This window comes from Bacillus sp. JJ1764, assembly GCF_036962145.1.
Taxonomy (GTDB): domain Bacteria; phylum Bacillota; class Bacilli; order Bacillales; family Cytobacillaceae; genus Neobacillus.
Genome location: NZ_JBALNY010000021.1, coordinates 34,012 through 91,682, shown reverse-complemented (window position 1 = coordinate 91,682; position 57,671 = coordinate 34,012). Strand labels below are relative to the sequence as shown.

The window sequence follows — 57,671 nt, the reverse complement described above, 5'->3', positions numbered from 1 at the left end:
CCATCAATAGGGTTTGGATGGAGGAAGTGACAGCATCACCTAATAATTTCCCAATAGGTCTGTTGTCCTTTAGTCTGGTTTGGTGCAAAGCGGACAAAGCTGCTCGAAAATGAAACTTTTTACGCCGTTCATCGGATCTAACAGATTGATCCCTTCCATAAAACCGCATCACGATCCCTACACAAATATTACTCATATAATGGGCTAATGCCAAAAGGATTCCTAGTTGAGCATTGTGGAAAAAACCAACAGAAACCGCACCAAAAATAAATAGAGGATTAGATGAATTAGTGAAGGAAACGAGTCTTTCTGCCTCAATTCTTGTTAATTGTCCATCTTCCCTTAATCGTGCCGTAAACTTAGCTCCAGCCGGAAATCCTGAAGCCAACCCCATAGCCCATACAAACCCACCGACACCCGGAACCTTGAACAGCGGTCTCATAAGGGGTTCAAGTAATACGCCAATGAATTTAACTACACCGAAGCCAATGAGCATTTCTGAAACAATGAAAAAAGGTAAGAGGGAAGGGAACACGATTTTCCACCACATATTAAGACCGCGAACGGATCCTTCTAATGATTCCTGGGGAAAAGAGATGAGAGATAATGCAAGGGCCGTAACCATTACCGATAAAAAGATGGTTTTGAGCTTTGATTGAAACATTTGATCATGTCTCCTCCTTAATAGAGGTGAATACGCCAGAATTGTTTAGACGGGAACCTGAATGATAAAATGGTAATAATGAGTCTTTTACCATCCAATTACTTGTCCTCATATAAATCAAATATACTCATAGAACGAAAATTTAGACCATAAGATTGAATGAGTTTATCATGCATTTTTTGTGTGTTTATCAGATTATAATGGGAGGATACATTGTATGGAGCAACCTAAAATTGGCTTGGCACTGGGGAGTGGTGGTGCACGGGGGTTTGCTCATCTAGGGGTTATCAAAGTATTACAAGAATCTGGAATCCCCATTCATTTAATTGCCGGCAGCAGTATGGGAGCTTTAGTTGCAAGTTTTTATGGTGCCGGGATCGATTTTGACAATCTATATAAATACTCTACTGTCTTTAAGCGGAAGTATTTTTTAGATTTTACCATTCCCAAAATGGGCTTCATTGCGGGAAAAAAGGTAAAGGAATTTATCCAAATCTTTACCCATGGAAAAAATATAGAAGATTTATCGATCCCCATCGGTATTGTCGCAACAGATTTAATTACTGGGGAAAAAGTCATCTTCAGAAAGGGCCCCATTGCTGATGCAGTAAGGGCTAGCATTTCCATTCCGGGTATTTTCGTTCCGGTAAAATCCAATGGAAGAATCCTGGTCGATGGTGGAGTGACAGATCGGGTTCCAGTGAGTGTAGCAAAGGAGATGGGAGCCGACATCGTGATTGCAGTGGACGTATCGCGAGTTAAAAGGAATGCAGAAATTACCTCGATCTACGATGTTATCATGCAGAGTATTGATATTATGCAAAATGAAATCGTGTTAAACAGTGAAATTGCAGCGAATGTAATGATTCGTCCACCCGTTGAAAGCTATAGTTCACGTGCTTTTACAAATATTGATGAAATTATTAAATCAGGCGAAGAAGAAGCAAAAAAACATCTCGAGCAGATTCATTTAGAAATTAGCCGCTGGAAGGGAAGAAATTAGTGTTGCGCAAAAAAATATCTATAGGTATTTTAAGTTTACTTATTATCGTACTAATTGGAGGAATGAATTATCCATTACCTTATTTTGTTTCAAAACCAGGTATGGCTAAGGAACTGGCCCCTATTATTAAAGTTGAAAACGGGTATAAAGATAAAGGCAATTTCATGTTAACGACAGTGCGCATGGGCAGAGCCAATATTTTTTCATATCTAGAAGCAAAGGTCAAAAAATATGAAGAAATTTACCCTGTGGACATGATATTGGATAAGAAAGAAACAGAAGAAGAATATGATTTGCGGCAGCTACATCTAATGGCTGGGTCCAAACAAAATGCCATTGAGGTAGCCTATCGTAAGGCGGGCCTACCTGTAAAATACAATTATAAGGGAATCTATGTCATGCAGGTACTTCAGGATATGCCTGCAGCAGGAAGATTAGAGCCAGGGGATCGTATTTTTAAAGTCGATGGACATTCATTTCCTTCATCAAAGGAATTTATCGACTTTGTTAGCCAAAAGCACGCTGGAGATACCATTACATTAACCTTTATGAGAAAAAAGGTGGAAAAAACCGTTCCTCTCCAATTAAAGGCATTTAAGGATGATCCTAAAAAAGTAGGAATTGGAATTTCTTTAGTTGATGACAAAGAAATTGAGGTCAAACCAAAGGTAAAGGTGAATACAGCTGATATTGGCGGTCCATCTGCCGGTTTAATGTTTTCATTGGAAATCTATAATCAATTAACAAAAGACGATCTTACGAAAGGTTACCAAATTGCTGGTACGGGTACCATTGATGCTGAGGGTAATGTGGGACCTATAGGTGGAATAGAACAAAAAATTGTGGCGGCGGACAAAGCTGGGGCTGAAATCTTTTTCGCTCCAAATGAAAAGGGAGCAAAGAATTCCAACTATAAGGCCGCTGTTAAAACAGCAAAGGATATTAACACAAAGATGAAAATCATTCCTGTAGATACCTTTGATGAACCTGTAAAATACCTGAAACAGTTACCGGAAAAGAAAAGCAGCTAGGCCGAAAGGCTTAGCTGCTTTTTTCAATAACGATCGGTGGTTGTTTGTATTCTTGTTGAATCATCATCTTCTTATGTGGTTCGTTAAGACACATTCCGTATATTCTTGCTGCTCTGACATCAAGCTGAATGTCATTTTCTTTATAGGATGGAATCCTCGAAACAAGGGGAAGATTAAAATGTTTCTTTGTTTTATTTAAATATTCTTTACCTAAATCACTCATCCCTAAAAGCCTTAAATAACTGGCATTTTCAAGATGGTTCATTTCCGATTTTTTCGTATTTGTTAGAATATGGACACATAATCTTTGCAATCTCGTCCATGTATATCTTTTGGTTTTTATTTTTTGCATGAACTCCTGAAAATTTTGCGCTTCCAATGCTGCTTGGATTAGACGGTTTTCTAACCCCTCTTCCATCTCATAAATATCTCTTAACTCATTTGGATTAGTTTGAAGCAGCCGAAATTGCAGCAATTGCCAATAGAGTTCCCAGTGATGAAAGGTTCCATAACGCTCTAAATATTCTTCTAACAGATCTTTTGTACGGTCTGGAACATATTGCCCGATCCCCATTTTTTCATGGTCATTAGAAAAAATGGCTTTGCGAATGCTGGTTGCACTGGCAATTGTATCCGAAGCAAAATGTTCATCATGGTAGTTCGCACTTTTCCTTGAAACGGTTAAGGGCTCTATCGAACTCCTTAGTTGTTTGATAGCTTTTATGTACTGAAAACCAAGGATATTATTAGGTTTGGATAAATCAAGAACATGTTCAGAGCCTGATAACTGTTGAAAAGCTAGAGATAATGCTTTAGGGTAACTGACACCGGTTTGGATAAAAGTTTTGATTTGTTCATCATATTCGGCTGATCGGGATGTTAAGAATTCTAACGTTTGCTTAAAGGCTCCCAAATCACCGCTTTCACTGCCAAAACATAAAGAATCACAACCTGCAGCATCTAGAATCGATACTGCACCAGTGGCAAAAATTTCGGCTTTTTGAACAGCAAAACGATAAGGCAATTCAAAAACAATATCTACTCCATTTACTAAAGCCATTTGGGTTCGGACCCATTTGGAAACAAGTGCAGGTTCTCCGCGCTGAAGAAAATTCCCGCTCATTACGGCAATCACGACATCAGCATTGGCTGCTTCTTTAGATGCCTGTAAGTGAAAGGCATGACCATTATGGAACGGATTATACTCAACAATGACACCAACTGCTTTCATAGATCTACTCCTTCATAAAAAATTATTAACATTATCGGAAATTTGTAAGGAAACTAATCTAATAATATGATAAGATGGAAAAGATGTTTGTAAAAGCCTTAATTGGATACACTAGTATGGAAAATCACTAATGATTCTACTTAATACTACTGTAAAGAAAAAATATTGACAAAAATATTATCGAAGGCTATAATTACCTTTGTTGCCTTGGGGTGATTCATTTGAAATGGACATTAAGTCAATTGCAGAAATATCGGAATAAGGAATTTTTGATTGATGATGTTTTTCGGTTTGATGAAATCAAGCAGGACGATCCAACAATCAGGGAAGTCTCTCCGATGCATATTACAGGTCGTGGGGATATTGATTCATCAAAAGTTACCTTTCACTTAAAAATTGAAGGTTATCTAATCCTTCCTTGTTCACGGACTTTAGTAGATGTTAAGTACCCAATTAATGTCGAAGCATCTGAAACATTCCTATTGCAAAATTCTGTATATCAAACTGAAGAGGAAATTCATCAAGTAAAAGGGGATGTCATTGACTTAAACCCAATTATCAGGGAGATTCTTTTACTTGAAGTTCCAATGCAGGTCTTTTGCGATGATGTGTTTTCTGAGGGTGCTGCTCCTCAATCTGGTAAGGATTGGGAAGTCTTACAAGAAGAATCGGATTCAAAGAAGATTGACCCTAGATTGGCGGGACTTGCTAAATTTTTTGACAAAAATGATCCTTCTTCCGAATCATAATCGGAAATTAAAGAAGCAAATTGTAAAAACAGCGAGGCAATGCCTTACGCTTTTCTTATAAGGAGGTGGGAAGAATGGCTGTACCTTTTAGAAGAACTTCTAAAACTGTTAAAAGAAAACGTCGTACACATTTCAAATTAAGCGTTCCTGGTATGGTAGAATGCCCAAATTGTGGTGAAATGAAATTAGCTCACCGCGTATGTAAAGCTTGCGGAACATACAAAGGAAAAGACGTAGTTAACGATTAATAACTACTTAGATAAAAAGCACAAGGAATAATTCCTTGTGCTTTTGTCATTTTATTTACATAGTGAAGCAAATAATGTGCATGGAAGGCGGAGAATCATGTCATATTTGATAGAAAAACAGAAAAATGGTGTATTGCTATTTACTATTGCCAGGGAAGAAAAACGCAATGCCATCAATTATGAGGTAATGGAGGGATTGTCCCAAGCTATTAAATTGGCTGAAGAATCAGGGGCAAAAGCACTCATTATTACCGGAGAAGGGAATCGGGCTTTTTGTTCAGGTGGTGATTTGTCTGTCTTTCACTCCCTACATACAAAAGAAGAGGCATATGCAATGCTTTCAAAAATGTCTAAGATTCTTTATTCTCTACTAGTATTGCCGATTCCAACTATAGCATTGTTAAATGGACCGGCGATTGGCGGCGGTTGCGAACTAGCGATTGCATGTGATTATCGACTAGCTAAAAAAGGAGTAAAAGTAGGGTTTGTACAAGGGAAGCAGGCTATTACAACTGGTTGGGGCGGAGGCACCATTCTTTCGGAAAAATTACCTCAACCCATGGCCATGAAACTTTTGATGGAAGCTGAGCCTAAGCGGGTTGAAGATCTTGAGAAAATAGGATATATTGATCAAACTTTTGAAGGTGATCCTAATTTGGCCAGTGATGTTTTTCTTGAAAACATTCTTTTAAAAGAAGTGACAGTCTTACAAGCCTATAAAAAGATATGGATCCGCAAGTGGGAAGCGCAAAATCTTTTAAGGAGAATGGAAGAAGAGGTTAAGACCTGTTCCGTACTCTGGGAAAGTGATGTCCACCATGAATATGTAAATAAATTCATGAATAAAACATTGAATAATATTTCAAAACGAGAAACCTGATTAAGTCTATCTTTTCTAGTAGATGCATATGTTTATAAAAACACTGCTAGGAGGGGAAATTCTAATGTCACCGACTCGACAGGATGCTTGGTCACAAGATGAAGATTTACTGCTTGCGGAAGTTGTACTGAGACAAATACGCGAAGGTGGGACACAACTTCAGGCCTTTGAGGAAGTTGGCAAGCAACTAACGCGTACTGCTGCAGCTTGTGGTTTTCGCTGGAATTCGTATGTAAGGAAGCAATACAAAAGCGGTATTGAACTGGCAAAGAAACAGCGTAAGGAATTGAAAAAACAGCAACCTTCTTCCAGAAACAATCCAATTCCGCTAGAAGATGATGTAGAAACAATCTCATCACCGCCCAGCTTTGAGCAAGGGGATACGATAACCTTTCCGCTGGTCATTCGCTATCTGGAAGAACTCTACAACAAGGTAAATAGCCATCTGACCCTAGAGGAAGATCGTGAAAAAGCTTATGAAAAAATAAAAGAATTGGAGAAGCAAACATATTACTTGTCCTCTGAGAATGAAAGACTTGCTACTAGTTTAAAAACCATTGAGGAAGATTACCTTTCATTATTAGAAATTATGGAAAAGGCCCGTAAAATGGTAGTCCTTCAAGAGGAAGACCGGCAGCAAAAGGTAAAATTCCAAATGGACAAAAATGGTAATCTTGAAAGAGTGGAAAAATAGGAAAAGCGGGCTCGTGAAGAGTCCGCTTTTTAAATAGTTTAATGTTGTTGCGCCTCGACGCCTTCTGGGTACCATACTAATGGGTTTTCGCCGCGGTCTCTGTCCATTTCATAGTCAACATTAGAAAAACCCATCTTTTCCCAAAATACACGAGATTGCATTCTAGGGTTCGCTTTAATAGGTAGTCCGAAATTCTTGGCGAATTCTACAAGCTGTTTTCCGAAACCTTTCTCTTGATAGTCTGGTAGCACTTCTAGCTTCCATAATTCTAAATAATTTTGAGGTGGATAAAAATACCGGTCAAATTTGGCGTCAATTTGATACAGACTCATACGCGCAACTAGTTTATCGCCAAAATAGATTCCATAAAACGGTGATTCATTGTCATTATCCACCATATTGGCTTCTAAATCCTCCAACATGGATAATTCCTGGATTCCATATTCTTTAAATTTTTTAAATTCCTCTAAAGTCTTAAAATTTATTTTTAATTTCTCCACCTTTGTCCCCATTGTTGTCCTCCTGGAATATGAATTTTTTTACTTATATAATCATACGTCCTTGAATATCATAAATTGAATAATTTTTGCATTATTCAAAAATGAAGCACTTTCATTATATAACAAAATAATAAATATTTCTTCTTCTAAACACTGAAAGCGTTTTCGAAATTAGCAGGAAATTCTGATAATGATGTAGAAAGAACAATATTACAACCTTTTTATTTTATTGGTTCTTTTTAACTTGTATGTTGGTTACTGCTCCAATCAACAGGAGTGAAAATCAACAGTATTCTTTAACATTGCCATTTTATTAAAACGGAATAGGGAGTGAAAAGAAATGAAAGAAATTACAGCATCCATGGCAGGAACAGTGCTAAATGTATTTGTCTCAACAGGGGAGTCAGTAAGTCCTGGACAAGAAGTGATTATGCTGGAGTCAATGAAAATGGAAATCCCAATTGAGAGTGAAAGGGAAGGAATGGTCAAGGAAGTTAGAGTGAAGATTGGTGATTTCGTCAATGAGGGCGATGTTTTATTGGTACTAGTTTAAGGAGGGACTTTAATGGTAACAACTGATAGATTGAATGTGCAGCTCGAAGCTAACCGTAACAAAATTGAGGCGGGTGGCCATCCAAAATACCACGAAAAGGCTAAAGAACAAAAAAAACTTTTTGTCAGAGATCGATTGGCTTTATTATTTGATGAAGGAAAATATGAAGAAGATGGAAAGTTTGCTAACTTTTTAGCGGGAGATTTGCCAGCAGATGGAGTGGTAACAGCGATAGGGAAAATAAATGGCCAAACCGTTTGTGCAATGGCTAATGATTCAACCATAAAGGCGGGGTCCTGGGGTGCAAGAACAGTTGAAAAAATAATTCGCATTCAAGAGGTTGCTGAAAAATTAATGGTCCCTTTACTTTATTTGGTTGATTCAGCTGGAGCAAGAATTACTGATCAATTAGAGATGTTTCCGAACCGTCGTGGGGCAGGTAAAATATTTCATAATCAGGTAAGGCTTTCTGGAAAAATTCCGCAGGTTTGTCTGTTATTCGGTCCTTCAGCGGCAGGAGGTGCTTACATACCGGCGTTTTGTGATCTTGTCATCATGGTAGATAAAAATGCTTCCATGTATTTAGGGTCTCCTCGGATGGCAGAAAAGGTCATTGGTGAAAAGGTTTCCCTTGAAGAAATGGGAGGAGCCCGGATGCACTGTACTGTAAGTGGCTGTGGCGATCTCTTAGCCTTTAGCGAGGAGGAAGCCATTGAATCCGCTAAACTATATTTAAGTTATTTTCCGGCTAATTACAAAGAAAAGACAGCTCAATTGTCAGGAGTTGCTCCAAAACAAGGGCGTGAATTGGAATCCATTATTCCAGAAAACCAGAATGCCCCTTTTGACATGTATGATTGCATTGACCGATTAATGGATGAAGGGAGTTTTTTTGAAATAAAAAAATTATTTGCCCCGGAAGTTATTACCGGTTTAGCACGATTGAATGGAAGAGCAATCGGGATTATTGCCAACCAGCCTAAAGTAAAGGGCGGGGTATTGTTTGTTGATTCCAGTGATAAAGCGGCAAAATTTATTCAGCTATGCGATGCCTTCCACATACCATTATTGTTCCTAGCTGATGTACCTGGTTTCATGATCGGAACAAAGGTGGAGCGAGCCGGAATTATCCGTCACGGTGCAAAGTTAATTGCCGCAATGAGTTCGGCAACAGTTCCGAAAATCTCCGTTATTGTCAGGAAGGCTTATGGTGCGGGTCTTTATGCCATGGCTGGTCCAGCATTTGAACCGGATTGCTGTATTGCCTTACCTACTGCTCAGATTGCAGTTATGGGCCCTGAAGCAGCGGTAAATGCGGTGTATTCAAATAAAATTAACGAGATCACCGATCCTAAAGAAAAAATTGCCTTTGTCCAAGAAAAGCAAAAGGAATATAAGGAACATATTGATATATATCGACTTGCTTCAGAATTGATTGTGGATGAGATTGTCGCACCATCCGAATTAAGAAACGTACTGACGCAACGTTTTGCCTACTATGAGACAAAAGAAATACCATTAAGTGAACGGAAACATCCTGTCTATCCTGTATAATAAAAAGTAAAAGCCATACTGATATTATCCAAGAGCGTAAGGCACGAAGACTCTCCTATAGGAGAACGGGGCAAGGGAGACCACGCAGGCTCTTAATCTCCGAGGAAGATCTCCCGGAACACCCATGGAAAAAGGAATGCCTAGAGCGGAAATCAACAGACTTTTATAAAGAACAATTCATAAGGGTGCCCAAAGGGACACTCTTTTTTTCATTGCTTACTTACAAGTGAGGGGGTTAGCTGATAAAATACAGATATAGTTTAATAAAGAAGGGATCAATCATGAAGGTTGGAATTATTGGAGCAGGCTCAATTGGATTATTATTTGCCTCCTACCTAAACAGAGCAGTTGAAGTAACTATTTATACGAGGACAGCCGAACAGGCAGTGGAGATAAATAAACATGGAATTCTCCTTTATAAGGGAGAAATATGTAAAAAGTCATCAGTCAGGGCACTCCCTATCTCGCAGTGGGAGGGCGATGAAAACGTAACAATAATTACTGTTAAACAATATCAACTGGAGCCAATAATCGATAAAATATCGAATTTGTCTGCATCCGCTAACAACTTATTATTTTTGCAAAATGGTATGGGACACCTAAAGCAGCTTGAATCCATTCAATCAGAAAATATTTTTGTGGGGTCCATTGAACATGGTGCAGCAAAAGAAAACAACTTTACAGTCAGTCATAATGGGGCAGGAATTACGAAGGTAGCTGTTTTTAAAGGGAATGAGGGAAAATTAAAAGAGTTTATAACGGCTATGCCTGATGATTTTCCGTTTGTTTTCCACGAAAACTTCTATAGCATGTTGCTGGGAAAACTAGTCGTGAATGCAGTCATTAACCCGTTAACTTCACTGCTTAGTGTTAAGAACGGTGCATTGATTGAGAATCCCTACTATTTTAATGAAGTGCAAAAGGTTTATTCTGAAATAGCTTCCATTTTGCTTCTGGAAGATTCTGCTTGGCACTTTGAACAAGTGGTTCAGGTTTGCCGGAAAACAGCCGATAATCGCTCTTCTATGCTGAAGGATTTGGAAGCAGGGAGACCAACTGAAGTAGATGCCATATTAGGTTATTTAATAAATGAGGCCAAAATTCAACATAAAGAGGCACCATTGATCAGTCAGTTATTTAACCTGATCAAAGGTAAAGAGCAAGTTGATGGGAGTGAGTTGGTGTGAGCGCCTTCCTTTCAACGCTCTTATCAATATTTTTTATCATGCCCTTCTTTGGGTTTGTGTTAATTCTAGTAATCTTTCAATATATTTATAAAAACCCAAAAAAATCGTTTCATAAAGCTATTGATTACTCAACGATTCTTTTCATCATTTCTGTCTACTTTTTAATGGAAACGATATGGGGAAAATCATTTTTTTGGCTAATACTATTAGTATTAATCGTGACGGCAATGTTTTTTGTGATTATCCATTGGAAAGTTAAGGAAGAAGTTATCATTCATAAAGTTCTTAAGGGGTTCTGGCGATTTACGTTTTTGATGTTTTTTGTGGTGTATATTTCCTTGACTCTTTTTGGTTTAATCCATCGTGCATTAGTTTTTTCTCTCTCCTGAAAAAGTTAGTGCATATATTTTTTGATATTTAGTGGGGAATGGTATACTCATTAAAGGACAATTAGGTGATCAGAAAGGGAGTAACTAAATGGAGATGTTAAATCTCTCCTTGCCTGCAACGAATCGGTTTGCTTCTAATTATTTGGAACAATCTTCAGACATCATGCCTTTTTTTCACTATCGCTACAATGATGAACATGAGGACCAAAATCGATTGGCAGAATTAAAGGAAAGAAGATTTCTTCGCGAGCAAGTGGCAAATCATATTGAAAGATTTATGCAAAAATTTCCCTCTTCCATAGAGGTGGAACATTCCATTCGTAAGTTAAAAAACGAAAATAGTGTAGTTGTCATTGGTGGACAACAGGCAGGAATCTTAACCGGCCCTCTTTATTCCATCCATAAAGTCATCTCCATTATCAAATTGGCACAACAAAAGGAACAGCAGCTGGGAGTACCGGTTATTCCTGTTTTTTGGATAGCTGGGGAGGATCATGATTATCAAGAAGTGAATCATGTATTTGTTCCGGTTGGTGAAAAAGCGGATAAATGGATATATCCAGAAAAAGTTCTGCAAAAGAAAATGGTTTCAGATATTGAAATTGACCGAAATATTTGTAGAGAATGGGTCTACAACTTAGTCGAGAATTTGGGCGAGACGGAATACACGAATCAGTTATTGGAATTTAGTCATGTCCTCATTGAAAAATCAACAACATTCGTCGATTTTTTTGCTGGGATCGTAATGGAGTTGTTTAAGGATTATGGACTATTGGTCGTGGATTCAGGGAATAGTGAGTTCCGTCAACTACAAAAGGAATTTTTGATGGAGCAAATTAACAACCATCAAGGGATTACCTTAACTTTATTAGAGCAGCAGCAGCAAATAAGAGAAAAAGGGTTCCCTACAACGATTGAAGCAACTGAACAATCTGCTAATTTGTTTTTTTATGATCAAATTAGAAACGAACGTATTTTACTTGAATATGACAATGAAGATCATCATTTTGTGGGGAAAAATGGTACAGTTTCCTTTACAAAAGAGGAATTAGTGGAGATTGTTGCCAATCATCCCGAAAAACTAAGTAATAATGTAGTAACAAGGCCATTAATGCAGGAATGGCTTTTTCCAACCATCGCCTTTATTGCTGGTCCTGGAGAAATTGCATATTGGGCAGAACTTAAACTGGTTTTTGAATCATTTAATATCAAAATGCCGCCAATTGTTCCGCGATTAAATATTACTTTGCTTGATCGGTCGATTGAGGGAGAGTTGGAAGAAATACAATTAAGTCTTGATCATGTTTTACAACAGGGAACAACAGGAAAACGAGAGCAATTTTTAGCCTCTATCAAGGATCACGAAATAGATGATTTATTTCAAGTCATGAAGGACCAATTAAAGGAACAATACCGGTTGGTTGAGGCAAAAACATCAGAAATAGAACGGGGACTCATCCCGCTAGTAAGGAAAAATGAATCATTCTTACTAAAAGATCTGAACTTTATGCAGACAAAGCTTCAAGATGCTGTCACTAAGAAACACGATATCCGTTTAAAGAAGTTTACCCGCATTGATTTAGCTTTAAGACCAAACGGAATCCCTCAAGAAAGAGTATGGAATATTTATTATTACTTAAATCACTACGGACTAGATATCATAAATAGAATCATGGCACTTTCCTTCGAATTTGACGGAACGCATAAGGTAATCAAACTATAAAAACTCCACCATCTCCGGTGGGGTTTTTCTTTTTTACAAAAAAACAGCTTTCAAAAAAGGATTTTTCGTTTTTTCAAAGAATTAGTTAAAAAATAGGTGGTGGAAAGTGGGGGATTGTGGTACATTTTTAATAGAAAGTGGGGGTAATGGGTATGTTCATGGGTGAGTACCATCACAGCATTGATAATAAAGGCCGCCTAATTGTGCCCTCCAAATTTCGAGATGATCTTGGTGAAATGTTCATCATCACAAGAGGTTTGGATCAGTGTTTATTTGGTTACCCATTATCGGAGTGGGCTCAGATCGAAGAAAAGCTCAAGGGTCTCCCACTGACAAAAAAAGATGCCCGTGCATTTACCCGTTTTTTCTTCTCAGGTGCTACAGAGAGTGAATTGGATAAACAAGGAAGAATCAATATTCCAGCACCACTTTTGCAGTATGCAAAGCTGGAAAAAGAATGTGTTATTTTAGGAGTTTCCAATCGAATTGAAATTTGGAGCAAACAAATTTGGGAAGAATATTTTTCGCAATCTGAAGAATCTTTTGCGGATATTGCAGAAAATATGATTGGCTTTGATATATAATGGACAAGTTATATTAATATATTTTCTGTAAAAAATTCTTATTTTTTAACCGATTGGAAAAGGTGGTAAAAAATGTTTAATCATACAACTGTGTTATTAGCTGAAGCTGTGGAAGGACTTTCCATTAAGCCTGATGGAATTTATGTCGATTGTACTCTAGGAGGAGCAGGGCATAGTTCCCTGATTCTATCAAAGCTTGGAGATCGCGGAAAACTGTTTGCGTTTGATCAGGATGAAACAGCAATTGCTAATGCAAAAGAAAAATTAAAAGAATATGGTGACAAGTTAACAATTGTAAAAAGTAATTTTTTATTTTTGCAAGAAGAACTTGAAAAATTAGGTATTACCAAAGTTGATGGAGTCCTTTATGATCTTGGTGTTTCATCACCACAATTGGATACGCCGGAGCGAGGGTTTAGTTACCATCATGATGCCCCATTGGATATGAGAATGGACCATGATGCACCGGTTTCAGCATATGATGTAATTAATGATTGGTCATATGAGGATCTGGTCCGAATATTTTTTAGATATGGCGAGGAGAAATTCTCTAAACAGATTGCCAGGAAAATTGAAGCGGCCAGAGAAAAGAAACCTATTGAATCGACAGGGGAATTAGTAGACTTAATTAAGGAGGCTATTCCTGCACCTGCCCGCAGAAAAGGTGGACATCCAGCCAAGCGGATTTTTCAAGCAATCCGCATTGCCGTAAATGATGAATTAGCAGTCTTTGAAAAATCACTGAACCAAGCAATCGAATTGTTAAATCAAGAGGGAAGAATTAGTGTTATTACCTTCCATTCACTAGAGGATCGGATTTGTAAGGCCACATTCAAAAAAGCCAGTGAAACACCTGACTTACCTCCAGGTTTACCAATGATTCCTGATGAATACAAACCAACATTAAAACTCATAACGAGAAAGCCGATACTACCATCAGAAGATGAACTTGAACAAAATAATCGTGCACGTTCTGCAAAGTTGCGAGTTGCTGAGAAATTATAGAATGAGGGAACATTTAATTAAGTCCCGTTAAAAAATGAATCCGGAGGGGAAACGTGTGAGTAATCTTGCCAGGAATTTTAAACAACAACAGCAGCGAGAGGAACAAATTGTCCAAGACAGGAAACCATTAAAAATTAAAAAGTCCTGGCTTACTCCAGGTGAAAAAATTATTGGAGTAGCTTTCGCTGGCCTAGTTTGCTTTGGTGCTGTTCATCTTATCTCAAATCAGTCACAGATCTATCAAATTAACAAAGACATCCAGAAAATGGACGATCAAGTAAAGGAACAGCAAAAGGTTAATGAAGACCTAAAGGGTCAAGTCAGCGAACTGAGCAGATATGAGCGGATTTATGAAAAAGCAAAAAGCATGGGGCTCATGTTAAATGAAAATAACGTCAAGGTTGTGCAGGAGAAATGATTAAAAAACAGCCAAATATGAATGTGGGAGCAGCGATATTATTTGCAATATTCGGCCTGCTCTTTTTTGTCTTAATCGTCAGGTATTATACGATTCAAATCACAGGTGAGGTTGGAGGTCAGCCGCTTGCTGCTAAGGCACAGCAAAAATACAGCAAGGAAGGCATTTTACCTGCGCAGCGAGGCGAGATTTTAGATCGTACCGGTGAAGTAATTGCTGAAGATACCGTTTCATATAAGTTAGTTGCTATTCTCGATAAAAAAATGACAACGGATCCCAAGAAGCCGAAACATGTTACGAATCCAAGGGAAACCGCAGAAAAACTGGCAAAGTATATTGATATGGATGAATCTGATATTTATAAACGATTAACCAGAAAAGGATTGTTTCAAGTCGAATTCGGTAAGGCAGGCAGGGATATTTCTCATGAAACTAAGATAAAAATTGAAAGTCTAAAGCTTCCTGGCATTACCTTTCTTAGAGATTCCAAACGTTTTTACCCAAATGGAACTTTTGCGTCACATTTAATTGGCTATGCGGATAAGATTGAACAAAAGGACAGTTCTTTTAAAACAATTGGAAAGATGGGCATCGAGAAGTCATTTAATAATCAGTTAACTGGAACAAATGGAAAACTTGATTATGAAAGTGACCTGTGGGGATATATTCTTCCAGACGGGAAGCAAAAAGTTACACCAGCTAAGGACGGTCAAGATATCTATTTAACCATTGATAAAAAAATCCAGACCTTTTTAGAGGATGCCATGGATAAGGTGGCCAAACAGTACAAGCCGAAGAAAATCATAGCCATTGTCGCAGACCCGAAAACAGGAAATATATTAGCGATGGGACAGCGACCATCCTTTGATCCGGATACGAAAGAAGGTATTACTAAGAGTTGGCATAATGAAGCGATTGAGACATCTTATGAACCAGGATCAACGATGAAAATCTTTACTCTAGCTGCCGCTGTTCAGGAGGGTGTTTTTAATCCTAATGAAACCTATCAATCTGGTTCTTACAGGGTTACCAATAGAGATAAAGCGATTCATGACCACAACTACTCCGGTTGGGGGACTATCACCTATTTGGAAGGTGTTCAACGGTCATCAAACGTAGCTTTTGCGAAAATTGCCAACGAGAAATTAGGATTTGAAAGACTTAGAGAGTATTTAACAAAGTTTGGCTTTGATAAACCAACAGGAATTGAATTGCCTGACGAAACAGCCGGAAAAATCAGATATACCTACCCTATTGAAAAAATTACCACAGCTTATGGACAAGGGACTGCTATTACACCGATTGAACAAATTCAAGCTGCAACCGCTATTGCAAATGATGGGAAAATGCTCAAGCCGCATGTTGTGGATAAAATTGTCGATCATGATACCGGAAAAGTAATAGAAGAAACCAAACCTGAAGTAGTATCTCAGCCAATATCTGCTAAAACTGCAAGTACGGTGCGCGACTACCTAGAAACGGTTGTTACTTCCCCAAACGGGACGGGCGGCAGGTATAAAATTGAAGGCTATAGTGTTGCAGGGAAAACGGGAACTGCTAATATTCCTGGACCAGGTGGGTATTTAAAGGGAGCAAACAATTATATTTTTTCCTTTCTAGGTATGGCTCCCAAGGATGATCCAAAGTTAATTGTTTATGTAGCTGTTCAACAACCTCAATTAGCAGGAATGGAAACCGGTCAGGGGGCAATTCCTGTTTCCGGTGTTTTTAATCCCGTTATGCAAAATAGCTTGCACTATTTAAATATTCAACCGTCTGTCATTGAAAAAGCTACAGTTAATAAATTGCCAAATCTTAAGGGGAACTCCGTGGAAGAAACGGAGAAAGACCTAAAAGAAAAAGGGTATGAGACTGTCATAGTTGGAAATGGAACAGAGGTAGTGGACCAGCTTCCAAAAGCTAATACGCCGGTACTAGAAGGTGAAAAGGTAATCATTAAAACGAATGGAGAGTTAACAGCACCTGACTTAACAGGTTGGTCATTAAGAGATGTTATGAAATTTGCCAATCTTACAGGATTAAAGCTAAATTCTAAAGGGAACGGTTATGTCGTTGGACAAAATATAAAGCCAAAGGCACCTTTAAATAAAGGAGATTTCCTTATCGTTGATTTAAAAACCGCTGAGGAACAGTGGAATCAGCAGCAATCTGACCAAAAAGAAGATAGCACCTCCAAAAAAGAGACAAGTAAGAAAACAGTCAAAGATTAGGTCTACATCCCGCTTTCTATAGCGGGATTTTAACTGTTTAGGGTAGTGACTATCGTTCTATTAAAACCAGTACAAGCATATTTATGAATGATGATGAAAAGGAGGCATGTTCATAATTATGCGCGTTTCAAATGTAACGGTCCGTAAACGGTTAATGATTGCACTATTCGTCGGAATTCTCATTTTTTTAATCATTGATGTCAGACTAGGCTATGTACAATTTTATTTAGGAAACATGCTAACTGGCTGGGCAAAAGATTCATGGAGTAGAAATATCCCTTTTGAACCTGAACGAGGGGAAATCGTTGACAGGAACGGTGTTCCGCTGGCCACAAATATAAGTGCTCCTACCGTTTGGGTTGTTCCGCGACAAGTAAAGGATCCTGCGACAACGGCGGAAAAACTGGCAGGAGTATTAAATATGTCAAATGAAGCAGCCTACCGAGAGATTACCCAGAAAGAAAGGATAGTCAGGATTAAAGAGGGAAGAAAAATCTCACATGAAAAGGCGAAAGAAATTAGAGCGCTAGGACTTGAAGGAATCTATATCGGAGAAGATTCAAAACGATATTATCCATATAAAAGTTATCTTTCCCATGTTCTTGGTTTTGCAGGAGTGGACAACCAAGGGTTAATGGGATTGGAAAAATACTACGATAAAGAATTAAATGGAAAACGCGGCTCGGTAAAATTCTATGCCAATGCAAAGGGAGAACGTATGAATGATATGGCCGACGATTATGAAAAACCTATAAAAGGTCTTGATTTAAAGTTGACCATTGATACAAAAGTGCAAACGATTGTTGAGCGTGAGTTAGATATTGCTCAAGCTAAATACAATCCAGACGGGATCATTGCCATTGCCATGAACCCGAATAATGGTGAAATTTTGGCGATGTCAAGTCGTCCAACCTTTGATCCAACCAATTTTCGAAATGTACCTCAAGAAGTATATAACCGAAATTTGCCCGTTTGGATGACATATGAGCCCGGTTCCACTTTTAAGATTATAACCTTAGCAGCAGCTTTAAATGAGAATAAAGTTAACTTGGAAAAAGAACATTTTCATGACCCGGGTTCGGTACAAGTGGCGGGTGCAAGGCTAAAGTGCTGGAAAAGAGGCGGACATGGTGATGAGAGCTTTCTCGAAGTCGTTCAAAACTCCTGCAACCCTGGATTTGTGGAGTTAGGTCAAAGGCTAGGGAAGGAAAAACTGTTTAAATATATTAAAGACTTTGGGTTTGGACAAAAAACAGGGATTGACCTTCAAGGGGAAGGGACAGGCATCCTGTTTAACATGGATCGGGTAGGACCGGTAGAATTGGCAACAACCGCCTTTGGGCAAGGTGTATCTGTAACACCGATCCAACAGGTTACGGCTGTTTCTGCTGCCGTAAATGGCGGTATATTATATAAACCATATATTGCAAAAGAATTAATAGATCCTGTCACAAAAGAAGTTGTAATGAGGAATACGCCGGAAGAAAAACGAAGAGTCGTTTCAGAGAAAACTTCCCAAGAAATTCGTCATGCCTTGGAAACTGTTGTTGCTCAGGGGACAGGAGGCAAGGCTTTTGTTGATTCCTATCGTATTGGTGGAAAAACCGGTACAGCTCAAAAGGCAGTTGGTGGGAGATATTTAGAAAATAACTTTATCGTATCATTTATTGGTTTTGCTCCTGCTGACGACCCGCAAATAGTTGTGTATGTCGCAGTGGATAATCCAAAAGGGGTTACGGCTTTTGGGGGAACAGTAAGTGCTCCTATTGTTGGTAATATTATGAAAGATAGTTTAAGTGCTATGGGAGTTGAACCAAGAAAAGAACAGATAGAGAAAAAGGTAAAATGGCCAGATACACCTTTAATTAAACTTCCCGATTTTGTAGGTTTAACAAGAAGTGAACTACAGGAACAGTTGGTCAACTTAACAGTTGATTCGAGCGGTGAAGGTGATGTTGTCGTCAGACAGTCGCCGGAAGCGGGTTCAAAGGTAAAAGAGGGTTCAAAGGTCAGATTATATTTTGGTAGCGAAAACTAAGGTGGATTTTTAGGAGATGCTTAATTTTTTTACAAATGTCCCCTACTAAATAGCAAAAATAAATTTTTTCATGTAAAATAAGATGGAACTTTTCTCAAAAGATAAAATGAAATATTTGTCAAAAGTCTATGTAAGGTCATGAGAGGAATTGAGGTAAACATGAAGCTACAAGAGCTGCTAAAGTCTTTGCATCTGTTGACACCATATAATGGAGTTGACTTGGAAATTACATCGCTTGAAAACGATCATCGTAAGGTGCAACCTGGGAGCTTATTTATTTGTATAAAAGGTTATACTGTGGATGGTCATGACTTTGCCGAAGCTGCTGTTAAAAACGGGTCGGTTGCAGTTATAGCACAACGTGAATTAGATATAGAGGTACCTGTTATAATCGTTAATGACACCACCCGAGCAATGGCAGTACTTGCTGATGCATTTTATGGGCATCCAACCAGAAAGTTAAAATTAATCGGGATTACAGGTACAAATGGTAAAACGACCACCAGTCATATGATTGAAAAAATTTTCGCTGACCAAGGAGAGAAAACCGGTCTCATTGGTACGATGTATACAAAAATAGCTGATCAAATCATCGAAACAAAAAATACAACACCAGAAAGCTTGACACTTCAGAAAACGTTCCATGAAATGGTAGGCCAGGGGGTGGGAACTGCTGTCATGGAGGTTTCGTCCCATGCTCTGGATTTAGGCCGAGTACATGGCTGTGAGTATGATGTTGCAGTATTTACCAACCTAACACAGGATCATCTTGACTTCCATAAAACTATGGAAGAATATCGGCGAGCTAAAAGTTTATTATTCTCTCAGCTAGGCAATAGCTTTGATCCTCACAAGCCTAAATTTGCCATTCTAAATGCCGATGACCATGCCAGCGAGGTTTTTAAAAAAGTTACAGCGGCTCATGTTGTTACATTTGGAATTGATCAACCTGCAGATATTCGTGCGATTAATATTCAAATGTCATCAACCGGTATTAAGTTTGATATTTTGATTAATGGTCTGATCTACCCTGTTCATATTCAATTATTAGGCAAATTTAGTATTTATAATGTATTGGCAAGCTTTGCCGCTGCTTTAGTTTCCGGAATAGAAATAGAAGAAATTATCCGCTCGTTGGAATCCATTAAAGGGGTGTCTGGCCGATTCGAACTTGTTCAAGCTGGCCAAGATTTTACCGTCATTGTGGATTATGCTCATACACCAGATAGCTTGGAAAACGTGTTGAAAACCATACAAACTTTCGCTAAACAAAAAATCTTTGTCGTGGTTGGCTGTGGCGGTGACAGAGATCGGACAAAACGGCCTATAATGGCACAAATAGCGTGCCGTTACGCTACGAATCCTATTTTTACATCTGATAATCCTAGAAGTGAAGATCCTGAAGCGATTTTAGATGAAATGGAGACCGGTGTTAAGGGAGAAGTGTATCAGGTCATACCGGATCGTAAAGATGCCATTTATTCCGCGATTGAGCAGGCTTCATCGGGGGATGTCATTTTGATTGCCGGTAAAGGGCATGAAACCTATCAAATTATTGGCAGCGTCGTACATGATTTTGATGATCGGATTGTGGCACTGAAAGCAATCAAGGAGAGATCATAATGCAGTTCGTCTATGAAGATTTATTACAATTATTTCCTGACGCCCAGGGAATTCGAGAAGATTTTATCTTTTTAACTATTTCTGACCAAGCCAATGTAAATCAACCTAAAGGATTGTTCATTCCTACGAGTGAGAGATCTGGGGAACTTTCAAAAGCAATAGAAAACGGCGCAATTGCTGCCATATGGGAAAAAGGAAAAGCATTGCCTCATTATACACCCAATCATTTTCCAGTTTTTTTTGTAAATGACGTGGTGGAAGCGATGATGAGCCTTTTGCAGTGCTATATAGATAAAGTAAATGGAGAAACTGACATTAAAATGGGGATTACTAATTTTATCATTTCAAATAAAGAACTTCTTAATAAAAAAATAGAGACATATGATATAGCTGTAATGCTAAAAAAAATTAACGACATACAAAATAACCTAATGGAAAGGAGGGGATAAAATGCTTGAGCAAGTTATATTTTTCACAATCGTCATGTCATTTTTAATTTCTGTCCTTCTGTCTCCTGTATTTATTCCCTTCTTGAGAAGGTTGAAATTTGGACAAAGCATTCGTGAAGAAGGACCAAAATCTCATCAGAAGAAATCAGGTACACCAACAATGGGTGGAATCATGATTTTATTTTCTATTGTCATTACAACCATAGTTATGGCAGGTAAATTTTCGGAGCCAACAGTTAAAACCTATCTGCTTCTTTTAGTGACTTTAGGATTTGGCTTACTTGGGTTTTTAGATGATTTCATTAAAGTCGTATTAAAACGAAATCTTGGATTAACGTCCAAACAAAAGTTTTTGGGGCAAATTATCATTTCGGTCATTTTTTATTTAGTGTACCGACAACAAGGATTTTCCACTGAAATTCATATTCCTTTTACCGATACCTCCTTTGATTTAGGCTGGTTTTTCGTGTTGTTTATCGTATTTTGGCTGGTTGGCTTTTCGAATGCCGTTAATTTGACAGATGGTCTTGATGGATTGCTGTCAGGCACAGCAGCCATTGCCTTTGGAGCATTTGCTGTTCTGGCATGGAATCAATCACAAATGGAGATTGCTATTTTTTCGGTTGCTGTTGTTGGTGCAGTATTAGGTTTCTTAGTATTTAATGCCCATCCAGCAAAGGTATTTATGGGAGATACAGGTTCACTAGCATTAGGAGGGGCGATTGCAACGATTTCGATCCTGACAAAGCTTGAAATCCTCCTGCTTCTAATTGGTGGTGTTTTTGTAATCGAAACCTTATCGGTTATCCTTCAAGTTGCCTCATTTAAAACAACTGGAAAACGAATTTTCCGGATGAGCCCACTACACCACCACTATGAGCTTGTAGGTTGGTCTGAATGGAGAGTAGTGGTAACCTTTTGGAGTGTAGGTTTAATATTGGCAGTACTAGGAATCTATATAGAGGTGTGGTTGTAATTGAAGCAGATAGAATCGTATCGTCATAAAAAAATACTCGTTTTAGGTCTTGCCAAAAGCGGTGTCAGTGCATCCGTACTTTTACATAAGTTAGGAGCTTTTGTGACAGTAAATGATCAAAAGCCATTATCTGATAATCCTGAGGCACAGGGGTTATTGGAACAGGGAATTAAAGTTATTTGTGGTGAGCACCCAATTGAACTTCTTGATGAAGGATTTGAATTAATTGTAAAAAATCCGGGGATTCCTTATAAAAACCCTATGGTTATTGCGGCAATTGATAAAGGGATTCCTGTTATAACGGAAGTCGAGCTTGCTTATCAAATTTCTGAAGCTCCTTTTATTGGTATTACCGGAACAAATGGAAAAACCACTACAACAACATTAATTTATGAAATGCTAAAATCGGGTAATAAACAGCCGTTAATTGCCGGAAATATCGGTACCGTTGCTTCCGGAGTTGCTGAAGAAGCAACAAAGGAAAATACAATTGTTATTGAACTATCTTCGTTTCAGCTTATGGGTATCCAAACATTTAACCCGAAAATTGCGATCGTCACTAATATTTATGACGCCCATTTGGATTACCATGGATCAAAAGAAGATTATATGAAAGCAAAAGCAAGTATTACTAAAAATCAAACAGAGCATGAATGCTTAATTATTAACGCTGATCAGGAAGAAACTATGGCAATTGCGAGTCATTCCAAAGCAAAGATTATTCCTTTTTCAACAAAGAAGGATTTAAAGGATGGTGCCTGCCTAAAAGATGGCTGGTTATGCTTTAATCAAGAACCGATCATGGGGATCAAAAACATTGCATTGCCGGGCGTGCATAATCTTGAAAATATTCTTTCTGCTGTTTCGGCTGCAAAGCTATCAGGTGTAGCTAATGAGGCGATTCAGGAGGTGCTTTCAACCTTTACGGGTGTCAGGCACCGTTTGCAATATGTCGATGAAGTATTGGGCAGAAGATTTTTTAATGATTCAAAAGCAACTAATATTTTAGCAACGATAAAGGCTTTGACTGCGTTTGAGACTCCTGTCATTCTATTGGCAGGTGGATTGGACCGGGGAAATGAGTTTGATGAGTTGATTCCATATTTAAAAAATGTAAAAGCATTAATTTCATTTGGTCAAACTGCACCTAAGATTGAAAGGGTTGGAATGGAGGCTGGAATAAAAAATTTCCGGCGTGTCGATAATGTTGACAAGGCCGTACCTGCTGCGTTTGAATACTCAGAACCAGGTGACGTGATTTTGTTATCTCCTGCATGTGCAAGCTGGGATCAATATAAAACTTTTGAAGTCAGGGGAGACATTTTTATCGAAGCGGTGCATAAGCTTAAGTAGGGGCTTGGCCTACTTTGTTCTTGCGTGGTACTCCGAAGCCCTAAATCTTGTTGTTGAGGTGTAAAGCGGTGCCGACGAAGAGAACAACTCCCGATTTTATTTTAATGCTTGTTACGTTTACCCTATTGGCTGTGGGACTCATCATGGTTTATAGCGCAAGTGCGATTTGGGCTGAATATAAATTTCAGGACTCCTTTTTCTTTGCTAAACGGCAGACGTTATTTGCTGCGGTTGGGATTATGGCCATGTTTTTTATCATGAATATTAACTATTGGACATGGAGAACATGGGCGAAAACCATTTTAATTGTATGTTTCATCTTATTGGTGTTGGTGCTCATCCCCGGGATCGGTAATGTTCGAAATGGTTCAAGAAGCTGGATTGGTGTTGGTGCTTTTTCGATACAGCCTTCAGAATTTATGAAACTCGCCATGATTGCTTTCTTAGCTAAATTCCTATCCGAGCGGCAAAAGTACATTACTTCCTTTAAAAAAGGTCTCGCTCCTTCTCTGGGGCTAGCATTTATTGCTTTTGCCATGATTATGCTACAGCCGGACTTAGGCACTGGAACTGTCATGATGGGAACCTGTGTCGTGATGATTTTTATTGCTGGTGCAAGGGTTAGTCACTTTGTTTTTTTAGGATTAATTGGAGTAGCCGGATTTATTGGTTTAATTGCTTCAGCCCCCTATCGGATTAAACGGATTACCTCCTTTCTTGATCCATGGTCAGACCCACTTGGTAGTGGCTTTCAAATCATCCAATCGCTTTATGCAATTGGACCAGGCGGCTTATTTGGCCTTGGATTGGGTGAAAGCAGGCAAAAGTTCTTCTACTTGCCTGAACCGCAAACAGATTTTATTTTTGCGATTCTATCTGAAGAACTGGGGTTTATAGGCGGATCTTTTATTATTCTGTTATTTGCGCTGTTGTTATGGAGGGGTATACGTATTGCGCTTGGGGCACCAGATTTGTACGGAAGTTTTCTTGCAGTGGGAATTATCGCCATGGTGGCAATCCAAGTAATGATCAATATTGGTGTTGTAACTGGGTTAATGCCGGTAACTGGAATTACCTTACCGTTTTTAAGTTATGGAGGTTCTTCCTTAACACTTATGTTGATGGCAATTGGAGTCCTTCTCAATATCAGTCGTTATTCAAGATACTGATGACTCACCCTGTGATAGGCAGGGTTCTTTTTGTTTACTAGGACTTTAAACATTGTATGTTGTTTTAATTACAATTCAATAACAATCTTTTATTATTATCATTGTATCTTATATTTTTGTAGTAGAATGTGTGTAGCAACTTTTTAGAGGTGAGAAATCGATGAAGATCGTAGTGAGTGGCGGGGGAACCGGAGGACATATTTATCCGGCATTGGCCCTGATAAGAGAAATTCAGAAAGAACATAAGGATGCAGAATTCTTATACATAGGTACTTTAACAGGGCTGGAGAGCAAAATTGTCCCTAGAGAAGGGATCGACTTCCAATCTATTCATATTACAGGATTTAAAAGAAAACTATCCTTCGATAATATTAAGACTGTATATCGTTTTTTAAAAGGTGTCCGCGACAGCAAAAAAATTCTAAATCAATTTAATCCCGATATTGTAATTGGAACGGGAGGTTATGTATGCGGACCGGTTGTATATGCTGCGTCGAAGCTCCGGATCCCGACAATTGTTCATGAACAGAACAGTGTTCCAGGATTGACAAACAAATTTTTAAGCAGATATGTAGACAAAGTTGCCATCTGTTTTGAAGAGGCAAAAGAATTTTTCCCTCCGTCAAAAGTGGTTTTTACAGGAAATCCTAGAGCTTCGGAAGTAATCGGCAAGGACGGAATAAAAGGTAGGCTTTCAGTGGGACTAAGCACGACTAAACCTGCTGTTTTAATATTCGGAGGAAGCCGTGGTGCAAGACCAATTAATGAAGCCGTTGTAAAAGGGCTACCGGATTTCTCTGAAAAACCCTATCAAGTTCTTTATGTTACCGGTGATGTTCATTTTGAAGCCGTTAGTAAGGAAGTGGAATTAGTAGGAAATCCGCAAAATGTTGTCATTAAACCTTTTATTCATAATATGCCGGAAGTTCTTGCTGGAATTGATCTCGTTGTTTCACGAGCAGGTGCAACATCAATAGCAGAAATTACTTCCTTGGGAATTCCAAGTATATTAATTCCCAGCCCATATGTAACCAATAATCATCAAGAAAAAAATGCAAGATCATTAAGTGATCACGGGGCAGCTAGAGTCTTGTTAGAAAAAGAATTAACGGGGCATAGCCTTGTTCAACATATTGACCAGATCCTGTTAGATAGTAAAATTTTGCGCGATATGAAGCAAAAATCGAAGAAAATGGGTGTTCCGGATTCTGCATCTCGACTATTTAAAGTGATGACTGAGTTGGTAAATACAAAACGTAAGTAGCCCAAATAAACTCTTTGCATAAACTATAATTAACGCAATTTTGGAAAGTCAGGTGATACAAATGGACGATATCATGAAAGAATTACAAGATTTGAATATCGGCAAGATAAAACAAAATGAGTTACTTGCCCATCACACCACTATTAAAATTGGTGGTCCGGCAGATCTCTTTATCGAACCATCGTCAGTTGAAAATTTGGCAAAAGTTATGGAAGTTATAAATAGACATAAGATTCCATGGCGTGCCATTGGCAGGGGATCCAATCTGTTAGTCTCCGATAAAGGAATTGAAGGGGCTATAATAAAGCTCGGTGCAGGAATGGACAGTTTAGAAATTAATGAAACGACCATTACCGTCGGCGGAGGCCACTCACTTGTCAGTTTATCTACATTGATAAGTAAAAGAGGGCTCTCAGGACTTGAATTTGCCAGTGGTATTCCAGGTTCAGTAGGTGGAGCTGTTTACATGAATGCCGGTGCTCATGGATCTGATATAAGCAATATATTAACGAGAGCGCATGTTCTGTTTGATGATGGTGTAATGGAATGGTTATCAAATGAGGAAATGGCGTTTTCTTATCGTACATCTATTCTTCAAAAGAAGCGCCCGGGTATTGTGGTTGAAGCCGTTTTTCAGCTTGAATCGGGAGATAAGAAGTTGATTGTGAGTCAAATGCAGAAAAATAAAGACTATCGCAAGGAAACTCAACCATGGAATTACCCTTGTGCTGGAAGTATTTTTAGGAATCCTACCCCAAATTATGCTGGTAAATTAATTGAGTCTGCCGGACTGAAAGGGTTTAGTATCGGCGGTGCAAAAATATCAGAAATGCATGGGAATTTCATTGTCAATGCTGGAAATGCTACTGCAGGTGATGTTCTTGCATTAATTCAACATGTAAAGGATACCATTTTCAATTTATACCAAATAAAAATGGAAACAGAAGTTGAAATTATTGGAAGACGCTAATCGTGCAATATCCTAGAAATTCCAATTGCAAACATAATTTTCTAATAAGAAATCTCTTTCGAATGACAAATTNNGATAATCAGATAGATAAATCCAAATGTAAATGAATGACGGCATGATTATTCGTGCCGTTGTTTTAGCTTTTAAGGTCTTAAATGAAGATCAGCTTCAGAAAGAATCCATAGAAAGCCGCTTAAAAATGTGGGGGAATCATGAATGGAAAATGGTAAAATCGTTGCTCTTGAAGACCGGATTCCTAAATTGAAGGAACAGAGACGGCGAAAAGCAAATAAACGGCTTATTATTTTGCTGATTATGTTTTTTGCGATGATTGCCATTATTGCGTATTCTCAATCTTCGTTAAGTCATGTTAAATCAATTACCGTAATTGGAAACGAAATTTATTCCAAAGGTGAAATTATCCGTAAAAGTGGTCTTTCAACGGCAACAAATATATGGGAAGTGAGACGGAGCACTGTGGCTGCTAAAATATCACAGTTATCCGAGGTGAAAAATGCTGAGGTTAAGGTTAATTGGCCAAATTCAATACTCATTAAAGTAAAAGAACATAAGAAGATTGCCTATCTTAAACAAGAAAATTCTTATTTACCGGTAATGGAGAACGGTAAAATTATTAATGACAAAAAAACAAATATCATTCCCGTAAACTCTCCGATTCTATTCGATTTCAAAGAAGGACAAGTCCTTAATGAAATGGTAAAGGGGCTGGAAAACCTTCCAGGAGAAATCGTAAACTCCATTTCGGAAATTCATTATACTCCCAAAAAAACTGACCAGTATCATATCTATCTATATATGAACGATGGTTTTGAGGTAAGTGCAACATTAAGAAGCTTTTCGGAAAAAATGTCGCATTATCCTTCCATTATCAGCCAATTAGATCCAACTAAAAAAGGAATAATTGATTTGGAAGTAGGGTCATATTTTAAGGCTTTTGACACAGAAGCGGAGGAAACTAAAGGTGAAACTGATGAAGGTGAAGGGTAATCATGTTATATTGTCCCTGGTATGCCTTGTATTAGGGTTTATTCTGGCTTTCTCCTATCATTTAACACAAACCCAAAACCAAAAGCCTAAAATGTCTGATAAACAGTATGAAAAAACCCTTGCATTAAGGGACCAATTGATTGCTCAAGAGGAAAAAAACCGTGAGCTTCAAAAAGAGTTAAAGCAGAAGCAGGATAAAGTTCAAGATAATGAAAAGGATTTAGCCAAAGAGGCACAAGTTTTTCAAAATATGGCTGAAGATGCTGAAAAATACAGGATGTTCTTAGGAAAAGTAAAAGTTAAAGGAAAGGGGATAAAAATTACTCTTTCTGACGGCGCATACGATCCGACCGAGAACAATGTAAATAATTATTTGGTCCATGAACATCATGTGTTTAAAGTGGTTAATGAACTGTACATATCAGGGGCTTCAGCAGTTGCGATTAATGGTCAGAGACTGACCAGTCATTCCTATATTGTGTGCAATGGCCCAGTCATAACGGTTGACGGAGTTCAACACCCTGCACCTTTTGTCATAACCGCCATTGGAGATTCGGATGTCCTGGCATCATCTATCAATTTAACAGGTGGTGTTAAGGATCAGCTGATTAACGATAATATTGTGGTTGCTTTGGAAAAAGATAATGACATTGTTTTAAATCCTATTTTGGGTAATTAACCGGATGTCCACGAAAATGATGAAGTTAAAGGGTAAGGTGAAAAATGTGGACAAGAAAATCAACTTAAGTTTTACGCTAATTGCTGGGATTGTGGGCTTTATGGTTGCAATTCAATTTCAAACGGTAAAAAAACCTGCAGAACGTGACACTAGAGACATTTGGCAGTTACGGGAAGCTCTGCTTAAAGAAAAAGAATTGCAATACAACTTGTTAACTGAAATCCGATCTAACGAGGATAAACTATCTGCCTATGAATCTAAGCGAAAACAAAGCAAAGAAAAGGCATTAAAGGATACATTCCAAGAACTTAAATCCGAAGCAGGCCTGACGGATCTTACTGGTCCAGGGGTTAGCTTGCAAATTGAAGCTGCAATGGAAGATATTCAAGACGGAGCACCCGCTACCCGAACAGTTTCTCCGGAATTATTGCAAAGGTTGTTAAACGAGCTTAATATGTATGAAGCTAAAGCAACAGCGATTGATGGTCAGAGAATAATTAATACAACAGTCATTCGTGATATAAACCGAGAAACGAAAGTCGATGGACATTCTATAAAAAAATTGCCCATTGAAGTGAAGGTGATAGCTGCGGATTTTACGACTGCAGAAAAACTGTATAACCGGATGAAAGTATCAAAGGCCAGAGATGAATTCTATACCGAAGGGTTAAAGTTAAATGTTTCACCCCCCACCCAAAATGTCACTCTTCCGGCATATGATAATCCACTTCGGGTCCGATATTTGGAACCGATTAAAGAAGGGGGCTGAGCCTAATGTGGCTACCTTTTATGGGGCTGGTAATTGGTATAATTCTAGGATTGCTTACTGAAATACGTATTCCTGAAGAATATTCGAATTATTTGTCGATTGCTGTCTTGGCGGCTTTCGACACATTATTCGGAGGAATTCGCGCTTATCTGCAAAATATCTATGATGAAAAGGTTTTTGTATCGGGATTCTTTTTTAATATCTTACTAGCTGCAAGTTTAGCTTTTCTCGGTGTGCATCTTGGTGTAGACTTGTATTTAGCGGCAGTTTTTGCGTTTGGGGTAAGGTTATTTCAGAATATTGCCGTAATTCGTCGAATATTATTGACAAAATGGTCAACAAACAAAGAAAAATTAGAAAAAAGTTGAAAATTTTTAAAGGGAATCATTTAGTTGTGACGAATATTTTTATAAGATATGACTATAGGATATTTACATTTGAACAAAGAAAATTGTTGTTCGATTAAGTGAAACTAAAGGAGGTGCCAAAGAATGAACAGCAATGAAATATATGTTAGTCTTGACATCGGTACATCCAGTGTAAAAGTAATCATTGGTGAAATGGTCAATGACTCCGGAAAAGGCATATTAAATATAATAGGTGTAGGCAATGTAGAATCCGAAGGTCTTCGCAAAGGTTCCATTGTCGACATGGATGATACAGTTCATTCCATTAGAAGGGCAGTAGAACAAGCGGAGCGAATGGTAGGAATGGAAATCCATGAAGTAGTAGTTGGGATTCCTGGACATAATATTATGCTACAGCCATGTCATGGAATTGTGGCCGTTTCAGGTCAAAACCGCGAGATTACAAATGAAGACGTAACACGTGTTATTGAAGCTTCCTATGTCGGATCTATTGCTCCGGAAAGAGTCAATATGGGTGTTATCCAAAAACAATTTATCCTTGACGGTAAAGACGAGATCAATGATCCGCGCGGGATGATTGGAGTGCGTCTAGAAATGGAAGGCACTTTGGTAACCGGATCCAATTCAGTTGTTGCCAATATCATCCGCTGTGTGGAACGAGCCGGCTTGAGCTTTTCTGATATTATTTTGCAGCCATTGGCAGCAGGTGATTACGCCTTATCTAGAGACGAGAAGAACCTTGGAGTAGCCTTGGTGGATATTGGTGGGGGCTCGACAACAATTGCTGTCTATGAAGAAGGATATTTAAAGGAGTCAAGTGTGATTCCGGTAGGTGGAGACTTGATTACAAATGACCTTTCAAAGGTCCTCCACACCTCTACGGAGGATGCCGAGAATATCAAAATAAAGCATGGACATGCCTTTTATGACCATGCCTCCGAAGATGAGTTTTTCAGTGTCCCTATTATTGGCAGTGACCAGCATCAACAATTTAATCAGCTTTATGTTTCTGAAATTATTGAAGCAAGAATGGAAGAAATCTTTGAATTAATTGCTAAGGAATTGAAAAGATTAGGTGTAACAGATTTACCTGGAGGTTTCGTCTTAACGGGCGGAACAACTAAAATGCAGGGTGTTTTAGAGCTTGCCCAAGATTTATTTAAGAGCCCTGTGCGCAAGGCAATTCCAGACTATATTGGTGTGAGAGAACCTCAGTATACGGCAGCGGTTGGCTTAATCAAATATGCCTACAAGAATGCTAGATTACCAGGGGGTAACATTAGCTCCTCATCAAGTGTTTCTGAGCCAATTGAAAAAAGAGCAGTACCAACAAAACAGCAGCCGAAACCAAAAGTAGAAAAGCAGCCCGAGGAAAAAATGTCATCAAAAGTAAAAAAATTCCTAGGTTACTTTTTCGAATAGGCTAATCGAAAAAGGAATATCGACGAATTAGGAGGATTTTTTCATGTTAGAATTCGATACAAATCTAGATTCTCTTGCAACAATAAAAGTAATTGGAGTCGGCGGCGGCGGTAATAACGCTGTAAACCGAATGATTGAGCATGGTGTTCAAGGGGTTGAATTTATTGCCGTTAATACAGATGCTCAAGCATTGAATTTATCAAAAGCAGAAGTAAAAATGCAAATTGGTGCCAAACTTACACGTGGTCTTGGTGCAGGAGCAAATCCTGAGGTCGGAAAAAAAGCTGCTGAAGAAAGTAAGGAGCAGATTGAAGAAGCATTACGCGGTGCTGATATGGTATTCGTTACAGCAGGTATGGGTGGAGGAACTGGTACAGGTGCAGCACCAGTAATCGCACAAATTGCACGTGATCTTGGTGCTTTAACAGTGGGCGTAGTAACTCGTCCATTTACTTTTGAAGGCAAAAAGCGTGCAACCCAGGCTTCTGGTGGTATTTCATCAATGAAAGAGGCTGTTGACACTCTAATTGTTATTCCAAATGATCGTCTTTTGGAAATTGTTGATAAGAGTACTCCGATGCTTGAAGCATTCCGAGAAGCTGATAATGTTCTTCGCCAAGGTGTATCCGGTATTTCAGATTTGATCGCTACACCAGGGTTAATTAACCTTGACTTTGCAGACGTTAAAACGATCATGTCAAATAAAGGGTCTGCTTTAATGGGGATTGGTGTTGCTGCAGGTGAAAATCGTGCAGCGGAAGCAGCTAAAAAGGCAATTAACTCACCATTACTTGAAACTTCCATTGATGGAGCACAAGGTGTCCTAATGAACATTACAGGCGGATCCAACTTAAGTCTTTATGAAGTGCAGGAGGCTGCGGACATCGTTGCATCTGCTTCTGACCAAGAAGTAAATATGATCTTTGGTTCTGTAATAAACGAAAACCTTAAAGATGAAATTGTTGTTACCGTCATTGCAACAGGATTTAAGGAAGAAGTGTTGCAACCTAAACCTGCTCGCCCTACTTTTGGGCAGCCAAAACCAGTAGTAAATAACGTGAAACGGGAACAAAAGCGTGAAGAAGCACCACAAGAGCCGGTTCGAAACACAAACAGCAACATCCAGGAAGATACATTAGATATTCCAACCTTCCTACGAAACCGTAACCGCAAAAGATAATATTTAAAAGGAACAATCCTAACAGGATTGCTCCTTTTTTTTATGCCAAATTTTTCTAGACAAATTCCGTTTTAGATAGGGAAAATTTCTGATTTTTTGATTACAGAAAGTGACACACTTCAGCGATACAAGTAGGATATACTTTTCCATAAACAAGATAGTAGAAATATGGAGGCATCTAACAAAGGGGGAGGCTTGTTGGTTGTTTATTTAGATGTTATTTGGGCATTAAATTTGTTATTTGATAGTCTTCTCCTCTATTTAACAGCAATCATCCTTAAAAGAAAAATTAACTTTTTGAGGCTGTTAGCAGGTGGCTTTATTGGTTCATTGATTATTTTATTATCATTTACACCAATAAATGTCTATTCTGGTCATCCAATTTCAAAACTGTTATTTTCCCTAGTAATGGTTTACATCGTCTTTGGTTATAAACGGCTGTCATTTTTTATAAAGGCTTTAATGACCTTTTACTTGGCAACGTTCCTAATTGGTGGTGCATTGATGGGTGTTCATTACTTTATCCAGTACGATCCAACCCTGACGGCAGAAGTTTTAAAGTCCAGTGTAATGGGCTTAGGTGACCCTGTAAGCTGGTTATTCGTGATGATTGGCTTTCCTGTCGCATGGCATTATGCAAGGAAAAACATTGAAAATATGGAAATGACAAAAATTCAATACGAAAAGATTGTTCGCGTTACGATAAAACTCAGTGGTGAAGCCTTACATTTTAGTGGATTAGTAGATAGTGGAAATCAACTGTATGATCCAATTTCAAAGCTTCCTGTCATGTTTGTATCAATAAAAAATCAACTTGAATGCATCCCCGAACCAATAAGAAAGTTAGCAACCATCACAGACCCGTTGATGATTAATCATGATGAACTACCCATTGACTGGCAGCCACGTTTAAGAATCGTTCCTTACAAAGTGGTTGGACAAGAGCATCAGTTCGTATTGGCAATTAAACCTGACATGATCATGATCGAACAGGATAGGGTGAAATATTTTTGTGATAAAGGCTTGGTGACATTCACCAACCAACAGCTTTCTTCAGATGATTCCTTTGAATGTATTGTCCATCCAAAGATGCTGACCGGAACGAAACAAACTGGAGAAACAGTTAAGGTAAGTTAATATACTATACTCTGTAAAACAATTTTTTAGAAGGAGGAAAACAGATGAAAAAATGGAGACTTCGCTTATCCTATTATTGGTATAAATTATTAATAAAATTAGGTCTTAAAACAGATGAAGTTTATTATATTGGCGGAAGCGAAGCACTGCCGCCTCCTCTAAGTAAAGATGAGGAAGAGATTCTATTAAAAAAGCTTCCGGGAGGAGACAAGGCTGCCAGGTCCATTTTGATCGAAAGAAACCTACGCCTAGTCGTTTATATCGCAAGAAAGTTTGAAAACACCGGTATCAATATCGAGGACCTTATCAGTATTGGAACCATTGGCTTAATTAAAGCCGTAAATACATTTAATCCTGAAAAGAAGATTAAGCTGGCTACATATGCGTCAAGATGTATTGAAAATGAGATTCTGATGTATTTGCGTAGAAATAATAAAATTAGATCGGAAGTATCCTTTGATGAACCACTGAACATTGATTGGGATGGCAATGAACTGCTGTTATCCGATGTATTAGGAACAGATGATGATATCATTACGAAGGACTTGGAAGCGAATGTGGATCGCAAATTATTGATAAAAGCGCTGCATCAACTTTCTGATCGTGAAAAACAAATAATGGAACTTAGATTCGGCCTAACAAATGGGGAAGAGAAGACACAGAAGGATGTTGCAGACATGCTTGGGATCTCTCAATCCTATATTTCGAGGTTAGAAAAGCGAATTATCAAACGACTGCGAAAGGAATTTAATAAAATGGTGTAAAGATTTCTAGAAAAAATTTTCCAAGCGTAAAATGGTGAAAATCTCTTGATTCAATTGGATTTTTTGGTATAGCTCACCATTTTCATCAAGTTGGAGAGGTGCATATTTTTCCTTCTCAAGGAGATACTGTTTTTTGTACAGCAACCCCTGTGAGGAGGGAAAAGAATTGACTCGAAATAAAGTTGAAATCTGCGGTGTAGACACATCAAAACTTCCTGTACTAAAGAATGAAGAAATGCGAATACTCTTCAAGCAAATGCAAGAAGGTGATTTATCCGCCAGGGAGAAGCTGGTGAATGGCAATTTACGACTTGTTCTAAGTGTAATCCAACGGTTTAATAACCGTGGCGAGTTTGTTGATGACTTATTTCAGGTTGGCTGTATCGGACTTATGAAATCGATTGATAACTTTGACTTAGGTCAAAATGTCAAGTTTTCCACATACGCAGTTCCCATGATTATCGGGGAAATCCGACGGTATTTGCGTGATAATAATCCGATCCGAGTTTCTCGTTCTTTAAGGGATATTGCTTATAAAGCACTTCAGGTTAGAGAACGATTAATGAGTGAAACTTCAAGAGAACCGACGGCCGAAGAAATTGCTAAAGTGTTAGAAGTACCACATGAAGAAATCGTTTTTGCTCTAGATGCTATTCAAGATCCAGTGTCTTTATTTGAGCCGATTTATAATGACGGCGGTGATCCGATTTATGTAATGGATCAACTAAGCGATGAGAAAAATAAAGATATCCAATGGATTGAAGAAATTGCCTTAAAAGAAGGTATGCGTCGGTTGAATGAGCGTGAAAAATTAATTCTAAGAAAACGATTCTTCCAGGGAAAGACACAGATGGAGGTTGCTGATGAAATTGGTATTTCACAAGCTCAGGTTTCCCGCCTCGAAAAGGCCGCCATTAGACAAATGAATAAAAATATCCAAAGTTAAAGCTGTCCAACCGGTCAGCTTTTTTTCTTTCTAAATTACTGCTTTCATTCATATATTTATTACAAGTATGTTTTTGGGAGTGGTGATGATGATTAAAATTTCAGAATTCCAAATAAAAGATGTTGTTAATGTTGCAGATGGAAAACGGTTAGGAAATATTGGTGATATAGAGATCAATTTAAATACTGGAAGAATTGAGGCCGTAGTGATTTCCGTAAGTGGTAGGGTGTTGGGTATTTTTGGAAAAGAAGAGGATATAGTAATACCCTGGAAGAATATTATAAAAATCGGCCAAGATGTTGTTTTGGTTCGCTATAAAGGCTTTGAAGACAGGATTTCTGAAGACGCATAACGATTCATAAAGTATTTGCGGTGACCATTTTTTCTTTTCATGGTAAACTATAGAAAAACTCTGGAAGAGGTATAGTAATGGAACCCTTTATTTTAAAAAATGAGTCCTTTCTCTCATTAGACCCTTGGGTAAAGGCAAATCCAGGGTTAGTGGCCGGTATGACTACAAAACATGGCGGAGTAAGTAAAGGGTCGTTTGATTCTTTAAATCTTGGCTTTCATGTTGGAGATAAGCTAGAAGATGTACAGGAAAATAGAAAAAGGGTTGCAAATCTACTTGATTTCCCTTTAAATAATTGGGTCGGCGCAGAACAAACTCATGGCATTGTCCTTAAGAAAATTACAAAATTAGACAGGGGCAAAGGGGCACGATATTATGAACAATCCTTTAAGGGAACGGATGGATTTTATTCAAATGATAAAGGCGTGTTGCTAAGCTTATGCTTTGCCGATTGTGTTCCGCTTTTTTTTATTTCACCGGAGGTTGGAATGATTGGTACTGCTCATGCAGGCTGGAAAGGCACGGTTCATCAAATTGCTGCTCGCATGATTGAGGCATGGGGAAAAGAAGGGATAAGCCCTGAGCAAATTTATGTCACAATTGGGCCATCCATTTGCGAAAAATGTTACATTGTGGACAATCATGTCATTAACTTGGTTCAAAATATACTAGAAGATGTCGATATAAAACCATATAATTTAATTAGTGCCGGTCAGTATACGTTAGACCTGCGCGAATTAAATAAACTGATCTTATTGAAATCCGGCGTGCCTGCAAAAAATATTATGGTTACCAAGTTTTGTTCAAGCTGCGATCATGAATTATTTTATTCTCACCGTCATGGTCAAGGTAAAACGGGAAGAATGGTCAGCATTATTGGCTGGAAGGAGTCTTAGAAATGGTTATGACAGTAAAAGCAAACTTAGAGATGATTAAACAGCAAATCAATGAAGCGTGCCAGAAGGTCAATCGAAAGCCTGAAGAAGTATCCATTATCGCTGTAACAAAATATGTCAGTACTGAACGAGCTATAGAAGCCTTGGAAGCTGGGATTGTAAACCTGGGTGAGAATCGCGATGAGGGATTATTGGAAAAGTGGAAGGTTATAGGGGACAAGCCTGTCTGGCATTTTATTGGTACCCTTCAAACGCGTAAAGTAAAGAATATAATTGATAAAGTTAAATATATCCATTCCTTAGATCGTATTTCTTTAGCCGAGGAAATTGACAAACGGGCAAACGGGCTAATTCATTGTCTTGTTCAAGTGAATGTGTCTGGAGAAGAATCAAAGCATGGGTTAGCTCCAGAAGAAGTAATCGCTTTTGTTGAATCCCTTCGACAGTTTAAACATATTTCTGTTGCAGGATTAATGACAATGGCACCGTTAACTAATGATGAAAATTTCCTCCGCAGCTGCTTTAGTAAGCTAAGAACATTGCGAAACCAACTACAGGAGTTTCAGTGGGAACATGCCCCGTGCACTGAATTATCAATGGGTATGTCCAATGATTATAAGCTGGCGATTGAAGAAGGCTCAACAATGGTAAGAATAGGTACTGCCCTTGTTGGTGAAGATGGTTAGGAGAGAAGAAAATGACTATTAAATCAAAATTAAAAACGTTTTTCTTTTTGGAAGATGATTTTGATGATCACAACGAAAGTTACCAGGAGCCTATTGAACCGGTCAAACAGAAAAAACAGCCGGAAAAAACGCAAAATGTGGTCAGTTTGCAAACCGTCCAAAAAACGTCTAATTCTAAAGTTATCCTTGTGGAACCACGTACTTATTCAGAAGCATCTGATATTGCCGATCATTTAAAAAATCGTCGTGCAGTGGTGATTAACCTGCAGCGCATTGATAATGAACAAGCCAGACAAATTGTCGATTTTATCAGTGGTGTGGTCTATGCCATAAATGGTGAAATTCAAAAAATTGGCTCAAGTATCTTTTTATGTACACCTGATAATGTAGAGGTTTCGGGAAATATTTCCGATCTTTTTCCAGATCAGGATCATTCTAATGTAAGGTGGTAAGGTAATGGGATTTGTGATTGCTTTAATTAAACAGATCATTGGGATCTATTCTTGGGCATTAATAATATATATCTTAATGTCATGGTTTCCGAATGCAAGGGATACTTCGGTTGGTCGATTTTTGGCGAGGATTTGTGAGCCTTATTTAGAGCCTTTTAGAAAAATCATACCTCCTTTGGGTATGATTGACATCTCACCAATTGTTGCTTTTCTTGTGTTAAACTTTGCAACACGGGGCTTAAATTATTTATATTATTTTCTGTAAGCTGCAATAGGAGACAATATGAACATATATCAGCATTTTCGCCCTGAAGAGCGGGAATTCATTGATCAAGTCATCAATTGGAAGACTATGGTCGAGCAAAATTATTCAGCAAAGTTAACAGATTTTCTTGATCCACGTGAACAACATATCGTAAAGGTGATTACCGGAGAATCCGGTGATGTTAAATATTCTTTTTTTGGTGGCAGTGAGGGTGTCGAAAGAAAAAGGGCATTCATATATCCGGATTATTTAATACCTGCTAAAGATGATTTTCAAATTACTTTGTTAAACATCGAGTATCCCAAAAAATTTGTCAAAATAGAACATCCACAAGTGTTAGGCACTCTTATGTCATTGGGGCTGAAAAGAGGAAAATTTGGTGATATCCTGATAAAGAACGATACAATTCAGTTTTTTTCTGCGTTAGAGGTTAGTGAATATATTAAAAGTAATATTGAATCTATCGGCAAAGCGGGTGTAAAATTAGTTGAGGCTCCGCTTGAGACTGCTGTCTCTGTTTTGGATTTATGGGAAGAACTAGAACTGACAGTATCTTCATTGAGACTTGATACTGTTATTTCTGCTATACATCATATTTCCAGGCAGAAATCCCTTGTATTGATTAAGCAAGGTCTGGTAAAGGTAAACTGGGCTACTATCGAAAATTCTTCCTTTTTATGCGATGAAGGAGATATGGTTTCGGTACGGGGGTTTGGCAGAGTAAAAATATTGAATTTAGAAGGGAAAACTAAAAAGGATAAATGGCGAATTAAGATTGGTATACAAAAATAATTCATTTTTTGCAGGATTTTTAGAAATATTGTCGAATTGTACTAAGTACATAATGTAGCACAAGTTGTATGGAGGTGGCAGCATGCCGTTAACGCCGTTAGATATTCATAATAAAGAATTTAATAAAGGGTTTCGAGGGTATGATGAGGATGAAGTAAATGAATTTCTTGATCAGGTTATCAAGGATTATGAATTAATTCTCAGAGAGAAGAAGGATTTAGAAGAACGCTTGAATGATATGCAATCTCGTTTAAGCCATTTCAACAATATTGAAGAAACCCTTAATAAATCCATCGTCATTGCTCAAGAAGCAGCTGAAGAAGTGAAACGGAATGCTCAGAAAGAAGCAAAATTAATAATAAAAGAAGCAGAAAAAAATGCTGATCGAATTGTAAATGAATCCTTGTCGAAAGCTAGAAAAATTGCTTTGGAAATTGAGGATTTAAAGAAACAATCAAAAATTTTCCGTACACGCTTCAAAATGCTGGTCGAGGCCCAGCTTGATATGTTGAATACAGATGATTGGGATCATTTATTAGAATATGAAGTAGATGCTACTGAATTAAAATTACATGAAGAAGAAGATTCATTAGCTTGACGAATCGTATTTAGATAGCATATAATTTTTTAACAGATTATTACGAATAAAATAGAATTGACGATGACAGGGACAGTACAATTTTTGTCAAAAGGCTATATTAGCGAGTCGGGGATGGTGAAAGCCTGACATGGCTTTAAAAATTGGAAAATCACCCTTGAGTTCTCAGGTCGAAATCCTTTTTAATCGAGAGTAGACCTTAGCGTATTATTCACGTTACGAATCTTAAGAGGATGGAATTTAATAATTCCATCTATCAGGGTGGTACCGCGGGAATCAAACCTTCTCGTCCCTATTTAGGGATGAGAGGGTTTTTTTATTGAGTTTTTTGGTCATTCTGTTTTATAGAAAGGTAATTGGAGGAAGAAAAATGGAATATAAAGATACGTTATTAATGATGCAAACTGATTTTCCTATGCGTGGAAACCTTCCACAAAGAGAGCCAGATATTCAGGCCAAATGGGAGGAAATGAATATTTATCAAAAAGTGCAGGAGCGGACAAAAGGCCGTCCGATGTTCATTCTACATGATGGACCTCCATATGCAAATGGTGATATTCATATGGGGCATGCCCTTAATAAAATTTTAAAAGACTTTATCGTACGTTATAAATCCATGAGCGGTTATCATGCTCCATATGTTCCGGGTTGGGATACACATGGTCTTCCAATTGAACAGGCACTGACAAATAAAGGAGTAAAGCGCAAAGAAATGACGGTTGCTGAATTCCGTAAATTATGTACAGAATATGCACTTGAACAAATTGATAACCAAAGGAGTCAGTTTAAACGCCTAGGCGTTCGAGGTGATTGGGAGAATCCTTATATCACATTAAAACCTGAGTATGAGGCACAGCAAATAAAAGTATTTGGAGAAATGGCTAAAAAGGGCTATATTTACAAGGGCAAAAAGCCGGTTTACTGGTCTCCATCAAGTGAATCAGCCCTTGCAGAGGCTGAAATTGAATATAATGACAAACGTTCACCATCCATTTATGTTGCATTTAAGGTCAAGGATGGAAAAGGTGTTCTTGACCATGATACCGAGATTGTTATTTGGACGACAACACCTTGGACCATTCCTGCCAATTTGGGTATCTCGGTTCATCCTGATCTCACCTATGTAGTGGTTTCCACAAATGGGCACAAATACGTTGTTGCTGAAAGCCTATTAGAAGCCGTTACTAAGGAAATTGGTTGGGAAGAGGCCACTGTTGTTCAAAAAGTTAAAGGTTCTGACCTAGAGAATATTGTAGCCCTACATCCACTGTATAATCGTGATTCATTAGTCATGTTGGGTGAGCATGTTACCACTGATGCAGGTACTGGCTGTGTGCATACAGCCCCGGGACATGGGGAAGACGACTTTTTAATTGGCCAGAAATATGGTCTTGATGTGTTATGCCCTGTTGACGATAAAGGGTATATGACTAGTGAGGCAGAGGGATTTGCAGGATTATTTTATGATGAGGCAAACAAACCAATTTCACAAGCATTAGAAGCAGCGGGTGCATTATTAAAGCTTTCATTTATCACCCACTCCTACCCACACGATTGGCGTACAAAAAAACCAGTCATTTTCCGAGCAACTGCACAATGGTTTGCTTCTATTAAGGACTTTAGAAATGAACTCCTTGAAGCAATCAAAGAAACAAAATGGGTTCCTGCTTGGGGTGAAACTCGTCTATTTAATATGGTACGTGACCGAGGCGACTGGTGTATTTCTCGTCAACGTGTATGGGGTGTTCCGATTCCAGTATTTTATGCGGAAAATGGTCAGGAAATCATTACTGATGAAACTATTAACCATGTTTCTGAATTATTCCGTCAACATGGTTCAAATATTTGGTTTGAGAGGGATGTGAAGGAATTACTTCCTGAAGGTTTCACGCATCCTGGAAGTCCAAATGGCATTTTTACAAAAGAAACAGATATCATGGATGTATGGTTTGATTCAGGCTCTTCTCATCAAGCTGTACTGGTCGAAAGAGAAGATTTAGTTCGCCCTGCCGATCTCTATCTTGAAGGTTCTGACCAATATCGTGGTTGGTTTAACTCATCCTTGTCAACGGGTGTGGCAGTAACAGGAAAAGCCCCATATAAAGGTGTGCTAAGCCACGGTTTCGCACTTGATGGTGAAGGTAGAAAGATGAGTAAGTCACTTGGTAACACTGTTGTTCCAGCAAAAGTGATGAATCAGTTGGGGGCAGATATTTTACGTCTATGGGTTGCTTCCGTTGATTATCAGGCGGATGTACGCGTCTCCGATGCAATTCTAAAACAGGTTGCCGAAGTATATCGTAAAATTCGCAACACTTTCCGTTTCCTACTTGGAAATCTTGCCGATTTTGATCCATCAGCAGATAAGGTAGCTTACGAAAACTTACGTGAAGTCGATCAATTTATGTTGGTAAAATTAAATAACCTAATTAAAAATGTTCGTGATGCGTATGAAAATTACGAGTTTGCTGCTATTTACCATTTAGTAAATAATTTCTGTACATTAGATCTAAGTGCTTTCTATCTTGATTTTGCAAAAGACGTTCTTTATATTGAAGCAGTAAATAACTCAGAGCGCCGAGCAATCCAAACTGTTTTGTATGATTCACTTTTAGCCTTGACTAAATTGGTTTCACCGATTCTTTCTCATACGGCAGATGAAGTATGGAAATTCATTCCTAATGTAACAGGGGAAAGTGTACAATTAACGGACCTTCCCGAATATCAAGAGCTTCCAAATGCTAAGGCGTTAGAAGATAAGTGGACGTCATTTATGAAATTACGTGATGATGTATTAAAGGCGCTTGAAGAAGCACGTAATGCAAAAGTAATTGGTAAATCTCTAACAGCAAAAGTTACTTTGTATGTAAATGATCAAACAAAAGCCTTATTAGATTCAATTCAAGAAAATCTAAAGCAATTATTCATTGTCTCAGGCTTTGAAGTAGCTGGTTCCTATGAACAAGCGCCAGAACAGGCCCTTAAATTGGAAACAGCAGCAATCCTTATTACAAAAGCAGAGGGAGAAACATGTGAACGCTGCTGGATTGTCACACCAGAAGTAGGCAGTGATCATGACCATCCAACATTATGCTCTCGCTGTGCAAGTGTAGTGAAGGAGAATTATTCACACCTGGCATAAATGATTAGCTCCGTCTCTGACGGGGCTATTTTTTTACCAATAGTTGTTCCTGATGTCAAATGTTTTCCTGTGTCAAGTCATCTCTCCGGGTAATAATAAAACAAATAAGTAAACGGAGGTATCAACACTATGAATGCGATGCAGGAAAAGCTGTTTTTGGAACTCCGTCAAACAAAATGGGAAATTGAACAATCATTATCAGCAAAACAAAATCAAGATTGGTTAACAGAAATTCTAACAGAGGAGCTAAATGACATATCAGAAGCTCTCCAAAAAATACAACAAGGCAAGTTTGGTCAATGTGAAATATCAGGTGAATTAATTCCTGATGAACTTTTAAAAATGATCCCAACCTTAAAATCAGTACATGATGCCAAAAACTTGGGAGAATTCTTCAAAAAACCAATTTCAACACTATATTAAGGATGTTTCATTGTCGTGGTGCGATCAAGTATGCTAAAATGCTAAAGAAGTGTGTATAAAGCAGAGTGTGGAGGTATTTCTTAGTGTTTTATTACTTAATCGCAGTTTTTGTTATTGTTTTGGATCAATTTACGAAATGGTTAATTGAGCACAATATGTATTTAGGTGAAAGCATTCCAATCATTGATAATGTGTTATATATTACCTCTCACCGGAATCGTGGGGCAGCTTGGGGGATTCTTCAAGGTCAAATGTGGCTTTTTTACGTCATTACCATTGTTGTTATTTTTGCTATCACGTATTATATTCAAAAAGCTGCAAAAGGAAAAAGGCTGTTGGGCGTTTCATTAGCTTTTATGCTAGGTGGCGCAATCGGGAACTTCATTGACCGCGTAATTCGGAAAGAAGTTGTGGATTTTATTCATACTTATATCTTTGGTTACAATTTTCCGGTCTTCAATATTGCCGACTCCGCACTCGTAATAGGAGTAATTTTACTCATGATTCAAATGTTTCTAGAAGAGAGAGGTTCAAAGGAGAAAACATATGGAGAAAATGGAACACACCATTCTTGAAGAACAAAAGGGTGACCGTATTGATAAGGTCCTATCCGGTTTAAATCCAGAATGGTCAAGAACACAAGTCCAGCAGTGGATTAAAGATGGACATATACTGGTTAATGGTAAAACGATCAAAACTAATTATAAATGCAGTCCTCAGGATCAGATTGACATCACTATTCCCGATCCGGAAGATCTGGATGTGATCCCGGAGGAAATGGATTTAGATATTTATTTTGAAGATAAAGATGTACTTGTAGTCAATAAGCCGAAAGGGATGGTCGTTCATCCAGCTCCTGGGCATTTGACAGGTACATTAGTGAATGGATTAATGGCCCATTGTAAAGATCTATCTGGAATAAATGGGGTTTTAAGACCTGGTATCGTCCATCGAATTGATAAAGATACATCTGGTTTATTAATGGTAGCCAAAAATGATATGGCTCATGAAAGTCTTGTGAATCAACTAGTTGAAAAAACAGTTACTCGAAAATATAAAGCCATTGTTCATGGAGAAATTCCTCACGAATATGGAACAATCGATGCACCTCTCGGAAGGGACCCTAAGGATCGTCAGAGTATGACGGTCGTGGATAATGGCAAACATGCAGTCACCCATTTTCATCTGCTCGAACGTTTTAAAGACTTTTCGTTTATTGAATGCCAGTTAGAAACAGGTAGAACTCATCAAATTCGCGTTCATATGAAATATATTGGTTATCCATTGGCAGGGGATCCGAAATATGGACCAAGAAAAACCCTTGATCTTAACGGGCAGGCATTGCATGCAGGAGTACTGGGTTTTGTTCATCCTAGGACCAAGGAGTATATCGAATTTGAAGCTCCGCTCCCTAAAGAATTTGACGAATTACTGGACATTTTAAGAAATAATCGTTGACAACCAGGAAGTATTAAAGTACACTAACTATAGTTTAATAAGCCTTTAAATCAGTCCTGTGAGGCTGAGAAGGAACGGATTCGAACATGGGTGATTCATGTTCAAATGTCACATAAATTCTGTGCCTCTCGCCATCAAAGGATGAGAGGCTTTTTTATTACATAAAAAGTAGGTGAAGAGATGAGCCAAAAAGCTCTAGTCCTTGATGAACAGGCGGTAAGTCGAGCTCTGACCAGAATTGCCCACCAAATCATCGAAAAAAACAAGGGTATAGAGGAATGTGTTCTCATTGGTATTCGTACCAGAGGAATTTACTTGGCAAAGCGACTTGCCGATAAGATTGAACAAATTGAAGGAAATCCTATAAGAGTGGGAGAATTGGATATCACCTTATATCGAGATGACCTAACGATCAAAACAGAAACCCAAGAACCAATTGTTAAAGGATCAGACATTCCGTTTGATATTAGTAATAAAAAAGTTATACTGGTTGACGATGTTTTATATACAGGAAGAACCGTCAGGGCAGGGCTTGATGCGCTAATCGATATAGGACGACCTTCATCCATTCAACTGGCTGTACTGGTTGATCGAGGCCATCGTGAATTGCCAATTAGAGCGGATTATGTCGGAAAAAATATACCGACTTCCAGCAGTGAAAAAGTGGTAGTAAAACTAAAAGAAGTAGATAGCTTAGATCAAGTAAGTATATATGACAACTAAATAGATACCCTTTTAAATGCAGTCCTGTGAGGCAGCGAAGGGGAAAATGCCCATTACAATAATGGGATTTCCATACCCTCTTTGCATCCACAGGTAAAGAGGGATTTTTTTTAGGAAATAGAAAAAAATATCTATAAAGGAGCAAAATGAAATGAACAATAAACCAATTCTAGATATAAATGAAGTACCAAAACCAGCCCAATGGATTACACTGAGCATTCAACATTTATTCGCCATGTTTGGTGCTACCATTTTGGTTCCATATTTAGTCGGATTAGATCCTGCTATTGCACTGATTTCCAGTGGCCTTGGAACATTGGCATTCTTAATAATAACAAAATTCCAAGTTCCAGCATATCTGGGATCATCCTTTGCCTTCATATCTCCAGTAATTGCAGCTAAGGCTGCAGGAGGTCCGGGCGCAGCGATGTTAGGGACTTTTTTAGCGGGTCTCGTTTATGGAATTGTTGCCTTGATCATCAGTAAAGCAGGTTACCGTTGGATCATGAATTTACTTCCGCCAGTCGTAGTGGGTCCAATCATCGTGGTCATAGGTTTATCTGTAGCGCAAACTGCTGTAGGAATGGCAATGAATAATCCATCTGGAAAATATAGTATGCTTCATTTCTCGGTTGCCTTAGTCACCTTGGCCGCCACAATCATCTTCTCCATTTTTGCTAAAAAAATACTGAGCATTATACCGATCTTAGCAGGAATAGTAGTTGGATACATTTACGCGTTAATTGTGGGAATCGTCGATTTTGAACCTGTACTAAAAGCACACTGGTTTGAAATGCCGAATTTCATCTTTCCGTTCATAAGCTATAAAGTAAATTTCACTTGGAATATCTTCTGGTTAATGGTACCAGTTGCAGTAGTTACTTTGTCAGAACATATCGGTCACCAGTTAATTCTAAGTAAAGTAGTAGGCCGCGATTATATTAAAGAGCCTGGTTTACATCGTTCAATCCTTGGTGATGGAACAGCGACCCTAATCTCTGCCTTGGTAGGGGGACCGCCAAAAACAACTTATGGCGAAAATATAGGTGTACTGGCAATTACCAGAGTATATAGTGTTTACGTACTGGCAGGAGCCGCAGTATTTGCGATTTTCTTCGGATTTATTGGAAAGATAACAGCTCTAATTCACACAATCCCTACTCCAGTGATGGGCGGAGTTTCCATCTTACTGTTCGGAATTATTGCCTCTTCTGGTTTAAGAATGTTAGTAGATAGTAAGATCGACTTTGAGGATAAAAGAAATCTGGTCATTTCCTCTGTCATACTGATCATTGGATTAGGTGGAGCGATTCTAAAACTACCATTTAAAGACATTCAAATTCAAGGAATGGCTTTAGCAGCCATCTTTGGAGTAGTACTTAATTTGATTCTTCCTGGCAGACAGCTGGCGGGTGATGATATGTTTGAAACAAATACAACAGATAATAATAAAAAAACAGCATAAATATATTTACCTTTTAAATGAAGTCCAGAGAGGCTTATAAGGGTGTAGGAATCGGGTTTTTTGCAACACGAAAAAAGCCGATTTTATGAATACAAGTGTATTTGCACCCTGGTCGATTTACAAGATCAGGGTGTTTTTTATGGCCAATTCTAAAAAGGGATGGGGAAATGGAATGATAAATCACTTATTAACTACGAATGAATTAAAAGTGGAAGAAATACGGGGAATTTTAGCTGACGCAAAAAGATTTTCAGAAGGAATGGTTTGGAGACCTGAACAACAAATGTTCGCTGCCAATCTTTTTTTCGAAAACAGCACACGAACTAAATGCAGTTTCGAGGTGGCTGAAAGAAGATTGGGATTAGGAGTTATACCTTTTGAGGTTCAAACCTCAAGTGTCCAAAAGGGCGAGACACTCTATGATACTGTCAAAACACTAGAAGCAATCGGTGTCAACGCCATTGTCATTCGTCATAATCAGGATCGGTACTTTGACGAATTGGTTGGTAAAGTGAATGTTCCAATATTAAATGGCGGGGATGGCTGTGGTCATCATCCTACTCAGTCTTTACTCGATTTAATGACCATTCAACAAGAATTTGGAGACTTTGATGGTTTGAAGGTTTCGATCATAGGTGATATCAGCCATAGCCGAGTAGCCCGATCAAATGCTGATGCCTTAACAAGACTTGGAGCAGAAGTCAATTTTTCAGGTCCTGAAGAATGGTTTGATTATCACAGTCTTAGCTCAAGTAAGTTTAAACCGATCGATGAAGCCATTATGGAATCGGACGTTGTTATGCTCCTTCGTGTTCAGCACGAACGCCACCAGAAAAAAGGAAGTTTTACTGCATCTGAATATCATCGCCAATACGGCCTAACCTTGGATAGAGAAAAACGGATGAAGCCGCACAGTATCATCATGCATCCGGCACCGGTAAACCGAAATGTAGAAATAGCTGACAGTCTCGTAGAATGTGAACGTTCAAGAATCTTCAAACAAATGGAAAACGGGGTATATGTTAGAATGGCGGCGTTAAAGAGATCACTTGAAAGTGTAATGGGGGGGAATCAGTATGAAGTTGCTTATTCAGAACGCAAGCTACATAGCATCTAATGGAAAAGAAGACAGGTCCGATATTTTAATAGAAAACGGTATTATAACAAAAATGGCACAAAAGATTGATACCGCTGCAGATCGTGTCATCGATGCAGCTGGTTTGCTAGTTGCACCAGGATTTATTGACCTACATGTTCATTTGCGTGAGCCTGGCGGTGAGAAAAAAGAAACCATTGAAACGGGAACACAAGCTGCGGCCCGAGGTGGATTTACTACGATTGCGGCGATGCCAAATACTAGACCAGTACCTGACTCTGTAGAACAAATGGAATGGCTGGAGCAACGAATTCAAGATACAGCAAAAGTACGTGTTTTGCCATATGCCTCCATTACGAAAAGACAAGTGGGTAAAGAATTAACTGATTTTGCAGGCCTCAAGCAGGCTGGAGCCTTTGCTTTTACTGATGATGGAGTTGGAGTTCAGTCCGCAGCGATGATGCTAAACGCCATGCGTGAAGCTGCTTCCCAAAATATGGCGATTGTTGCCCACTGCGAAGAAGATACCTTGATTAATAAAGGGTGTGTCCACGAAGGAAGCTTTTCAAAAGCCAATGGATTAAACGGTATTCCTTCCGTTTGTGAAGCAGTGCAGATTGCTCGTGACGTTCTGCTTGCTGAAGCAGCCGGCTGTCATTACCATGTTTGCCATATCAGTACAAAGGAATCTGTCCGTGTAGTCAGAGATGCAAAACGTGCTGGAATTCATGTTACAGCTGAAGTCACACCCCATCATTTATTATTAACGGAAAATGATATTCCGAGTCTTGATGCTAACTATAAAATGAATCCACCGCTCCGCGGAAAAGAAGATCGAGCAGCACTGATTGAAGGTTTGCTGGATGGGACGATTGATTTCATCGCAACGGACCATGCTCCGCATACAACTGAGGAAAAAAAGGAAGGCATGGTTTTAGCCCCTTTTGGGATAGTTGGGTTGGAGACAGCCTTTCCATTACTCTATACGGAATTGGTATTAAAGAATGTAATGAGCCTTCCTCAATTAGTGGCTTTTTTAAGCAGCAAGCCGGCTGATGCTTTTAAACTTCCTTATGGAAAAATGCATGTTGGAGCTCCTGCTGATCTCGTGTTAATTGATGTAGATGAGGAAAAGGAAATTAATCCTGAAGAGTTTCTATCAAAAGGAAAAAATACCCCATTTACTGGCTGGAAATGTAAAGGCTGGCCGGTAGTCACCATCGCAAAAGGACAAATAGCTTGGGAAAAAGGAAGTGTTCCGGTATGAAGGCACAATTAATTTTAGAAAATGGTACAATTTTTGTAGGCGAAGGATTCGGTTCCTATAACGATACAATGGGAGAGGTTGTTTTCAATACAGGAATGACAGGTTACCAAGAGATCTTGTCCGACCCATCTTATTGCGGACAAATTGTGATGCTTACGTACCCGTTAATCGGCAATTATGGTATCAATCGTGACGACTTTGAATCGATTAACCCTGCAGTGAAGGGGTTTATTGTGAAAGAAGTATCTGATTTTCCTTCTAATTGGAGAAGTGAATTTACTCTCGACGAATATTTTAAAATGAAAAAAATTCCAGGAATTGCTGGGATCGATACACGTAAGCTAGCAAGAATAATCCGTAATTACGGAACCTTAAAAGGAGCTATTTGCAGCATTGAGACAGATGCAAATGAAGTTTTAAGTAAATTAAGGCAGACAAAATTACCAATAGATCAAGTTCGTCAAGTATCTACGAAAAATCCTTATCCAAGCCCTGGGCGGGGGAAAAGAATTGTTCTAGTTGATTTTGGCATGAAGCATGGAATTTTACGTGAACTGAATATTCGCGGCTGTGATGTGGTTGTGGTTCCATACCATACTACAGCTGATGAAATCTTAAAATTAAGACCGGATGGTGTCATGCTCTCCAATGGTCCTGGGGACCCAAAAGATGTACCAGAAGGAATCCAAATGATTAAAGACATCATCGGGAAAGTTCCGCTTTTTGGAATTTGCCTCGGTCATCAATTGTTTGCTCTTGCATGTGGTGCTGATACAGTAAAAATGAAATTTGGGCATCGGGGCTCCAACCATCCAGTAAAAGACCTTAATACAGGAAAGATCGCGATCACTTCACAAAACCATGGCTATACCGTTGATGATAAGTCCATTAAAAATACTAGATTAGGAGTGACCCATATTGCTTTAAATGATGGAACAATCGAAGGTTTAAAGCATTTGGATTACCCAGCATTCACGGTTCAATATCACCCCGAAGCGTCACCGGGACCAGAAGATGCAAACGGATTATTTGAACAATTTCTTAATATGATTGAAGCTGAAAAACAGGAGGTAGTTGCAGGATGCCAAAACGTACAGATATAAACTCCATTTTAGTGATTGGATCGGGCCCAATTGTAATTGGTCAGGCAGCAGAATTTGACTATGCAGGTACCCAAGCGTGCCTGGCACTTAAAGAAGAAGGATATCGAGTCATTCTAGTAAACTCCAATCCGGCAACCATAATGACCGATTCTGAAATTGCTGATGCTGTATATATCGAGCCGCTAACTCTTGATTTTGTCAGCAGAATTATTCGTAAGGAGCGCCCAGACGCCATTTTAGCAACACTCGGCGGACAAACAGGGCTTAATTTAGCGGTAGAATTAGCCAACTCAGGTGTCTTACAAGAATGTAATGTAGAAATTCTTGGAACGAAACTAACAGCGATAAATCAAGCAGAAGACCGTGAATTGTTCCGAGCATTAATGAATGAATTAAATGAGCCTGTTCCAGATAGTGAAATCATTCATGATCTAGATGAAGCCATTGCCTTTGTAGAAAAAATCGGATTTCCAGTTATCGTTCGCCCTGCCTTTACCCTTGGCGGAACAGGCGGAGGGATATGCAACAATTTTGCGGAACTAGAGGAAATCGTCGCAAGTGGCTTAAAGAACAGTCCCGTTCATCAATGTCTCTTAGAAAAAAGTATTGCCGGATATAAAGAAATTGAGTATGAGGTTATGCGTGATGGTAACGATAACGCCATCGTGGTTTGTAACATGGAAAATATTGACCCAGTTGGTGTACACACGGGTGATTCCATTGTCGTTGCACCAAGTCAAACCCTAAGTGACCGCGAATACCAACTTTTAAGAAATGTCTCACTTAAAATTATCCGTGCACTAAAAATTGAAGGCGGCTGTAACGTCCAACTTGCATTAGACCCATACAGCTTCCACTACTATATTATTGAAGTAAATCCAAGAGTAAGCCGTTCCTCAGCATTAGCATCAAAAGCAACAGGCTATCCGATTGCTAAACTGGCTGCCAAAATAGCGGTAGGGTTAACCCTTGATGAAATGCTTAACCCTGTAACGGGAAAAACGTATGCGAGCTTTGAACCAGCTCTTGACTATGTGGTTACAAAAATTCCTAGATGGCCATTTGATAAATTCGAGTCCGGCAACCGCTCACTTGGTACACAAATGAAAGCAACCGGAGAGGTAATGGCAATTGGACGTACCTTTGAGGAATCATTATTAAAAGCTATCCGATCACTAGAAGCGAATGTTCACCACTTTGAATTAAATGGTGCTGATGAGATTGATAACACTCTACTTGAAAAGCGGATCATGAAGGCTGGTGATGAACGACTATTCTATATAGCCGAGGCTATTAAACGGGGAATTACCATTGAAACGATCCATAAATGGAGCAAAATTGATCTATTTTTCCTAAAGAAGCTAGAAGGGATTATCGATTTAGAGCATAAGCTTTTCGAGGATGTCCTCAACCTGGAAGTTTTGAAAGAAGCAAAGCAAAAAGGATTTACCGATATGAAAATTGCGGAGCTATGGGGCAGAACGGAAAAAGAAATTTATAATCTTCGTAGGGAAATAGGCCTGTTACCGGTTTATAAAATGGTGGATACCTGTGCAGCCGAATTTGAATCAGAGACACCTTATTTCTACGGAACCTACGAAGAAGAAAATGAATCGATTGTAACGGATAAAAAAAGTGTAATCGTTCTAGGATCTGGCCCAATTCGTATTGGTCAAGGGATTGAGTTTGACTATGCCACTGTTCATTCGGTAAAAGCGATAAAAGAAGCAGGTTATGAAGCTATCATAATTAATAACAACCCTGAGACCGTTTCAACAGATTTCAGTATCTCCGATAAGTTATATTTTGAGCCATTAACCATCGAAGATGTCATGCATATTATCGATCTGGAAAGTCCCCTTGGCGTTGTCGTACAATTTGGCGGTCAAACTGCGATCAATCTAGCAGCCGGTCTGGAGGCAAATGGTGTTAAAATTCTTGGAACGAGTCTGGAAGATTTGGACCGTGCAGAGAATCGAGATAAATTTGAGCAGGCATTGGGGCAGTTGAATATTCCGCAGCCATTAGGAAAAACTGCTTTATCGGTGGAAGAAGCGGTGGCTATTGCCGAGGAAATCGGCTACCCGGTACTGGTTCGCCCATCCTATGTCCTTGGCGGAAGAGCGATGGAAATTGTTTATCGTAAGGAAGAATTATTGCATTACATGGAAAACGCCGTAAAAATAAATCCGGAACACCCAGTATTAATCGACCGTTATTTAACAGGTAAGGAAATTGAAGTGGATGCCATCTGTGACGGTAAAAATGTGTTAATTCCAGGCATCATGGAGCACATAGAGCGTGCCGGGGTCCATTCCGGTGATTCGATCGCCGTTTATCCACCGCAAACCTTAACAGACGAAGTAAAACAAACTCTGGTAGAATATACGGAAAAATTGGCAAGGGGCTTAAATATTATCGGGTTATTAAATATTCAGTATGTATTAGCGGGAAATGAGATTTATGTCCTTGAAGTAAATCCGCGTTCAAGCCGAACGGTACCATTTTTGAGTAAAATCACCAATGTTCCAATGGCAAAAATCGCGACCAAGGCAATCCTTGGGGTTTCGATTACTGATCAGGGTTATCCGACGGGCCTTGTACCTGAAAAGGATGGGGTTTATGTAAAAGTTCCAGTCTTCTCATTCGCGAAGCTGAAAAGCGTCGATATCTCACTCGGACCGGAAATGAAATCAACAGGTGAAGTCATGGGAAAAGATAGTACCCTTGAAAAGGCGCTTTATAAAGGGTTGGTTGCATCAGGCATGAAAATTCAACAGTATGGAACGGTATTATTTACGGTTGCAGATAAAGATAAACAGGAAGCATTAAAGCTGGCGAAACGCTTCTCAACAATAGGCTATCGCTTAATGGCTACCGGTGGAACGGCCGCATTTCTAGAAGCCGCAGGTCTAAACGTAAAGGTGATTGGAAAAATCGGCTCAGAAGGCGAGACATTACTGGATATCATCCATAATGGTGAAGCACAATTTATTATCAATACACTTACAAAAGGCAAGCAGCCGGAACGTGATGGCTTTAGAATCCGTCGTGAAGCAGTTGAAAATGGAGTACCATGTTTAACTTCACTGGATACCGCTGAAGCAATCCTGCAAGTAATTGAGTCTATGAATTTTTCAACTGAAGCCATGGAAGTTGTCAAAAAGGAGATTGTTTTTGCATGATAAAAAAAGAGTTATGCAAAATTACCAGCCAGAAGGAAATTGCTGAAAATATTTTTGAACTGACAGTACGTGCAGAGTTTGTCGATGAAATCAACGCTCCGGGGCAATTTGTCCATATTCGGGTCACGAAAGAACGTGACCCGCTTTTACGAAGACCGATCAGTATTTCTTCTTATGATAAAGAAGCTAAGCAATTGACCATGATTTATCGAAGAGAAGGGCAAGGAACGACATTAATGGCAAATCAGGTTCAAGGGATGGAGCTAGATATATTAGGACCATTAGGAAATGGCTTCCCAGTTGAAGAAGCAAATGCTGGAGATACGGCGCTGCTGGTCGGTGGTGGCATTGGGGTTCCTCCTTTATATGAATTGTCTAAACAATTGATTAATAAGGGTGTAAAGGTGATTCATATACTCGGCTTTCAGTCCAAGTCAGCTGTATTTTATGAAGAAGAATTTTCGCAATTAGGTGAAACTTTCATTACAACTGTTGATGGAACATATGGAATCAAGGGATTTGTCACTGATGTAATTAAGAATCTTCAGTTCGATATTCTCTATACTTGTGGCCCAACGCCTATGTTAAAGGCTATTGAACAAGGGTATTCAAGCAAAAATGTCTTTTTATCTTTAGAAGAGCGAATGGGCTGCGGTGTGGGAGCATGCTTTGCTTGTGTTTGCAGAAGCAAAAGTGACCCAGAGGGTACCTCTTATAAAAAAGTCTGCAGTGATGGACCGGTATTCCGGATCGGGGAGGTGGTCATATGAGTCGTTTAAACATTGATTTACCAGGATTGTCATTAAAGAATCCAATTATGCCAGCATCCGGATGCTTTGGATTTGGAAGAGAATACAGCCAATTCTATGATTTAAGCACGTTAGGTGCAATTATGATTAAAGCGACAACGGTAGAAGCAAGATTTGGAAATCCTACCCCTAGAGTAGCAGAAACAACGGCGGGAATGCTGAATGCCATCGGTCTGCAAAATCCAGGCTTAGAGAAGGTCATGTCTGAGGAATTACCATGGTTATCCCAATTTGATGTTCCAATCATTGCAAATGTAGCTGGTTCGGTTGAGGAAGATTATGTGGCGGTTGCCAAGAAAATTTCAACAGCTCCAAACGTACATGCACTAGAATTAAACATCTCTTGTCCAAATGTAAAAACTGGGGGGATTGCTTTTGGAACCATCCCTGAAGTAGCCGAGAGATTAACAAAAAGAGTAAAAGAAGTTTCACAAGTACCTGTATACGTGAAGTTATCTCCAAATGTAACTAATATTGTTGAAATGGCCAAAGCGGTGGAAGCCGGCGGTGCAGATGGTCTAACGATGATTAATACTCTTATAGGCATGCGTTTGGATCTTAAAACTGGAAACCCAATTTTGGCAAATCGTACCGGGGGATTATCCGGTCCGGCCATAAAACCTGTAGCGATTCGGATGATCTATGAAGTGAGTCAGGCTGTGGATATCCCTATTATTGGCATGGGTGGAATCGAGTCTGCAGAGGATGTTATCGAATTCTTTTATGCAGGGGCAAGTGCCGTAGCAGTGGGAACAGCTAATTTTGTAGACCCATTTGTATGTCCGACGATTATCGCAGAACTACCAATATTATTAGATAAATTGGGTTATGAACACATCAGTGAATGTACGGGAAGGAGCTGGAGAAAGCATGAACAGCCCGCTTATCATCGCGCTTGATTTTGCAACAAAAAATGAAGTGGAACAATTTTTAAAACCATTTTCAGAAGAGCAGCTTTTTGTGAAAGTAGGAATGGAACTATATTTCCAAGAAGGTCCGTCCATCATTCATTTATTAAAAGAATCAGGTCATCATATTTTCTTAGATTTAAAGCTTCATGATATCCCTAATACGGTTTATGGGGCGATGAAAGGACTAGCCCTCTTGAATTGTGATCTGGTAAATGTTCATGCAGCAGGTGGCAAAAGAATGATGCAAGCCGCACTAGAAGGGTTGGAGGCAGGAACATCAGCTGGTCAAAAACGCCCAGCTTGTATCGCAGTCACTCAACTAACTAGCACTTCACAGGAGCAAATGAATGAGGAACAGATGATTCCTGTATCACTTGAAGAGTCTGTGTTACATTATGCTTCTTTAACCAAAGAAGCAGGCTTAGACGGTGTTGTTTGTTCGGCGTGGGAAGCCACTTCGATTCGAGAAAAAGTAGGGCAAGAATTTTTGACAGTATGTCCTGGAATTAGATTAGAATCTGATCAGGTTGGAGACCAAAAGCGGGTAGCGACACCAGAATTTGCCCGAAATGCAGGGGTAGGAGCTATTGTTGTTGGCCGCTCGATTACGAGATCCGACGACCCATTACACAGCTATAAGAAATGGATGGAAGAATGGAAGGGAGTCCGACAATGAAACGAAACATTGCTGAAAAACTACTAGAAATACATGCAGTTGCTTTAAAACCTCAGGAACCTTTTACATGGACATCCGGATTAAGATCACCTATTTATTGCGACAACCGTCTGACATTGTCTTTCCCGGAAGTTCGTCGTGAGATTGCGCAAGGACTAAAGCAGCTTATACATGAGCATTTTCCAGATACAGAAGTAGTGGCTGGGACAGCGACAGCAGGCATTCCCCATGCTGCTTGGGTCAGTGAATTGATGAACTTGCCAATGTGCTATGTCCGTTCAAAAGCAAAAGGTCATGGCAAAGGCAATCAGATTGAAGGTAAAGTAGAGAGTGGTCAAAAGGTGGTCGTGGTGGAAGACTTAATTTCAACTGGCGGCAGTGTAATCACAGCAGTACAAGCTTTAAGAGATGCAGGATGTGAGGTCCTTGGAGTAGTCTCTATCTTCACGTATGGACTTGAAAAAGGGAAAGAGGCCTTTACTGCAGAGGGTATACGCAGCGAATCACTGACAGACTTTCCAACATTAGTTCAAGTTGCCATCACAAAAGGCTACATTAGCGAAAATGATCAAGATAGTCTATTAACTTGGAGTCAGAATCCAACAGAATGGAGCAAACGGTTCGAATAGGTTTGCCAAAGTTGAATTATACAACTAAAAATGGCTGTTAAACGTAATTTCGGTCGCATAGAAATCTATGCGACCGAAATTGCGTTAAGGAAGGAAAAGGTTCATTTTAGGAGGGTCAGCGTGACCGAAAAAGGCGTAAGAGAAGAAAGACTGGTCACATATAAAGTTCTAAGGGCCAGTTAATCTCGTATATGGTTATTTGTTTTTCAGTTTTAACACTAATTCCTCTTCTGGAGTTACAAAGACTGTTTGCTGATTTTCATAAATGACAAATCCTGGTTTGGCCCCGCTTGGTTTTTTAACAAATCGCACCCGAGTGAAATCAACCGGAACGGAACTGGAATTTCGGGCCTTACTGAAATAGGCTGCTAACTTGGCTGCTTCATGAATGGTCTCCTCTGATGGTTCTTTACTTCGGATTACCACATGCGACCCCGGAATATCCTTTGTATGAAGCCATATTTCATCTCTTGCTGCCAGCTTATTTGTTAAATAATCATTTTGCTTATTGTTTTTACCAACGATGATGTCAATACCGTCGGAAGAAACAAAATAATCAAGGACGGGCTTAACGTTTTGTAGTTTCTTGCCATTTCGTTTTTGCCGTTCTCTAATATATCCGCCCTCCACAAGTTCTTCACGAATTTCCTGAATATCTTTAGTAGATGCTGTTTGTATTTGTTGAAGAAGATTATCAAAATAGATCACTTCTAACCTTGCCTTTTCAATTTGTTCCTCAACAATAGCCACGGCATTTTTGGCTTTCTGGTATTTTGAAAAATACCGTTGGGCATTTTCAGAAGGAGTTCGCCGCGGATCCAACGTAATCGTGACCNNTTTTTCGCTGCATAAAGATTTGCTGTTAACAGTTCCCCGTAACGTTGATATTGCTCGGCAAGCTCTGCTTCTTTTAATGTTTGCTGCAGTTTTTCAATTTTCTTTTCATTTTTTTCTTTTTCGTTGATGATGAAGCGTTCAATATCATTGCCCTGCTGCTTCACACGGTCCCTTTCCGCTTTGCCAAAATAAAAGCGGTCAAGCACCTCACTCAACGTATCAAATGACTTTATTACACCACCTACATGTTCGAGTGGAAATAGATAAAAGGCTTCTTTCGTTTCCGTAGCCATGATCGAAGGACGAATCTCCTCCATTTGTATTTCATTGATCAATTTTATAAAGGTTTGTGGAACAGTTGTCCGATTTGCCAGCCCGCTTTGAAAAACCACTTCTTTAGCAAACAATGGTGAAGTACCTGCGAATTGCTCCACAATCTGGCGATCCATTTTTCCAGCATTAAAATCAATATTTTTTAACACATCTTCCTCAGAAGCATGGAAAGGATTAAGCTTTTTCTGTTCAGGCGGATAAATATATGGCTGACCCGGTAAGATAGCTCGGTGGCTATTGACAGCAAAAGAAATATGCTTAATGCTATCAAGAATCAGATTACGTGTTTTGTCTACTAAAATAATATTGCTGTGCCTACCCATAATTTCAATGATTAATTGTTTATAGCTAATGTCTCCAATTTCATTTCTGCCCTTTATTTCAAAAATAATCATGCGGTCATTTTCTACTTGATAGACATCTTCTAAAATGTGTCCTTCAATATGCTTTCTGAGCAGCATGCAAAACATCGGCGGTTCACTCGGGTTATCATAGCTTTCATTTGTTATTTGGGCTCGGGCATAGCTTGGATGAGCGGATAACAGCAGTTTATTATTCGATCCGTTTGCACGAACGGTAATAATAATCTCATTTTTATAGGGCTGATGAACTTTATTGATCCGCCCGCCTTTTAAGCTGCGGGAAAGTTCATTTGCCATGACGTGAGTAAATAATCCATCAAATGACATGTAAATACATCCTTTACTTTTTGACTCTTTTGAACTAGGTGGTTGATTTGCGCTCCAGCTGCGTGCGGTTCGTGGGCGTTGCGGTGAGCCTCCTCGGCGCTTAGGCGCCTGCGGGGTCTCCCCAG

Annotated in this window: 56 protein-coding genes, 1 pseudogene and 1 other annotated feature (1 of these 58 running past the window's edge); of the genes and pseudogenes, 53 read left to right on the top strand and 4 right to left on the bottom strand. The window is 38.9% G+C overall.

The features are described from left to right. Positions 1–664, bottom strand: the 5' portion of a protein-coding gene (gene ylbJ / locus V7083_RS03780) for a sporulation integral membrane protein YlbJ (protein WP_335475516.1). Its footprint begins 563 nt before the window's first position; only the first 664 of its 1,227 coding nucleotides appear in the window; the start codon lies at positions 662–664; its stop codon lies off the left edge, out of view. A gap of 217 nt (positions 665–881) precedes the next feature. On the opposite strand from ylbJ, the gene V7083_RS03775 reads away from it, so the two are divergent. Next, positions 882–1,667 (top strand): patatin-like phospholipase family protein, encoded by a 786-nt coding sequence (locus V7083_RS03775; RefSeq protein ID WP_435554173.1) that lies wholly within the window; start codon positions 882–884, stop codon positions 1,665–1,667. Positions 1,668–1,729: 62 nt separating this feature from the next. Next, positions 1,730–2,698 carry a SepM family pheromone-processing serine protease gene (locus V7083_RS03770; protein ID WP_438823689.1) on the top strand — a complete coding sequence of 323 codons (969 nt, stop codon included), beginning with the start codon at positions 1,730–1,732 and terminating at the stop codon, positions 2,696–2,698. Positions 2,699–2,708: 10 nt separating this feature from the next. Here V7083_RS03770 and V7083_RS03765 read toward each other — a convergent pair whose 3' ends face one another. Then, a complete protein-coding gene (locus V7083_RS03765; protein ID WP_335475514.1) occupies positions 2,709–3,929 on the bottom strand; it encodes a nucleotidyltransferase in 1,221 nt (406 codons plus the stop codon). A 221-nt stretch (positions 3,930–4,150) separates the two neighbouring features. Between V7083_RS03765 and V7083_RS03760 the strand changes: the two genes are divergently transcribed. From V7083_RS03760 to V7083_RS03745, 4 genes are all read left to right on the top strand, one after another. Then, the gene (locus tag V7083_RS03760; protein WP_335475511.1) at positions 4,151–4,678 is read left to right on the top strand and encodes a YceD family protein; all 528 of its coding nucleotides are present in this window, start codon (positions 4,151–4,153) and stop codon (positions 4,676–4,678) included. A gap of 74 nt (positions 4,679–4,752) precedes the next feature. Further along, positions 4,753–4,926: a 50S ribosomal protein L32 gene (gene rpmF, locus V7083_RS03755; RefSeq protein WP_066368365.1), complete on the top strand. Its 174-nt coding sequence runs from the start codon at positions 4,753–4,755 to the stop codon at positions 4,924–4,926. 97 nt (positions 4,927–5,023) lie between these two features. Continuing rightward, complete coding sequence (locus V7083_RS03750) at positions 5,024–5,806, top strand: enoyl-CoA hydratase/isomerase family protein (protein WP_335475509.1); 783 nt, start codon at positions 5,024–5,026, stop codon at positions 5,804–5,806. Positions 5,807–5,870: 64 nt separating this feature from the next. Next, positions 5,871–6,500 (top strand): RsfA family transcriptional regulator, encoded by a 630-nt coding sequence (locus tag V7083_RS03745; protein ID WP_335475507.1) that lies wholly within the window; start codon positions 5,871–5,873, stop codon positions 6,498–6,500. 38 nt (positions 6,501–6,538) lie between these two features. On the opposite strand, the gene V7083_RS03740 is transcribed toward V7083_RS03745, so the two are convergent. Beyond that, positions 6,539–7,012 carry an N-acetyltransferase gene (locus V7083_RS03740; RefSeq protein WP_335475505.1) on the bottom strand — a complete coding sequence of 158 codons (474 nt, stop codon included), beginning with the start codon at positions 7,010–7,012 and terminating at the stop codon, positions 6,539–6,541. A 328-nt stretch (positions 7,013–7,340) separates the two neighbouring features. Between V7083_RS03740 and V7083_RS03735 the strand changes: the two genes are divergently transcribed. From V7083_RS03735 to pyrE, 47 genes are all read left to right on the top strand, one after another. Continuing rightward, a complete protein-coding gene (locus V7083_RS03735) occupies positions 7,341–7,553 on the top strand; it encodes an acetyl-CoA carboxylase biotin carboxyl carrier protein subunit (RefSeq protein WP_335475503.1) in 213 nt (70 codons plus the stop codon). Between the two features lie 12 nt (positions 7,554–7,565). Beyond that, positions 7,566–9,107, top strand: a complete 1,542-nt coding sequence (locus V7083_RS03730; RefSeq protein WP_335475501.1) for an acyl-CoA carboxylase subunit beta — start codon at positions 7,566–7,568, stop codon at positions 9,105–9,107. Between the two features lie 281 nt (positions 9,108–9,388). Further along, entirely contained in the window at positions 9,389–10,294 is a 906-nt protein-coding gene (locus V7083_RS03725) for a 2-dehydropantoate 2-reductase (protein ID WP_335475498.1), read from the top strand. Between the two features lie 38 nt (positions 10,295–10,332). Next, complete coding sequence (locus V7083_RS03720; protein ID WP_335475530.1) at positions 10,333–10,683, top strand: DUF3397 domain-containing protein; 351 nt, start codon at positions 10,333–10,335, stop codon at positions 10,681–10,683. Between the two features lie 88 nt (positions 10,684–10,771). Then, complete coding sequence (gene bshC, locus V7083_RS03715; protein ID WP_335475496.1) at positions 10,772–12,406, top strand: bacillithiol biosynthesis cysteine-adding enzyme BshC; 1,635 nt, start codon at positions 10,772–10,774, stop codon at positions 12,404–12,406. A gap of 152 nt (positions 12,407–12,558) precedes the next feature. Next, on the top strand, positions 12,559–12,990 hold the full coding sequence (gene mraZ / locus V7083_RS03710; protein ID WP_335475494.1) for a division/cell wall cluster transcriptional repressor MraZ: 432 nt from the start codon (positions 12,559–12,561) through the stop codon (positions 12,988–12,990). A gap of 72 nt (positions 12,991–13,062) precedes the next feature. Then, positions 13,063–13,995 carry a 16S rRNA (cytosine(1402)-N(4))-methyltransferase RsmH gene (gene rsmH, locus V7083_RS03705; RefSeq protein WP_335475491.1) on the top strand — a complete coding sequence of 311 codons (933 nt, stop codon included), beginning with the start codon at positions 13,063–13,065 and terminating at the stop codon, positions 13,993–13,995. Between the two features lie 55 nt (positions 13,996–14,050). Continuing rightward, positions 14,051–14,413 (top strand): cell division protein FtsL, encoded by a 363-nt coding sequence (gene ftsL / locus V7083_RS03700; protein WP_335475489.1) that lies wholly within the window; start codon positions 14,051–14,053, stop codon positions 14,411–14,413. Further along, positions 14,410–16,644: a penicillin-binding protein gene (locus tag V7083_RS03695; protein WP_335475487.1), complete on the top strand. Its 2,235-nt coding sequence runs from the start codon at positions 14,410–14,412 to the stop codon at positions 16,642–16,644. The genes ftsL and V7083_RS03695 overlap by 4 nt, the downstream gene beginning before the upstream one ends. Positions 16,645–16,762: 118 nt before the next feature. After that, positions 16,763–18,682 carry a stage V sporulation protein D gene (locus tag V7083_RS03690; RefSeq protein WP_335475485.1) on the top strand — a complete coding sequence of 640 codons (1,920 nt, stop codon included), beginning with the start codon at positions 16,763–16,765 and terminating at the stop codon, positions 18,680–18,682. Between the two features lie 159 nt (positions 18,683–18,841). Next, complete coding sequence (locus V7083_RS03685) at positions 18,842–20,305, top strand: UDP-N-acetylmuramoyl-L-alanyl-D-glutamate--2,6-diaminopimelate ligase (protein WP_335475483.1); 1,464 nt, start codon at positions 18,842–18,844, stop codon at positions 20,303–20,305. Next, positions 20,305–20,754, top strand: a complete 450-nt coding sequence (locus V7083_RS03680; RefSeq protein WP_335475481.1) for a hypothetical protein — start codon at positions 20,305–20,307, stop codon at positions 20,752–20,754. The genes V7083_RS03685 and V7083_RS03680 overlap by 1 nt, the downstream gene beginning before the upstream one ends. Before the next feature lies 1 nt (position 20,755). Further along, the gene (gene mraY / locus V7083_RS03675) at positions 20,756–21,730 is read left to right on the top strand and encodes a phospho-N-acetylmuramoyl-pentapeptide-transferase (RefSeq protein WP_335475479.1); all 975 of its coding nucleotides are present in this window, start codon (positions 20,756–20,758) and stop codon (positions 21,728–21,730) included. After that, a complete protein-coding gene (gene murD / locus V7083_RS03670) occupies positions 21,731–23,083 on the top strand; it encodes a UDP-N-acetylmuramoyl-L-alanine--D-glutamate ligase (RefSeq protein ID WP_335475477.1) in 1,353 nt (450 codons plus the stop codon). A gap of 68 nt (positions 23,084–23,151) precedes the next feature. Then, the gene (gene spoVE, locus V7083_RS03665; RefSeq protein ID WP_335475475.1) at positions 23,152–24,252 is read left to right on the top strand and encodes a stage V sporulation protein E; all 1,101 of its coding nucleotides are present in this window, start codon (positions 23,152–23,154) and stop codon (positions 24,250–24,252) included. A 160-nt stretch (positions 24,253–24,412) separates the two neighbouring features. After that, positions 24,413–25,516: an undecaprenyldiphospho-muramoylpentapeptide beta-N-acetylglucosaminyltransferase gene (gene murG, locus V7083_RS03660; RefSeq protein ID WP_335475473.1), complete on the top strand. Its 1,104-nt coding sequence runs from the start codon at positions 24,413–24,415 to the stop codon at positions 25,514–25,516. Between the two features lie 61 nt (positions 25,517–25,577). Next, positions 25,578–26,486: a UDP-N-acetylmuramate dehydrogenase gene (murB, locus tag V7083_RS03655; protein WP_335475470.1), complete on the top strand. Its 909-nt coding sequence runs from the start codon at positions 25,578–25,580 to the stop codon at positions 26,484–26,486. A 216-nt stretch (positions 26,487–26,702) separates the two neighbouring features. Beyond that, positions 26,703–27,494: a cell division protein FtsQ/DivIB gene (locus V7083_RS03650; RefSeq protein ID WP_335475468.1), complete on the top strand. Its 792-nt coding sequence runs from the start codon at positions 26,703–26,705 to the stop codon at positions 27,492–27,494. Further along, positions 27,478–28,173: a DUF881 domain-containing protein gene (locus V7083_RS03645; RefSeq protein ID WP_335475528.1), complete on the top strand. Its 696-nt coding sequence runs from the start codon at positions 27,478–27,480 to the stop codon at positions 28,171–28,173. The genes V7083_RS03650 and V7083_RS03645 overlap by 17 nt, the downstream gene beginning before the upstream one ends. Before the next feature lie 46 nt (positions 28,174–28,219). Next, complete coding sequence (locus V7083_RS03640; RefSeq protein ID WP_435554256.1) at positions 28,220–28,942, top strand: DUF881 domain-containing protein; 723 nt, start codon at positions 28,220–28,222, stop codon at positions 28,940–28,942. A 5-nt stretch (positions 28,943–28,947) separates the two neighbouring features. After that, the gene (locus tag V7083_RS03635; RefSeq protein ID WP_223596025.1) at positions 28,948–29,310 is read left to right on the top strand and encodes a small basic family protein; all 363 of its coding nucleotides are present in this window, start codon (positions 28,948–28,950) and stop codon (positions 29,308–29,310) included. Positions 29,311–29,433: 123 nt separating this feature from the next. Continuing rightward, positions 29,434–30,732, top strand: coding sequence for a cell division protein FtsA (gene ftsA, locus V7083_RS03630; RefSeq protein ID WP_335475464.1), 1,299 nt, complete (start codon positions 29,434–29,436; stop codon positions 30,730–30,732). 43 nt (positions 30,733–30,775) lie between these two features. Continuing rightward, the gene (ftsZ, locus tag V7083_RS03625; protein WP_335475462.1) at positions 30,776–31,912 is read left to right on the top strand and encodes a cell division protein FtsZ; all 1,137 of its coding nucleotides are present in this window, start codon (positions 30,776–30,778) and stop codon (positions 31,910–31,912) included. 198 nt (positions 31,913–32,110) lie between these two features. Next, complete coding sequence (gene spoIIGA / locus V7083_RS03620) at positions 32,111–33,049, top strand: sigma-E processing peptidase SpoIIGA (protein ID WP_335475460.1); 939 nt, start codon at positions 32,111–32,113, stop codon at positions 33,047–33,049. Between the two features lie 44 nt (positions 33,050–33,093). Beyond that, the gene (gene sigE, locus V7083_RS03615) at positions 33,094–33,813 is read left to right on the top strand and encodes an RNA polymerase sporulation sigma factor SigE (protein WP_335475458.1); all 720 of its coding nucleotides are present in this window, start codon (positions 33,094–33,096) and stop codon (positions 33,811–33,813) included. Positions 33,814–33,979: 166 nt separating this feature from the next. Continuing rightward, positions 33,980–34,759, top strand: a complete 780-nt coding sequence (gene sigG, locus V7083_RS03610) for an RNA polymerase sporulation sigma factor SigG (protein WP_335475456.1) — start codon at positions 33,980–33,982, stop codon at positions 34,757–34,759. An 88-nt stretch (positions 34,760–34,847) separates the two neighbouring features. Then, a complete protein-coding gene (locus V7083_RS03605) occupies positions 34,848–35,111 on the top strand; it encodes a YlmC/YmxH family sporulation protein (RefSeq protein WP_335475453.1) in 264 nt (87 codons plus the stop codon). 77 nt (positions 35,112–35,188) lie between these two features. Continuing rightward, positions 35,189–36,007, top strand: coding sequence for a peptidoglycan editing factor PgeF (pgeF, locus tag V7083_RS03600; RefSeq protein WP_335475450.1), 819 nt, complete (start codon positions 35,189–35,191; stop codon positions 36,005–36,007). 8 nt (positions 36,008–36,015) lie between these two features. Next, complete coding sequence (locus V7083_RS03595; protein WP_335475526.1) at positions 36,016–36,693, top strand: YggS family pyridoxal phosphate-dependent enzyme; 678 nt, start codon at positions 36,016–36,018, stop codon at positions 36,691–36,693. A gap of 11 nt (positions 36,694–36,704) precedes the next feature. Continuing rightward, positions 36,705–37,145, top strand: a complete 441-nt coding sequence (locus tag V7083_RS03590) for a cell division protein SepF (RefSeq protein ID WP_335475448.1) — start codon at positions 36,705–36,707, stop codon at positions 37,143–37,145. A gap of 4 nt (positions 37,146–37,149) precedes the next feature. Then, positions 37,150–37,410, top strand: a complete 261-nt coding sequence (locus V7083_RS03585) for a YggT family protein (protein ID WP_335475445.1) — start codon at positions 37,150–37,152, stop codon at positions 37,408–37,410. Between the two features lie 18 nt (positions 37,411–37,428). After that, on the top strand, positions 37,429–38,202 hold the full coding sequence (locus V7083_RS03580) for an RNA-binding protein (RefSeq protein ID WP_335475443.1): 774 nt from the start codon (positions 37,429–37,431) through the stop codon (positions 38,200–38,202). A gap of 82 nt (positions 38,203–38,284) precedes the next feature. Continuing rightward, entirely contained in the window at positions 38,285–38,800 is a 516-nt protein-coding gene (locus tag V7083_RS03575) for a DivIVA domain-containing protein (protein ID WP_335475441.1), read from the top strand. A gap of 54 nt (positions 38,801–38,854) precedes the next feature. After that, positions 38,855–39,097 (top strand) — a binding site (T-box leader). A 73-nt stretch (positions 39,098–39,170) separates the two neighbouring features. After that, positions 39,171–41,942 carry an isoleucine--tRNA ligase gene (ileS, locus tag V7083_RS03570; protein WP_335475439.1) on the top strand — a complete coding sequence of 924 codons (2,772 nt, stop codon included), beginning with the start codon at positions 39,171–39,173 and terminating at the stop codon, positions 41,940–41,942. 129 nt (positions 41,943–42,071) lie between these two features. Then, complete coding sequence (locus tag V7083_RS03565; RefSeq protein WP_335475437.1) at positions 42,072–42,365, top strand: hypothetical protein; 294 nt, start codon at positions 42,072–42,074, stop codon at positions 42,363–42,365. A gap of 83 nt (positions 42,366–42,448) precedes the next feature. After that, complete coding sequence (lspA, locus tag V7083_RS03560; protein ID WP_335475435.1) at positions 42,449–42,940, top strand: signal peptidase II; 492 nt, start codon at positions 42,449–42,451, stop codon at positions 42,938–42,940. Continuing rightward, a complete protein-coding gene (locus tag V7083_RS03555) occupies positions 42,912–43,823 on the top strand; it encodes an RluA family pseudouridine synthase (RefSeq protein WP_335475433.1) in 912 nt (303 codons plus the stop codon). The genes lspA and V7083_RS03555 overlap by 29 nt, the downstream gene beginning before the upstream one ends. A 180-nt stretch (positions 43,824–44,003) precedes the next feature. Continuing rightward, on the top strand, positions 44,004–44,546 hold the full coding sequence (pyrR, locus tag V7083_RS03550; RefSeq protein ID WP_335475431.1) for a bifunctional pyr operon transcriptional regulator/uracil phosphoribosyltransferase PyrR: 543 nt from the start codon (positions 44,004–44,006) through the stop codon (positions 44,544–44,546). A 151-nt stretch (positions 44,547–44,697) separates the two neighbouring features. Next, the gene (locus V7083_RS03545; protein WP_335475429.1) at positions 44,698–46,011 is read left to right on the top strand and encodes a solute carrier family 23 protein; all 1,314 of its coding nucleotides are present in this window, start codon (positions 44,698–44,700) and stop codon (positions 46,009–46,011) included. Positions 46,012–46,186: 175 nt separating this feature from the next. Beyond that, the gene (locus V7083_RS03540; protein ID WP_335475524.1) at positions 46,187–47,128 is read left to right on the top strand and encodes an aspartate carbamoyltransferase catalytic subunit; all 942 of its coding nucleotides are present in this window, start codon (positions 46,187–46,189) and stop codon (positions 47,126–47,128) included. Then, positions 47,088–48,374, top strand: a complete 1,287-nt coding sequence (locus V7083_RS03535; protein ID WP_335475426.1) for a dihydroorotase — start codon at positions 47,088–47,090, stop codon at positions 48,372–48,374. Before V7083_RS03540 ends, V7083_RS03535 begins: the two co-directional genes overlap by 41 nt. Then, complete coding sequence (locus tag V7083_RS03530; protein ID WP_335475424.1) at positions 48,371–49,477, top strand: carbamoyl phosphate synthase small subunit; 1,107 nt, start codon at positions 48,371–48,373, stop codon at positions 49,475–49,477. The genes V7083_RS03535 and V7083_RS03530 overlap by 4 nt, the downstream gene beginning before the upstream one ends. After that, positions 49,456–52,662 (top strand): carbamoyl-phosphate synthase large subunit, encoded by a 3,207-nt coding sequence (gene carB, locus V7083_RS03525; protein WP_335475422.1) that lies wholly within the window; start codon positions 49,456–49,458, stop codon positions 52,660–52,662. Before V7083_RS03530 ends, carB begins: the two co-directional genes overlap by 22 nt. Then, a complete protein-coding gene (locus tag V7083_RS03520) occupies positions 52,659–53,432 on the top strand; it encodes a dihydroorotate dehydrogenase electron transfer subunit (RefSeq protein WP_335475420.1) in 774 nt (257 codons plus the stop codon). Before carB ends, V7083_RS03520 begins: the two co-directional genes overlap by 4 nt. Beyond that, entirely contained in the window at positions 53,429–54,370 is a 942-nt protein-coding gene (locus V7083_RS03515) for a dihydroorotate dehydrogenase (protein ID WP_335475418.1), read from the top strand. Before V7083_RS03520 ends, V7083_RS03515 begins: the two co-directional genes overlap by 4 nt. Next, positions 54,342–55,058 (top strand): orotidine-5'-phosphate decarboxylase, encoded by a 717-nt coding sequence (gene pyrF / locus V7083_RS03510; RefSeq protein ID WP_335475416.1) that lies wholly within the window; start codon positions 54,342–54,344, stop codon positions 55,056–55,058. The genes V7083_RS03515 and pyrF overlap by 29 nt, the downstream gene beginning before the upstream one ends. Further along, positions 55,055–55,687 carry an orotate phosphoribosyltransferase gene (gene pyrE / locus V7083_RS03505; RefSeq protein ID WP_335475414.1) on the top strand — a complete coding sequence of 211 codons (633 nt, stop codon included), beginning with the start codon at positions 55,055–55,057 and terminating at the stop codon, positions 55,685–55,687. Before pyrF ends, pyrE begins: the two co-directional genes overlap by 4 nt. Before the next feature lie 195 nt (positions 55,688–55,882). Here the strand turns inward: pyrE and V7083_RS03500 are convergent. After that, positions 55,883–57,546, bottom strand: a pseudogene (locus V7083_RS03500) (Rqc2 family fibronectin-binding protein). Between the last annotated feature and the right edge of the window lie 125 nt (positions 57,547–57,671).

Coding starts and splice junctions, on each gene's coding strand:
- V7083_RS03775 (WP_435554173.1), top strand. CDS start 882: ATGGAGCAACCTAAAATTGGCTTGGCACTGGGGAGTGGTGGTGCACGG.
- V7083_RS03770 (WP_438823689.1), top strand. CDS start 1,730: ATGAATTATCCATTACCTTATTTTGTTTCAAAACCAGGTATGGCTAAG.
- V7083_RS03765 (WP_335475514.1), bottom strand. CDS start 3,929: ATGAAAGCAGTTGGTGTCATTGTTGAGTATAATCCGTTCCATAATGGT.
- rpmF (WP_066368365.1), top strand. CDS start 4,753: ATGGCTGTACCTTTTAGAAGAACTTCTAAAACTGTTAAAAGAAAACGT.
- V7083_RS03750 (WP_335475509.1), top strand. CDS start 5,024: ATGTCATATTTGATAGAAAAACAGAAAAATGGTGTATTGCTATTTACT.
- V7083_RS03745 (WP_335475507.1), top strand. CDS start 5,871: ATGTCACCGACTCGACAGGATGCTTGGTCACAAGATGAAGATTTACTG.
- V7083_RS03740 (WP_335475505.1), bottom strand. CDS start 7,012: ATGGGGACAAAGGTGGAGAAATTAAAAATAAATTTTAAGACTTTAGAG.
- V7083_RS03735 (WP_335475503.1), top strand. CDS start 7,341: ATGAAAGAAATTACAGCATCCATGGCAGGAACAGTGCTAAATGTATTT.
- V7083_RS03730 (WP_335475501.1), top strand. CDS start 7,566: ATGGTAACAACTGATAGATTGAATGTGCAGCTCGAAGCTAACCGTAAC.
- V7083_RS03725 (WP_335475498.1), top strand. CDS start 9,389: ATGAAGGTTGGAATTATTGGAGCAGGCTCAATTGGATTATTATTTGCC.
- V7083_RS03720 (WP_335475530.1), top strand. CDS start 10,333: ATGCCCTTCTTTGGGTTTGTGTTAATTCTAGTAATCTTTCAATATATT.
- bshC (WP_335475496.1), top strand. CDS start 10,772: ATGGAGATGTTAAATCTCTCCTTGCCTGCAACGAATCGGTTTGCTTCT.
- mraZ (WP_335475494.1), top strand. CDS start 12,559: ATGTTCATGGGTGAGTACCATCACAGCATTGATAATAAAGGCCGCCTA.
- rsmH (WP_335475491.1), top strand. CDS start 13,063: ATGTTTAATCATACAACTGTGTTATTAGCTGAAGCTGTGGAAGGACTT.
- V7083_RS03695 (WP_335475487.1), top strand. CDS start 14,410: ATGATTAAAAAACAGCCAAATATGAATGTGGGAGCAGCGATATTATTT.
- V7083_RS03690 (WP_335475485.1), top strand. CDS start 16,763: ATGCGCGTTTCAAATGTAACGGTCCGTAAACGGTTAATGATTGCACTA.
- V7083_RS03685 (WP_335475483.1), top strand. CDS start 18,842: ATGAAGCTACAAGAGCTGCTAAAGTCTTTGCATCTGTTGACACCATAT.
- V7083_RS03680 (WP_335475481.1), top strand. CDS start 20,305: ATGCAGTTCGTCTATGAAGATTTATTACAATTATTTCCTGACGCCCAG.
- mraY (WP_335475479.1), top strand. CDS start 20,756: ATGCTTGAGCAAGTTATATTTTTCACAATCGTCATGTCATTTTTAATT.
- murG (WP_335475473.1), top strand. CDS start 24,413: ATGAAGATCGTAGTGAGTGGCGGGGGAACCGGAGGACATATTTATCCG.
- murB (WP_335475470.1), top strand. CDS start 25,578: ATGGACGATATCATGAAAGAATTACAAGATTTGAATATCGGCAAGATA.
- V7083_RS03650 (WP_335475468.1), top strand. CDS start 26,703: ATGGAAAATGGTAAAATCGTTGCTCTTGAAGACCGGATTCCTAAATTG.
- V7083_RS03645 (WP_335475528.1), top strand. CDS start 27,478: ATGAAGGTGAAGGGTAATCATGTTATATTGTCCCTGGTATGCCTTGTA.
- V7083_RS03635 (WP_223596025.1), top strand. CDS start 28,948: ATGTGGCTACCTTTTATGGGGCTGGTAATTGGTATAATTCTAGGATTG.
- ftsA (WP_335475464.1), top strand. CDS start 29,434: ATGAACAGCAATGAAATATATGTTAGTCTTGACATCGGTACATCCAGT.
- ftsZ (WP_335475462.1), top strand. CDS start 30,776: ATGTTAGAATTCGATACAAATCTAGATTCTCTTGCAACAATAAAAGTA.
- sigE (WP_335475458.1), top strand. CDS start 33,094: ATGAAAAAATGGAGACTTCGCTTATCCTATTATTGGTATAAATTATTA.
- V7083_RS03605 (WP_335475453.1), top strand. CDS start 34,848: ATGATTAAAATTTCAGAATTCCAAATAAAAGATGTTGTTAATGTTGCA.
- pgeF (WP_335475450.1), top strand. CDS start 35,189: ATGGAACCCTTTATTTTAAAAAATGAGTCCTTTCTCTCATTAGACCCT.
- V7083_RS03595 (WP_335475526.1), top strand. CDS start 36,016: ATGACAGTAAAAGCAAACTTAGAGATGATTAAACAGCAAATCAATGAA.
- V7083_RS03590 (WP_335475448.1), top strand. CDS start 36,705: ATGACTATTAAATCAAAATTAAAAACGTTTTTCTTTTTGGAAGATGAT.
- V7083_RS03585 (WP_335475445.1), top strand. CDS start 37,150: ATGGGATTTGTGATTGCTTTAATTAAACAGATCATTGGGATCTATTCT.
- V7083_RS03580 (WP_335475443.1), top strand. CDS start 37,429: ATGAACATATATCAGCATTTTCGCCCTGAAGAGCGGGAATTCATTGAT.
- V7083_RS03575 (WP_335475441.1), top strand. CDS start 38,285: ATGCCGTTAACGCCGTTAGATATTCATAATAAAGAATTTAATAAAGGG.
- ileS (WP_335475439.1), top strand. CDS start 39,171: ATGGAATATAAAGATACGTTATTAATGATGCAAACTGATTTTCCTATG.
- V7083_RS03565 (WP_335475437.1), top strand. CDS start 42,072: ATGAATGCGATGCAGGAAAAGCTGTTTTTGGAACTCCGTCAAACAAAA.
- V7083_RS03555 (WP_335475433.1), top strand. CDS start 42,912: ATGGAGAAAATGGAACACACCATTCTTGAAGAACAAAAGGGTGACCGT.
- pyrR (WP_335475431.1), top strand. CDS start 44,004: ATGAGCCAAAAAGCTCTAGTCCTTGATGAACAGGCGGTAAGTCGAGCT.
- V7083_RS03545 (WP_335475429.1), top strand. CDS start 44,698: ATGAACAATAAACCAATTCTAGATATAAATGAAGTACCAAAACCAGCC.
- V7083_RS03535 (WP_335475426.1), top strand. CDS start 47,088: ATGAAGTTGCTTATTCAGAACGCAAGCTACATAGCATCTAATGGAAAA.
- V7083_RS03530 (WP_335475424.1), top strand. CDS start 48,371: ATGAAGGCACAATTAATTTTAGAAAATGGTACAATTTTTGTAGGCGAA.
- carB (WP_335475422.1), top strand. CDS start 49,456: ATGCCAAAACGTACAGATATAAACTCCATTTTAGTGATTGGATCGGGC.
- V7083_RS03520 (WP_335475420.1), top strand. CDS start 52,659: ATGATAAAAAAAGAGTTATGCAAAATTACCAGCCAGAAGGAAATTGCT.
- V7083_RS03515 (WP_335475418.1), top strand. CDS start 53,429: ATGAGTCGTTTAAACATTGATTTACCAGGATTGTCATTAAAGAATCCA.
- pyrF (WP_335475416.1), top strand. CDS start 54,342: ATGAACAGCCCGCTTATCATCGCGCTTGATTTTGCAACAAAAAATGAA.
- pyrE (WP_335475414.1), top strand. CDS start 55,055: ATGAAACGAAACATTGCTGAAAAACTACTAGAAATACATGCAGTTGCT.